Annotated in this window: 54 protein-coding genes, 1 tRNA gene and 1 other RNA gene (2 of these 56 only partly in view); 39 read left to right on the forward strand and 17 right to left on the reverse strand. The window is 54.5% G+C overall.

From position 1 onward, the window contains the following. A protein-coding gene (locus ACWWD9_RS05910; protein WP_455868011.1) for an HAD family hydrolase crosses the window boundary here: on the forward strand, positions 1-532 show its 3' portion. 119 nt of this gene lie to the left of the window's left edge; only the last 532 of its 651 coding nucleotides appear in the window; its start codon lies beyond the left edge, outside the window; its stop codon occupies positions 530-532. Between the two features lie 111 nt (positions 533-643). Here the strand turns inward: ACWWD9_RS05910 and recR are convergent, their stop codons facing one another. The 4 genes from recR to ffs all read right to left on the reverse strand — a co-directional run bounded on the left by recR (position 644) and on the right by ffs (position 3,645). Next, entirely contained in the window at positions 644-1,243 is a 600-nt protein-coding gene (gene recR, locus ACWWD9_RS05915; RefSeq protein WP_013442452.1) for a recombination mediator RecR, read from the reverse strand. 24 nt (positions 1,244-1,267) lie between these two features. Next, entirely contained in the window at positions 1,268-1,576 is a 309-nt protein-coding gene (locus ACWWD9_RS05920) for a YbaB/EbfC family nucleoid-associated protein (protein ID WP_202943926.1), read from the reverse strand. Between the two features lie 24 nt (positions 1,577-1,600). Further along, positions 1,601-3,430 carry a DNA polymerase III subunit gamma/tau gene (gene dnaX, locus ACWWD9_RS05925; RefSeq protein ID WP_455868012.1) on the reverse strand — a complete coding sequence of 610 codons (1,830 nt, stop codon included), beginning with the start codon at positions 3,428-3,430 and terminating at the stop codon, positions 1,601-1,603. Between the two features lie 117 nt (positions 3,431-3,547). Beyond that, positions 3,548-3,645, reverse strand: an RNA gene (gene ffs / locus ACWWD9_RS05930) — signal recognition particle sRNA small type. 142 nt (positions 3,646-3,787) lie between these two features. Here ffs and ACWWD9_RS05935 point away from each other — a divergent pair. The 7 genes from ACWWD9_RS05935 to ACWWD9_RS05965 all read left to right on the forward strand — a co-directional run bounded on the left by ACWWD9_RS05935 (position 3,788) and on the right by ACWWD9_RS05965 (position 11,433). Continuing rightward, the gene (locus tag ACWWD9_RS05935; RefSeq protein ID WP_455868013.1) at positions 3,788-5,059 is read left to right on the forward strand and encodes an adenylate/guanylate cyclase domain-containing protein; all 1,272 of its coding nucleotides are present in this window, start codon (positions 3,788-3,790) and stop codon (positions 5,057-5,059) included. 46 nt (positions 5,060-5,105) lie between these two features. After that, positions 5,106-5,196 (forward strand) — tRNA-Ser (locus ACWWD9_RS05940). A 297-nt stretch (positions 5,197-5,493) separates the two neighbouring features. Further along, entirely contained in the window at positions 5,494-6,024 is a 531-nt protein-coding gene (locus ACWWD9_RS05945; RefSeq protein WP_455868014.1) for a glutathione peroxidase, read from the forward strand. Between the two features lie 144 nt (positions 6,025-6,168). Next, complete coding sequence (locus ACWWD9_RS05950; RefSeq protein WP_455868015.1) at positions 6,169-7,182, forward strand: serine/threonine protein kinase; 1,014 nt, start codon at positions 6,169-6,171, stop codon at positions 7,180-7,182. 179 nt (positions 7,183-7,361) lie between these two features. Further along, positions 7,362-9,665 carry an FdhF/YdeP family oxidoreductase gene (locus ACWWD9_RS05955; protein WP_013442444.1) on the forward strand — a complete coding sequence of 768 codons (2,304 nt, stop codon included), beginning with the start codon at positions 7,362-7,364 and terminating at the stop codon, positions 9,663-9,665. Beyond that, complete coding sequence (locus ACWWD9_RS05960; RefSeq protein ID WP_015830260.1) at positions 9,652-9,924, forward strand: hypothetical protein; 273 nt, start codon at positions 9,652-9,654, stop codon at positions 9,922-9,924. Before ACWWD9_RS05955 ends, ACWWD9_RS05960 begins: the two co-directional genes overlap by 14 nt. 93 nt (positions 9,925-10,017) lie before the next feature. After that, a complete protein-coding gene (locus ACWWD9_RS05965; RefSeq protein ID WP_455868016.1) occupies positions 10,018-11,433 on the forward strand; it encodes an aminotransferase-like domain-containing protein in 1,416 nt (471 codons plus the stop codon). Positions 11,434-11,454: 21 nt separating this feature from the next. Here the strand turns inward: ACWWD9_RS05965 and ACWWD9_RS05970 are convergent, their stop codons facing one another. After that, positions 11,455-14,076 carry a bifunctional diguanylate cyclase/phosphodiesterase gene (locus tag ACWWD9_RS05970; RefSeq protein ID WP_455868017.1) on the reverse strand — a complete coding sequence of 874 codons (2,622 nt, stop codon included), beginning with the start codon at positions 14,074-14,076 and terminating at the stop codon, positions 11,455-11,457. Between the two features lie 491 nt (positions 14,077-14,567). On the opposite strand from ACWWD9_RS05970, the gene ACWWD9_RS05975 reads away from it, so the two are divergent. The 3 genes from ACWWD9_RS05975 (at position 14,568) to ACWWD9_RS05985 (ending at position 16,765) form a co-directional block, all read left to right on the forward strand. Next, entirely contained in the window at positions 14,568-15,905 is a 1,338-nt protein-coding gene (locus ACWWD9_RS05975; protein ID WP_455868018.1) for a PQQ-dependent sugar dehydrogenase, read from the forward strand. Positions 15,906-15,951: 46 nt separating this feature from the next. After that, the gene (locus ACWWD9_RS05980; RefSeq protein ID WP_013442439.1) at positions 15,952-16,095 is read left to right on the forward strand and encodes a DUF3096 domain-containing protein; all 144 of its coding nucleotides are present in this window, start codon (positions 15,952-15,954) and stop codon (positions 16,093-16,095) included. 253 nt (positions 16,096-16,348) lie between these two features. Further along, a complete protein-coding gene (locus tag ACWWD9_RS05985; RefSeq protein WP_455868019.1) occupies positions 16,349-16,765 on the forward strand; it encodes a hypothetical protein in 417 nt (138 codons plus the stop codon). Positions 16,766-16,926: 161 nt separating this feature from the next. Here ACWWD9_RS05985 and ACWWD9_RS05990 read toward each other — a convergent pair whose 3' ends face one another. Next, positions 16,927-17,085 carry a hypothetical protein gene (locus ACWWD9_RS05990; protein WP_455868020.1) on the reverse strand — a complete coding sequence of 53 codons (159 nt, stop codon included), beginning with the start codon at positions 17,083-17,085 and terminating at the stop codon, positions 16,927-16,929. A gap of 91 nt (positions 17,086-17,176) precedes the next feature. Between ACWWD9_RS05990 and ACWWD9_RS05995 the strand changes: the two genes are divergently transcribed. From ACWWD9_RS05995 to ACWWD9_RS06015, 5 genes are all read left to right on the forward strand, one after another. Next, entirely contained in the window at positions 17,177-17,950 is a 774-nt protein-coding gene (locus ACWWD9_RS05995) for an alpha/beta hydrolase (RefSeq protein WP_455868021.1), read from the forward strand. 184 nt (positions 17,951-18,134) lie between these two features. Next, positions 18,135-18,716 carry a biliverdin-producing heme oxygenase gene (locus ACWWD9_RS06000; protein ID WP_455868022.1) on the forward strand — a complete coding sequence of 194 codons (582 nt, stop codon included), beginning with the start codon at positions 18,135-18,137 and terminating at the stop codon, positions 18,714-18,716. After that, positions 18,706-20,898 carry an ATP-binding protein gene (locus ACWWD9_RS06005; RefSeq protein WP_455868023.1) on the forward strand — a complete coding sequence of 731 codons (2,193 nt, stop codon included), beginning with the start codon at positions 18,706-18,708 and terminating at the stop codon, positions 20,896-20,898. The genes ACWWD9_RS06000 and ACWWD9_RS06005 overlap by 11 nt, the downstream gene beginning before the upstream one ends. A gap of 71 nt (positions 20,899-20,969) precedes the next feature. After that, the gene (locus ACWWD9_RS06010; protein ID WP_015830250.1) at positions 20,970-21,332 is read left to right on the forward strand and encodes a response regulator; all 363 of its coding nucleotides are present in this window, start codon (positions 20,970-20,972) and stop codon (positions 21,330-21,332) included. 29 nt (positions 21,333-21,361) lie between these two features. Then, positions 21,362-22,042: a hypothetical protein gene (locus tag ACWWD9_RS06015; RefSeq protein ID WP_455868024.1), complete on the forward strand. Its 681-nt coding sequence runs from the start codon at positions 21,362-21,364 to the stop codon at positions 22,040-22,042. A 49-nt stretch (positions 22,043-22,091) separates the two neighbouring features. Here the strand turns inward: ACWWD9_RS06015 and ACWWD9_RS06020 are convergent, their stop codons facing one another. From ACWWD9_RS06020 to ACWWD9_RS06030, 3 genes are all read right to left on the reverse strand, one after another. Next, on the reverse strand, positions 22,092-22,817 hold the full coding sequence (locus tag ACWWD9_RS06020; RefSeq protein WP_159355501.1) for a Crp/Fnr family transcriptional regulator: 726 nt from the start codon (positions 22,815-22,817) through the stop codon (positions 22,092-22,094). A 90-nt stretch (positions 22,818-22,907) separates the two neighbouring features. Next, positions 22,908-24,476 (reverse strand): peptide chain release factor 3, encoded by a 1,569-nt coding sequence (locus tag ACWWD9_RS06025; RefSeq protein ID WP_013442429.1) that lies wholly within the window; start codon positions 24,474-24,476, stop codon positions 22,908-22,910. 52 nt (positions 24,477-24,528) lie between these two features. Then, positions 24,529-25,224, reverse strand: coding sequence for an MBL fold metallo-hydrolase (locus tag ACWWD9_RS06030; protein WP_455868025.1), 696 nt, complete (start codon positions 25,222-25,224; stop codon positions 24,529-24,531). Positions 25,225-25,327: 103 nt separating this feature from the next. Here ACWWD9_RS06030 and ACWWD9_RS06035 point away from each other — a divergent pair, with 103 nt between their 5' ends. The 6 genes from ACWWD9_RS06035 (at position 25,328) to ACWWD9_RS06060 (ending at position 31,690) form a co-directional block, all read left to right on the forward strand. Next, complete coding sequence (locus tag ACWWD9_RS06035) at positions 25,328-25,642, forward strand: ArsR/SmtB family transcription factor (protein ID WP_455868026.1); 315 nt, start codon at positions 25,328-25,330, stop codon at positions 25,640-25,642. A 49-nt stretch (positions 25,643-25,691) separates the two neighbouring features. Next, a complete protein-coding gene (locus ACWWD9_RS06040; protein WP_455868027.1) occupies positions 25,692-26,123 on the forward strand; it encodes a TIGR01244 family sulfur transferase in 432 nt (143 codons plus the stop codon). Positions 26,124-26,382: 259 nt separating this feature from the next. After that, positions 26,383-26,889: a sigma-70 family RNA polymerase sigma factor gene (locus ACWWD9_RS06045; protein WP_455868028.1), complete on the forward strand. Its 507-nt coding sequence runs from the start codon at positions 26,383-26,385 to the stop codon at positions 26,887-26,889. Beyond that, positions 26,889-27,890, forward strand: a complete 1,002-nt coding sequence (locus ACWWD9_RS06050; protein WP_455868029.1) for a FecR domain-containing protein — start codon at positions 26,889-26,891, stop codon at positions 27,888-27,890. The genes ACWWD9_RS06045 and ACWWD9_RS06050 overlap by 1 nt, the downstream gene beginning before the upstream one ends. Before the next feature lie 102 nt (positions 27,891-27,992). Further along, the gene (locus ACWWD9_RS06055) at positions 27,993-30,479 is read left to right on the forward strand and encodes a TonB-dependent siderophore receptor (RefSeq protein WP_455868030.1); all 2,487 of its coding nucleotides are present in this window, start codon (positions 27,993-27,995) and stop codon (positions 30,477-30,479) included. Further along, a complete protein-coding gene (locus tag ACWWD9_RS06060) occupies positions 30,479-31,690 on the forward strand; it encodes a PepSY-associated TM helix domain-containing protein (protein ID WP_455868031.1) in 1,212 nt (403 codons plus the stop codon). The genes ACWWD9_RS06055 and ACWWD9_RS06060 overlap by 1 nt, the downstream gene beginning before the upstream one ends. Positions 31,691-31,818: 128 nt before the next feature. On the opposite strand, the gene acs is transcribed toward ACWWD9_RS06060, so the two are convergent. After that, positions 31,819-33,780 carry an acetate--CoA ligase gene (gene acs / locus ACWWD9_RS06065; RefSeq protein ID WP_455868032.1) on the reverse strand — a complete coding sequence of 654 codons (1,962 nt, stop codon included), beginning with the start codon at positions 33,778-33,780 and terminating at the stop codon, positions 31,819-31,821. Positions 33,781-33,954: 174 nt separating this feature from the next. Between acs and glnE the strand changes: the two genes are divergently transcribed. Further along, positions 33,955-36,690: a bifunctional [glutamate--ammonia ligase]-adenylyl-L-tyrosine phosphorylase/[glutamate--ammonia-ligase] adenylyltransferase gene (gene glnE / locus ACWWD9_RS06070; RefSeq protein WP_455868033.1), complete on the forward strand. Its 2,736-nt coding sequence runs from the start codon at positions 33,955-33,957 to the stop codon at positions 36,688-36,690. Between the two features lie 64 nt (positions 36,691-36,754). Here glnE and ACWWD9_RS06075 read toward each other — a convergent pair whose 3' ends face one another. The 4 genes from ACWWD9_RS06075 to ACWWD9_RS06090 all read right to left on the reverse strand — a co-directional run bounded on the left by ACWWD9_RS06075 (position 36,755) and on the right by ACWWD9_RS06090 (position 41,679). After that, positions 36,755-37,501, reverse strand: coding sequence for a TerC family protein (locus ACWWD9_RS06075; protein ID WP_015830239.1), 747 nt, complete (start codon positions 37,499-37,501; stop codon positions 36,755-36,757). Positions 37,502-37,583: 82 nt separating this feature from the next. Next, positions 37,584-38,093, reverse strand: coding sequence for an HPP family protein (locus tag ACWWD9_RS06080; protein WP_455868034.1), 510 nt, complete (start codon positions 38,091-38,093; stop codon positions 37,584-37,586). Positions 38,094-38,138: 45 nt separating this feature from the next. Further along, positions 38,139-38,591 (reverse strand): hypothetical protein, encoded by a 453-nt coding sequence (locus tag ACWWD9_RS06085; protein WP_455868035.1) that lies wholly within the window; start codon positions 38,589-38,591, stop codon positions 38,139-38,141. Between the two features lie 52 nt (positions 38,592-38,643). Continuing rightward, on the reverse strand, positions 38,644-41,679 hold the full coding sequence (locus ACWWD9_RS06090; protein ID WP_455868036.1) for a methyl-accepting chemotaxis protein: 3,036 nt from the start codon (positions 41,677-41,679) through the stop codon (positions 38,644-38,646). 601 nt (positions 41,680-42,280) lie between these two features. Between ACWWD9_RS06090 and ACWWD9_RS06095 the strand changes: the two genes are divergently transcribed. The 5 genes from ACWWD9_RS06095 to ACWWD9_RS06115 all read left to right on the forward strand — a co-directional run bounded on the left by ACWWD9_RS06095 (position 42,281) and on the right by ACWWD9_RS06115 (position 46,323). Then, positions 42,281-42,490 carry a hypothetical protein gene (locus ACWWD9_RS06095; RefSeq protein ID WP_013442414.1) on the forward strand — a complete coding sequence of 70 codons (210 nt, stop codon included), beginning with the start codon at positions 42,281-42,283 and terminating at the stop codon, positions 42,488-42,490. A gap of 61 nt (positions 42,491-42,551) precedes the next feature. Beyond that, on the forward strand, positions 42,552-42,848 hold the full coding sequence (locus ACWWD9_RS06100; protein WP_013442413.1) for a hypothetical protein: 297 nt from the start codon (positions 42,552-42,554) through the stop codon (positions 42,846-42,848). 376 nt (positions 42,849-43,224) lie between these two features. Then, positions 43,225-43,494, forward strand: a complete 270-nt coding sequence (locus tag ACWWD9_RS06105) for a hypothetical protein (protein WP_013442412.1) — start codon at positions 43,225-43,227, stop codon at positions 43,492-43,494. 472 nt (positions 43,495-43,966) lie between these two features. After that, on the forward strand, positions 43,967-45,685 hold the full coding sequence (locus ACWWD9_RS06110; protein WP_159355527.1) for a PAS domain S-box protein: 1,719 nt from the start codon (positions 43,967-43,969) through the stop codon (positions 45,683-45,685). After that, positions 45,682-46,323 (forward strand): response regulator, encoded by a 642-nt coding sequence (locus tag ACWWD9_RS06115; protein ID WP_015830233.1) that lies wholly within the window; start codon positions 45,682-45,684, stop codon positions 46,321-46,323. Before ACWWD9_RS06110 ends, ACWWD9_RS06115 begins: the two co-directional genes overlap by 4 nt. Before the next feature lie 4 nt (positions 46,324-46,327). Here ACWWD9_RS06115 and ACWWD9_RS06120 read toward each other — a convergent pair whose 3' ends face one another. From ACWWD9_RS06120 to ACWWD9_RS06130, 3 genes are all read right to left on the reverse strand, one after another. Then, the gene (locus tag ACWWD9_RS06120; RefSeq protein ID WP_455868037.1) at positions 46,328-47,005 is read right to left on the reverse strand and encodes a hypothetical protein; all 678 of its coding nucleotides are present in this window, start codon (positions 47,003-47,005) and stop codon (positions 46,328-46,330) included. A gap of 76 nt (positions 47,006-47,081) precedes the next feature. Then, complete coding sequence (locus ACWWD9_RS06125; protein ID WP_013442407.1) at positions 47,082-47,963, reverse strand: DMT family transporter; 882 nt, start codon at positions 47,961-47,963, stop codon at positions 47,082-47,084. Continuing rightward, on the reverse strand, positions 47,960-49,063 hold the full coding sequence (locus ACWWD9_RS06130; protein ID WP_455868038.1) for an aromatic ring-hydroxylating oxygenase subunit alpha: 1,104 nt from the start codon (positions 49,061-49,063) through the stop codon (positions 47,960-47,962). Before ACWWD9_RS06130 ends, ACWWD9_RS06125 begins: the two co-directional genes overlap by 4 nt. Positions 49,064-49,104: 41 nt before the next feature. Here ACWWD9_RS06130 and ACWWD9_RS06135 point away from each other — a divergent pair, with 41 nt between their 5' ends. From ACWWD9_RS06135 to ACWWD9_RS06185, 11 genes are all read left to right on the forward strand, one after another. Further along, positions 49,105-49,422, forward strand: coding sequence for a hypothetical protein (locus ACWWD9_RS06135; RefSeq protein WP_455868039.1), 318 nt, complete (start codon positions 49,105-49,107; stop codon positions 49,420-49,422). A 2-nt stretch (positions 49,423-49,424) separates the two neighbouring features. Then, positions 49,425-49,916, forward strand: a complete 492-nt coding sequence (locus ACWWD9_RS06140; RefSeq protein ID WP_041362185.1) for a urate hydroxylase PuuD — start codon at positions 49,425-49,427, stop codon at positions 49,914-49,916. 66 nt (positions 49,917-49,982) lie between these two features. Next, positions 49,983-51,164: an acetylornithine/succinylornithine family transaminase gene (locus tag ACWWD9_RS06145; RefSeq protein ID WP_455868040.1), complete on the forward strand. Its 1,182-nt coding sequence runs from the start codon at positions 49,983-49,985 to the stop codon at positions 51,162-51,164. Between the two features lie 18 nt (positions 51,165-51,182). Next, positions 51,183-52,100 (forward strand): ornithine carbamoyltransferase, encoded by a 918-nt coding sequence (gene argF, locus ACWWD9_RS06150; protein ID WP_013442402.1) that lies wholly within the window; start codon positions 51,183-51,185, stop codon positions 52,098-52,100. Positions 52,101-52,112: 12 nt separating this feature from the next. Continuing rightward, positions 52,113-52,421, forward strand: a complete 309-nt coding sequence (locus tag ACWWD9_RS06155; protein WP_455868041.1) for a hypothetical protein — start codon at positions 52,113-52,115, stop codon at positions 52,419-52,421. Positions 52,422-52,466: 45 nt separating this feature from the next. Next, positions 52,467-53,690: an argininosuccinate synthase gene (locus ACWWD9_RS06160; RefSeq protein ID WP_159355532.1), complete on the forward strand. Its 1,224-nt coding sequence runs from the start codon at positions 52,467-52,469 to the stop codon at positions 53,688-53,690. 13 nt (positions 53,691-53,703) lie between these two features. Beyond that, positions 53,704-54,015: a pyrimidine/purine nucleoside phosphorylase gene (gene ppnP, locus ACWWD9_RS06165; RefSeq protein ID WP_013442399.1), complete on the forward strand. Its 312-nt coding sequence runs from the start codon at positions 53,704-53,706 to the stop codon at positions 54,013-54,015. 3 nt (positions 54,016-54,018) lie between these two features. Next, positions 54,019-54,513 (forward strand): DinB family protein, encoded by a 495-nt coding sequence (locus ACWWD9_RS06170; protein WP_455868042.1) that lies wholly within the window; start codon positions 54,019-54,021, stop codon positions 54,511-54,513. 18 nt (positions 54,514-54,531) lie between these two features. Next, a complete protein-coding gene (locus tag ACWWD9_RS06175) occupies positions 54,532-55,026 on the forward strand; it encodes a YajQ family cyclic di-GMP-binding protein (protein WP_013442397.1) in 495 nt (164 codons plus the stop codon). Positions 55,027-55,121: 95 nt separating this feature from the next. Continuing rightward, positions 55,122-56,522, forward strand: coding sequence for a 3-isopropylmalate dehydratase large subunit (gene leuC / locus ACWWD9_RS06180; RefSeq protein ID WP_013442396.1), 1,401 nt, complete (start codon positions 55,122-55,124; stop codon positions 56,520-56,522). 112 nt (positions 56,523-56,634) lie between these two features. Then, a protein-coding gene (locus ACWWD9_RS06185) for an entericidin A/B family lipoprotein (protein ID WP_309546563.1) crosses the window boundary here: on the forward strand, positions 56,635-56,648 show its 5' end (the start). It continues 91 nt past the right edge of the window; the window shows 14 of its 105 coding nt (coding positions 1-14); the start codon lies at positions 56,635-56,637; its stop codon lies beyond the right edge, outside the window.

Below are 56,648 nucleotides of genomic sequence, written 5' to 3' on the forward strand. Positions count from 1 at the left end.
CATCCGTCCGTTTGCCTCGCACGGCAGTCGGGGCCTCTTGCATAAAGGATTTGGCATCACCATGGAGGATCCTGAATTCGACGCCATGCGTGCTGAATATCTGGCGCTTTATGATGAGGTTTTTGCCCGGTCGCCGGTACTTTTTTCTGGCATGGCAGAAGTGCTGGCCCATATAGAAAATCAGGGCTTGCAATGGGGCGTGGTCACCAACAAGCCCAGACGGTTTACCGAGCCCATGATGCAGGTCATGGGCTTGAGCAGCCGTGCCGCCTGTGTCGTTAGCGGAGATGATGCCGCCCGAGCCAAGCCATATCCCGATACCTTGTTGCTGGCTTGTGAGCAGATGACAGTCAAGCCGCAGCAGTGTCTTTATATCGGTGACGCCGAGCGGGATATTGAAGCCGGACGCACTGCGGGCATGAAAACCGTGCTGGCAATGTATGGTTATCTCGATGAGCAGGATCAACCCGAGCAGTGGGGCGCGGATGCGACCATTCATAAACCGCTGGATTTGATTGCATTAATCAACTGAGGTATCCAGCATGCCACTATGCCTGGTGGCGGGGTTGCTTCAGATTGTCAGGGTCGTTTTCCGCATCAATCAAGGGCGGCTTGCACATCCGGCTTTGAAATACAGGCTCGATTAGCGAACGCTGCGCCGCTCCATCAGGGCCTGCGCCAGTGTGCCGCTATCCACATGTTCAATTTCTCCGCCCATGGGCAAGCCACGTGCGATGCGGCTCACCTTCAGGCCACGCGAGCGTAACAACTCGCTGATGTAGTGCGCCGTCGCTTCGCCTTCCACGGTGTAATTGGTGGCGAGCACCACTTCTTCTACCACGCCATCCTGCGCACGTTTCAGCAGTTTTTCCAGATGAATTTCTTTGGGGCCTATGCCATCGAGCGGGGACAGTTTGCCCATCAATACAAAGTAGCGGCCCTGAAACACGCGCGTCTGCTCCAGCATCATCAGGTCCGTGGGCATTTCCACCACGCAGAGCAAAGTGGGGTCCCGGTTATCCGCTGCGCATAGAGGGCAGACGATATCTTCGCTGAAGGTGTTGCACAAGCTGCAATGGGTGACGACTTGCAATGCATTGTGCAGCGCCTGGGCGAGGCCGTTGGCACCGCTGCGATCACGCTGCAAAAGGTGGTAGGCCATGCGCAATGCGGACTTGGGGCCTACGCCTGGCAGGCAGCGCAGAGACTCAACAAGCTGCTCCAGGGCGGGCGGATTGCGCATGACTTGAGTGATTTTTCGGTGGGATTAAAAAGGCAGTTTCATGCCGGCAGGCATCAGACCGCTCATGCGCTGCTGCGAGGTGGCTTCGGCCTTGCGCACGGCATCGTTGAGCGCCGTTACGATCAAGTCTTCCAGCATCTCCTTGTCATCGCTCATCAAGCTGGGGTCGATATGCAGTCTTTTTACCTCATTACGACAGGTGATGGTGACCTTGACCATGCCGGAACCAGCCTGGCCTTCCACTTCCACCTGCGCCAGCTCTTCCTGCGCGCGCTTCATGTTTTCCTGCATTTGCTGGGCCTGTTTCATCAGGTTGCCCAAGCCGCCTTTCATCATGGGATGCTCCTTCGTCTGCGGTTATTGTAGGGGTTTGATACTGGAGGGTATGATCTGCGCGCCAAAGTCACGCATTAACGCCTGCACAAAGCCATCTTGCTGGATGGAAGACTCTGCCTGCGATTGCAACTCGGCTTTTTCCTGGCTGATCTGATGCGCAGGCGTGTTGTTGCCGCCGCCTATGCTGAATTGCAAATGCATCTTGCGGCCAAAGTGGGCCTCAATCGCGGCTTTCAGTTTTTCCTGATAATTCGGGTCGAGCAAATGTTTATGTGCTTCCGGCACTTGTAGCTCAAGACGGTCTGCCGTATGCCCAATCAACTCGCAATGCTGCGCCAGTGCCCTTGCCAGGCCGAGTTTCAGCTTGTCTACCAACAGGCGCCAATTACCATCGAACTCCTCCTGCAGGCTGTCTTCCACGGGGGATGATGCAAGCGTAGGCTCCGATGCGGTGGTGTAAGCCGGTTCAGGCGACGATACCTGAGAATGTGTTGGGACGTCAGCTGGCGTTTCAGCTACGGTTGCTGCGGGAGTGGCAGCCGCTGGGACAGGTGCCGGTGCGGCATCTGCCTCATTGCTGGTGACCATCGTGGCTTCTGCCACAGGTTTTGCCGGGGCTATCGGGGGCGATGCAATCGCGGCGGGCGATGGCGTTGATCTCGCCATGGTGGCGGCAGCAAGCGCACTGGCAGCACTGCCTGCATGTTGAGCGATAGGGCGATCGCTGCCAGAAGGGGCCGGCGCAGTCGGCGCAGGCTTGCTGGTGCTTTCATTGCTGAATGCCAGCATGCGCAACAGGCACATGGTGAATCCCGCAAACTCATCCGGGGCCAAACCAAGATCGCGGCGGCCCAGCAGGGCAATCTGATAATAAAGCTGCACCTTATCGGCCGGGAGTTTGGTGGCCAGATCCAGCAGGGCCGTGCGCTCGGGCAGGTCGAGGGGAATGCTTTCCGGTACCGTTTGTGCCACGGCCAGCAGATGAAGTAACTGGGCCAGATCCGCCAGGGCGGTATCAAATGACAGGCTGCGTTCTTCCATGCTTTTGGCTTGCGCCATCAGGCTGGGGCCGTCCTGGGCAATCAGGGCATCCAGCAGGCCGTAGAGGTAGCTCTGGTCGATGGCGCCCAGCATGGCGCGTACTTCGCTTTCATTTACCCGATTGCCACCGTAGGCAATCGCCTGATCCAGCAGGGAGAGGGCATCGCGCATGCTGCCATTGGCAGCCCGACTGATCAGTTGTAGTGCAATGCTGTCAGAAGGGATATTTTCCTTGGCGAGGACTTCCTGCAAATGGCTGGTAATCGCCGGTGTCGACATCTGGCGCAAATTGAATTGCAGGCAACGGGAAAGCACGGTGACCGGCATCTTTTGCGGGTCCGTCGTCGCAAGAATGAACTTGACGTGAGCAGGGGGCTCTTCCAGCGTTTTCAGCATGGCATTGAAGGCAGAGCGCGACAGCATGTGCACTTCATCGATGATATAGACCTTGAAACGGCCTACGGTCGGGGCGTATTGGGCGTTGTCCAGCAGCTCGCGCATGCTGTCGACCTGGGTGTTGGAGGCCGCATCCACTTCCAGCATGTCCACGAAGCGGCCGCGGTCAATGTCCACGCAGGCCGAGCAGACGCCACAAGGGTGAGCGGTAATGCCGGTTTCGCAATTCAGGGATTTGGCGAGAATACGGGCCAGCGTGGTTTTGCCCACACCGCGGGTGCCGGTAAAGAGATACGCATGATGCAGACGTTGTTGCTCAAGGGCATTGGTCAGTGCGCGCACCACATGATCCTGTCCGACCAGCGCTTCGAACAGCTTTGGGCGCCATTTCCGGGCAAGAACTTGATAACTCATAAGGCAGGCGTTTACTTAGATTAGCGAGACTACAACTTTAGTCCAAAAAGCGCATTCGCGTAAGAGCGGAAATTTGATCATGAGGATGTCACTTGCATGATCAAACCCTGGGAATTCGGTGGCGAGCCCAGCCCCCGGCACTTGCTTCAATAACTGTGGCTGCTTCCTTCCGGACCTGACCAGGTTCGCTACTTTGCAATGCGGGGAGGCCCGCCGGAAATAATTCTAGCGCAAAACGCCTGGATTCCCTAATCGAAATAGAGGCGGTCATCGAGGCAAGCCAGCTAGATAATGCCTAATCCATGCGCTATAGTGCGGAGATAAATCAATGAAATAAATAAGAATCTCAAGGGTTAAGTGCGCGAAAAATCTGGCATGTTCAGCATTCAGCAACCATGGCAAGGGCGTATCAAGGGAATGTGGTCCACGCTGCAAAGCCCGACAGCCAGCCTGCTAGGCCAGGCTATTCTGTTTTTTCTGGTGCTGGCTGAAAGCCTGATCTGCATATTCTGGATTTACACCCTGTCCGGCCTGGGCGATGGCTACGCGCTCATGGCCGCAGTGCCTTATGTTTATCTGGTCGTCTCCTATGCCAGTCTGCTGCTGTTCTACCGTATGCAGCGCTTCGATTATTTCGTCTTTACCCAGCTCGTCATGCTGCTGGTCATGCCTTTTTTCATGCAATGGATTATTGGCGGCTTTGAAGCCTCCAGTGGCATGGCGATCTGGGCCTTGCTGTCGCCCGTAGGCGCCATGATGATTCTGGGCGCAACGCAATCCACGCAATGGTTTGCCCTGTTTCTCATCCTGGCAGGGGTTTCCTGGCAGCTGAACAGCCTGTTTGCGGGCTATGCATTACCCATTCCAGCCACGACCAAAAGCATATTTTTCCTGATCAATCTGGCAGGTGTTGCCAGCATTCTGTATACCGTTCTGCGCTATTTTCAATCGCAGAAAGCCAGGCTCATGGAAGCCCTGTCTTACGAGCAGGCACGCTCGGAGAAGCTTTTACTGAGCCTGTTGCCGGTGTCCATCGCGGAACGCCTGAAAGCCGGAGAGGTGAAAATAGCTGACCGGTATGAGCATGTGACCATCCTCTTTGCGGATTTGGTGGATTTCACCCGGCTATCCTTGCATCTGTCACCGGAAGCATTGCTGGATCTGCTGAATGAGGTATTTTCCGGATTTGACCGTTTGGCGGCCAAGTATGGCCTGGAGAAGATCAAGACCATAGGCGATGCCTACATGCTGGTCTGTGGCGCTCCGATTGAGCGAGCTGACCATGCCGAGGCGGTAGCGGATATGGCACTGGAGGTGCAGGCCTTGTTGCAGACCATCTCCACCCAGCTGGATACGCCGTTATCCATGCGCATCGGCATCAATAGCGGCCCGGTGGTGGCGGGCGTGATCGGCCACTCAAAATTCAGCTACGACCTGTGGGGTGACGCCGTCAATCTTGCCCGGCGCATGGAGCAATATGGGCTTGCCGGGGAAATACAAGTCTCAGAAGCGAGCTATCAGCTGTTGCGTGAAAAGTATGTCCTTGAGCGTCGTGGGACGATTCTGGTGAAAGGGCATGATGAGCAGGTGGCCGCCTATCTGCTGAAATCCAGACGATCTGCATTTTAGGTTTGGACAGCCGCCAGACTTGATATATAATCCGCCTCCACGTTACGGAAGGGTGGATGAGTGGTTTAAGTCGCACGCCTGGAAAGCGTGTTTAGGCTAATAGCCTAACGCGGGTTCGAATCCCGCCCCTTCCGCCAACAGCACCTCAGCCAGTTCCATGGGTGTGCATCGCAAAAAGCCAGAGATTCTCTGGCTTTTTTGTTTTGCGCGCTGCCGTTTCGCCATCCTGCAATTACAGCCTGTGTGAGCGCGCCAGCCAGCGTTTCTGCCTGGGCGCAATGAATTTCTGACGCTTCCCCAATGCCAAGTATCAGCCTTCATGGGGCTTATGCCATAATCCTGCCAGGTCGAGAGAACAAACCGCATAAAATGCAGTCACAAGAAGGGTGGTGCAAAGCGGTTTGCGCAGGCTTCATGAATCCAGTGAGAGAAAAATGAAATATCTAGTGGCAGTTTTATTGTGGGTGGCGAGCAATATGGCATATGCAGGAGGGTGTAACGAGCTTTACAACCATCAATTCAATACCTTGCAGGGCGAGAAGATCAACCTTTGCGACTATCAGGATAAGCCCATTCTGGTGGTCAACACCGCCAGCAAATGTGGTTTCACGCCGCAGTTTGAAAAGCTGGAGTCCATGTACAAGCATTACAAATCACGTGGTTTGCTGATCATTGGCTTTCCTTCCAATGACTTCAAGCAGGAGTTGATCAGCAACAAGGAGATAGGTGACTTTTGCAAGCAGACCTATGCCGTGCAGTTCCCCATGGTAGGCAAGACTTCTGTGGTGGGGCCGCAAGCGCATCTTTTCTACAAGCAGTTGGCGGCGATCACCAAAGAGCCACCTATGTGGAATTTTTACAAATACCTGATATTGCCCAATGGCGAGCAGGTGTATGCCTACAGCAGTGATGTTGAGCCTGAGGCCAGCCAGATCATGACCAAGCTGAAGCCTTATCTGAAATAACAATTCTCTGCATGGCGAGTGCAAAAAGGGGCTGAGTTCAAGCCCCTTTTTGTTTCCACTGCGTCCGCATGCATTTCTGGCTAAGCCGTTGCGCTACCGCAGACTTAAAACCCGCAACCTGGACCCGGGATGTAAAATGACGACATGAGCCACACACCCATATCCGCCGCTGAGCCATTTTCCGACCTTAGTCCAGACCTGGTGCTGGACGCGCTGGAAAGCCAGGGCCTGAAGACGGATGGCCGTCAGCTGGCCTTGAACAGTTACGAAAACCGCGTCTATCAGGTGGGCATTGAGGATGGTCAGCCGGTTGTCGCCAAGTTTTACCGCCCCCAGCGTTGGGATAATCAGCAGATCAACGAGGAACATGCATTTTTGCTGTCACTGGCGGAGGCGGAAATCCCTGCTGTGCCGCCTATTCAGATCAATGGCAAAACCCTGTTTGAGTACCGCGGTTATCGCTTTGCAGTGTTTGCCCGGCGCGGCGGGCGCTCACCCGAGCTTGATCAGCCAGAAGTGCTGGAATGGATGGGGCGCTTCATCGGGCGTATTCATGCGCTGGGAGCGCAACAGCCTTATGTGCACCGCCCCACGCTGGATATTGAAAGTTTTGGCCGGGTGCCCAGTGAGTATCTTCTTGAGCATGGCTTTATCCCTGCGGACCTTGAGCAGCCTTACCGTGCGGTGATCCAGTTGGCGCTGCAAGGCGTGGCTGAATGTTTTGAACGGGCGGGCAGGGTGGAGCATATTCGTCTGCATGGCGACTGCCATATGGGCAATGTGCTCTGGACCGATGCCGGACCGCATTTTGTCGACTTTGATGACAGCCGCATGGGGCCTGCCATTCAGGATTTATGGATGATGTTGTCTGGCAGTCAGGACGATATGCGTCGGCAGTTGCAGGCTTTGCTGGATGGCTACGAGGATTTTTATGATTTCAATCCGGCAGAAGTGCATCTGATCGAAGCCTTGCGCACGCTGAGGCTAATCCATTACGCGGGCTGGCTGGCCATGCGCTGGACAGACCCCGCTTTCCCGCGCGTTTTCAGCTGGTTCAATACCCAGCAATACTGGCAGGATCGCATTCTGGAGCTGCGTGAGCAGGTTGCGCTGATGCAAGAGCCGCCCATCCCCATTCAGCGCGGTGGCAATTTCTAGCAGTCTCTCGCTGGCCTGCGTTGTATATGGCCCATCTGTGCTGACAACTGTACTGTAAAAATTCCCTTTATCTGTGTCTGCCAATCCTGACGCGATGCCCATAGGATAACTATATCCAAATCCGGCTGCTGGCTTCTTAAGCAGCCGAATCATCGAGTTAACAGGAAGTTTGCCCGCATATGTCAGATAACAAAGTTGTTCGCCATTATCCACACCCTGCTGCTGGCTGGGGCGCATTGAAAAATGTGGCTTTTCAGCTGGTAAATCAGCGCATTCCGGCGAAAGGTGTCATTACCCTGCTGTCGCAGAATCAGCCTGACGGTTTTGACTGCCCCGGGTGTGCATGGCCTGACAAAGAGCACACATCTACCTTTGAATTTTGTGAAAACGGCGTCAAGGCAGTTGCTGCCGAGGCTACTGCCAAGCGAGTCACCCCTGAGTTCTTTGCCAAGCACACGGTGGCGGAACTCATGGAGTGGAGCGATTTCAAGCTGGAAGACCAGGGGCGCCTGACCAACCCCATGCGCTACGACAGCGCTACCGACAAATACGTCCCACTGGAGTGGGATGAAGCCTATGCCATGATTGGCCGTCAGCTGAATACGCTGTCGCATGCCGATCAGGCCGTGTTTTACACCTCTGGCCGTGCCAGTAACGAAGCGGCTTTCCTCTATCAGCTGTTCGGCCGTGAATTCGGTACCAATAACTTCCCGGATTGCTCGAACATGTGTCACGAGTCCACCAGTGTTGGCCTGCCGGAAATGGTTGGCATCGGCAAGGGCAGTGTGACGCTGGAAGATTTTGAACATACCGATACCTTGTTGCTGTTCGGGCATAACCCGGCCACCAACCATCCTCGCATGCTGGGCGAGCTGCGCGAGTGTGCTCGCCGTGGCGCCAAGATTGTCTCCATCAACCCATTGCGTGAGCGTGGCCTCGAAAAGTTTGCCGACCCGCAAAGCATCGTTGAAATGGTGACTTTTGGCGGCACCAAGATCAGTGAGATTTATGTTCAACCCAAGCTGGGTGGTGATCTGGCCTTTGTCAAAGGCATGATCAAATGCCTGATCGAATGGGATGATCAGGCGATTGCCACTGGCGGCAAACGCATCATGGATGTGGATTTCCTGCAGCAACATACGCACGGCTTTGACAATTTTGCTGCCGACATTCGCGCCGAAAGCTGGGAGCCTATCCTGGTCGAGTCTGGCGTCAGCCGCGAGCAGATTGAATCCGTGGCCACTATCTATGCCAATGGTGAGCGCGTGATTGCCACCTGGGGCATGGGTATTACCCAGCACAAACATTCCGTGGCCACTATTCAGATGATTACCAATCTGATGCTGTTGCGCGGCAATATCGGCAAGCCCGGCGCGGGTCTGTGCCCGATGCGCGGCCATAGCAATGTGCAGGGCAATCGCACCATTGGTATCTACGAAAAACCCTCCAACGCCTTCCTGGATAGCCTGGGCACGGTGTACAACTTTGAGCCACCACGCAAGCATGGGCATGACGTCGTGAGCGCTATCCGTGGCATGCTGGATGGCGACGTCAAGGTCTTCATCAGCCTGGGCGGCAATTTCTCGATTGCAACGCCGGATACCGACCGTACCTGGCAGGGGCTGCGTAATTGCGACCTGACCGTGCAGATTTCCACCAAGCTTAACCGCACCAACCTGGTACACGGCAAAGATGCGCTGATACTGCCATGCCTGGGTCGCACCGAGGTCGACATGCAAGCTTCTGGCGCGCAAGGCGTGACAGTAGAAGACTCCATGAGCATGGTGCATATCTCCTACGGCATGAACAAGCCCGCTTCGCCACATCTGAAGTCCGAGCCAGCGATTGTGGCCGGTATTGCCCATGCCACGCTGAAAAACAGCAAAACCCCATGGCTCTGGTACGTGGAAGATTACAGCCGCATCCGCAATGACATCGAGCGCGTGTTGCCAGATTTTGCCCAGTACAACGAACGCATCAAGGTGCCAGGTGGCTTCCGCCTGCCCGTACCGTCTTACGACCGCGTATGGCGTACTGCCACAGGCAAGGCCGAGTTCCGCGTGCATGCCATTCCCCGCGATCTGCCTATCCACAAGGCGCGTGAACAATTTGGCGACAAGGTGTTCAACCTCATGACCACGCGTTCGCATGACCAGTACAACACCACGATTTATGGTTTGAATGACCGGTATCGCGGTATTTTCGGCGAGCGCCGTGTGGTGTTCGTCAATAAGGAAGACTTGGCCGAACAAGGCCTGAAAGCTGGCGAATACGTTGACTTGGTGAGCGTATGGCAGGATGGCATTACCCGCCGCGCGGACCGCTTCCTGCTGGTGGAGTACGACATTCCCCGTGGTTGCCTGGGTGGCTATTACCCAGAGACCAACAATCTGGTACCGCTGGAAAGCGTAGCGGATATTTCGCACACGCCGACTTCCAAATCAGTACCGGTGATCATGGAGCCACATCGTGCAGCCGCTTAGGGTAGAAACGGCCCAGGAGGTCGAATACTTTCTGAGCGCCTTGCTCGGCGACATGCTGGCTGAGACGCAACGCGGCCGCAAGACCATTCCCATGGCCGCCTTATGCAAGCGCTTGAGCGTGCGCATGAGCACCTTGCAGCGCCATCTCACCAGTCTTGCCGAGCATGGTGTGGTCACGGTGCATTGCGATGATGCAGGCCGCTGGACCACAGAACTTACCGCCTATGGCATGGGCTTGTTCGACCAGCTTGCTGCCTGAGCCGGGCAGCGCTGGCTGCATGAAGTAAAAATCCCTGCCGGGCGGGCAGGGACTAGGGTATATTAAGCCGTCCCCGGCTACCCTGATATACCCATGAAGTTATACGTCACCGTCGCTACGCGCATCCGAGCATTAATCGATGAGAGCGTGCTTCGCCCTGGCGACAAAGTCTTTTCGGTACGTGAAGCAAGCCTGAAGTACAAGGTCAGCATCAGTACCGTCATCAAAGCCTACGAACTGCTGGAACAAGAGGGCGTGATCTACAGCCATCCGCAGTCTGGCTATTATGTATCCCAGCGTCAGCCACCATCGCGCAAACCCCATGCCGCTGCCGCCCCTGCGCGTCAGCTCACACAAGTTGAACTGGTATTGTCCACGCTGCGCTCCATACGCGAGTCCGGTACCATACCCTTGGGCTCGCCTTTCCCAGACGCCCAGCTGTTTCCGGTCAAGAAAATCCGTAATTATGAAAACGCCCTGAATGCCGATAATGGCGACTGGGGTGTGCTGAATGATTTGCCGCCCGGCAATGAAAGCCTGCGGCAGCAGATTGCCAAACGTTATCTTGATGTCGGCATGGATGTCTCGCCACGCGATATTGTGATTACCCACGGCGCAACGGAGGCGATCAGCCTGTGCCTGCAGGCCGTGGCCAAGGCTGGCGATACCATCGCTGTCGAAGCCCCGGGTTATTATGCGCTGGCGAATGCTGTGGAGCGCATGGGCATGAAGGTGGCTGAAGTGCGCACACATCCGGAAGAGGGCATGGAGCTGGATGCCCTGCAGGCACTGATGGAAAACGTGCAGATTGCCGCGGTGTTGCTGACCGCCAATTTCCAGAATCCACAAGGCTCGGTCATGCCGGATGCCAAGAAGCAGGCGCTGGTTAATCTGCTGGCGGCGAAGCGCATTCCGCTGATTGAGGATGATGTCTACCAGGAGCTGTATTTTGGCGATGCGCCGCCATTGCCGATCAAGGCCTATGACAAGGACGGACTGGTGCTGCATTGCGCTTCGTTTTCCAAGTCGCTCGCCCCGGGTTACCAGGTGGGTTGGGCGTTGCCGGGGCAGTACCGTGAAAAAGTGGAAAAGCTGATGTTCCTCAACAGCCTTTCCATTCCTTCCGCGCCGCAGATCGCCATTGCCAAATTCATGAAGCGCAGCAGCCATGCCCTGCATTTGCGGCATTTGCGCCACATGCTGAAATCCAACTACGTGTTGATCAAGGCGGCGGTGGAGGCGCATTTCCCGGCGGGCACCCGTATTTCGCACCCCGGCGGTGGTTATGTGGTCTGGCTGGAGTTGCCCGTGGGAGTGGATGCCCTGGATCTCTACGGCTTATGTATTGCGAAAGGGATCTCGATTGCGCCTGGCGCCTTGTTTAGCCGTCGGGGGGAGTTACGCAATTTCATTCGGCTTAATTTCAGTCATCCCTGGACACCGACGATAGAGCAGGCGGTGAAAGAGATGGGCACACTGGCGCGTGGCCTGCTGGCTGCACAGCCTTAAGCTTTACTGTTGCAGCTGGTCTTAAAACGCCAGCGTTTCAAATTTATCGGCAGGGACGGCGGGCGAGAACCAGTAACCTTGACCGTAATCACAACCCGCCGCTTTCAGCAGGGCACATTGCTCTTCCGTTTCTATGCCTTCTGCGATCACGCTCAAACCCAGCTTGTGCGCCATGGCGATGATGGATTCACACAAGGCGAGATCGTCTGGCTGCGTGGAGATATTGCGCACAAAGGATTGGTCGATCTTGATGTAATCAATGTCAAACCGGCGCAAATAAGCCAATGAAGAGTAGCCGGTACCAAAGTCATCCAGTGCCACCTGAATTCCGGCATCGCGAAACGCCAGCAGCTTTTTGGAGACATTCTGGCTGGTATCCAGCAAAAGTCCCTCGGTAATTTCCACCACCAGGCTCTGACCCACCAGGCCCAGCTGTTTCATGTAATCCAGCCATTGGTCGTGGGTGGAGCTATCGTTCTTGAACTGCACAGGCGATTTATTCACGCTGATCTGAAAATGCGCCCCGCGCTGCTGCTGCCATTTTTTGACCTGCACCATTGCCTGCTCAAACACCCAGTCGCCTATCTCCATGATCAGGCCGGTGTCTTCGGCAATCGGGATGAATTCGGCAGGGCTCACCATGCCACGTTGCGGATGATGCCAGCGCAGTAGCGCCTCGGCCTTCTGTATGGTGCCGCTCGCCAGGTGAATAATCGGCTGGTAATGCACTTGCAGTTGCTGTTCCTGCAGCGCCAGTCGCAGATCATTGGTAATCAGCATTTTCTGGTGGGCAGCTTGCTGCATGGAGGGCGTAAAGTAGCTGATGCGATTCCTGCCGCTGGCTTTGGCGGAATACATGGCCTGATCCACGTTTTTGAGCAGATTGTCGATGCTGTTGGCATCCGTCGGGTAGAGCGTAATGCCCATGCTTGCTGATACAAAGGCAATATCTTCGCCCAGTTTGAAAGATGCGCTGAGCTTGCACAGGATGGCTTGGGCAATACGGTCTATGCTGTTCAAGTCTTCCAGCTCGCTCAGGATAACGATGAATTCATCGCCGCCCAGCCTGGCCACGGTGTCGGTATCGCGCACGCAATGATTAATACGGCGAGCGGCCTCTTGCAGCAACTGATCGCCTTTGTCATGGCCAAGCGTGTCATTCACTTCCTTGAAATGATCCAGATCCAGAAACAGCAGTGCGAGAGGCAGGCCAAGGCGGTTGGATTTCTTGATCTCCTGCGCCAGCCGGTCATAAAACATCCTTCGATTGGGCAGCTCGGTCAGCTGGTCGAAGTTGGCCTGTTTCCACACCAGGCTTTCCGATTCCTTGAGCTTAGTGATATCGGTATGCGTGCCCACCATGCGCAACGGCCTTCCATCCGCCGCCCAATCGACTACCATGCCACGTGCCAGTATCCATTTCCAGCTGCCATCCTTGCAAAGCAGGCGATGTTCATTGATGTATTGCGTGGTTTCCCCGTTCATGTACTTTTCCAGGTCGCTCAGCACTCTGGAGACATCCTCCGGGTGAATCCGCTCTTTCCAGGCCTCCAGCTCGGGGCCCATTTCCCAATCCTCCATCCCCAGCATGGTCTTCCAGCGTGAAGAGCGGATGACCTCGTTTTTTTCGATATCCCAATCCCAGACGCCATCCCCGGAACCTTCCAGGGCGAATTTCCAGCGCTGTTCGCTCAAGATGAGATCCTTGTGCATGTCACGCATGGTTTTCAGCGTCTGTGTACGGTAGGCAAACAGCCGGCTGAGCAGATAAAGCAGCACGCTGACCGCGAGCCCGGCGCCGGCGATCAGGCTGGAGCGATGGCGATCCAGCGCTGCTTCGAAAGCGGGCTTGGAGGCAATATGGACACTCCACACGCGGCCATGTATTTCCAGATATCTGGAGGATTCATAGCGAGGATTCTTGACCTTATCTGCGCCTGGTGTCTGGTAGACCGATAGTGCCTGGGACTCTGAAATATCCGTGATATGGATGGCAATCTCTGAAATCTCCTGCTGAAATATTTCTCCCATCAGCGTCGCAATGTCAAAGCTGGAAAATACCCAGCCCTGAATATGATGTTCACGTTGGGCTATCGATTGATCCTGCATCCTGTTCGAATACACGGGCAGGATCATGTCCAGCGTCGCAATATTGGAAGCGCGGTTTTGCCGCATGATGGGCGGGGTGAGATGCGTGTCAGCATTTTGCATGGCTTGCTTGAAGGCAGTAAACCGGCTGCTGGGGGTTTTGATGTCTTGCCGGATACACGCATCACTGCCCGAGAAGGGCTGGCTGTAGACAACGGGGATATGGCGTTTCTCAAGATCCAGCGTTGAAGTATCTGCCAAGGGCTGGCCCACGCGCTTCGATGGGGGTGGGGGAGGTTCCAGGCCTGCAAAGGCCACACACAGCAGGCCTTGATGATTGTCCAGATTTTTCAGGCTGTCGGTATAGGCGAGGAACTCTTCTTCCTCGACCGAGTTGGAGGCTTTGAACAGGCTTTGCACCCCGCGCAGCATCCGATCCTGAACCGCAAGATACTGTTCGAGTTCGTTCACGACCAGTTGCGACTTCAGGCCAAACTCAGCTTCGAGCTTCAGAGACTCCTGTTCTCTGGTCTGATGCCAAAGCTGATATGTCACGCTGAGGCAAATCACCAAAATCAGCCATGGCCAGAGCTTCCCATCTCCTCCCCATGGTTTTATTTTGCCAATTTTGTGGAGCAATGACCTGTCTGACGCTTGTATGCCCATGCCAGTAAGTGATCTTCCCTCATCCTAGTATCCAGCTTTGTATATTGCTATAACGGCAAGTTTGTTCTTGTCTTAATGCTGGTCGATTTTATATGGGCACTTGCTTCAATCGCGCGGAACAGCGGCTCCGGACGCAACTTGAGCTGTGCTCATTTTTATTATCATGCTGGCAATATAACGCTATATTCAGAGCAGAGGAATAGCGTACCTGTCGGTATAGCTAACAGATGGTTTATTTGAATAAGGTTTGAGCGACGCCTGAATATCCTGCCTGTGTAGGAGGCATCCTACATGCGTCACATGGCATCGCTGACACGCGCTAATGCCATCGGGGCATATACTGACAGCATGTTTTATTTTGCAGCGTAAGGAATGATTGAATGTCAGCATCAAAGATTTTACCCATTAGCCTGATTGCTTTAGCCCTTGCCGGATGCGGCGATACAGCAAACCTTCCCGTCACTGATGGCATGGGCGCAAAGCCTGCCTTGCCAGCTCCCAAATCCACCTTGCTCCCCACGGTCAATGTCGCCAAGGCTGTCGGCTGGGATGGCAATGCCAAACCAATCGCGGCAGAAGGGCTGGAAGTGCGCCGTTTTGCCAGCGGTCTGGATCATCCGCGCTGGATGTATACCTTGCCCAATGGCGATCTTCTGGTGGCGGAAAGCAATGCCCCGCAAAAAGACGACCAAACATTCAGCCTGCGTGGGTGGATTGCTGGCTGGTTCATGCAGCGGGCTGGCGCAGGGGTTAAAAGTCCTGACCGGATTACCTTGCTGCGGGATACCGATGGCGATGGCGTAGCGGATTATCGCAAGGTGTTTATCGAAGGCCTGCATTCCCCATTTGGCATGGCGCTGGTCGGCAATACTTTCTATGTGGCAAATGCGGATGCACTGGTCAAGTTTCCCTATACGCCGGGAGCGGATCATATTGAAGCCGCAGGTGAAAAGGTGGTGGATTTGCCTGCCGGCATCAACCATCACTGGACCAAAAATGTGATTGCCAGTCCCGATGGCAGCAAGTTGTATGTCACCGTGGGTTCTAACAGCAACGTGGCTGAGAATGGCATGGATATTGAAAAAGATCGCGCCGCCATTCTCGAGGTCAATCCGGAAAACGGGCAGTACCGGATATTTGCATCCGGTTTGCGCAATCCGAATGGGATGGCGTGGGAACCCCAAACGGGCGTTTTATGGACCGTGGTGAACGAGCGCGATGAAATTGGTAGCGACTTGGTGCCGGACTATCTGACCTCCGTCAAGGAAAACGCTTTTTATGGCTGGCCATACAGCTACTACGGACAACATGTGGATACCCGCGTGCAGCCTCAGGATGCCGAAAAAGTCAGCAAAGCGATCGTTCCGGATTATGCGCTGGGCCCTCATACCGCATCGCTGGGCTTGCTCGCTGCCAAGGGTAATACCTTGCCTTCAGCCTATGCCGAGGGCATGTTCATTGGCCAGCATGGCTCTTGGAACCGTAATCCCAAGAGCGGATATAAAGTGATTTTTGTGCCTTTTGCCGATGGCAAACCTTCCGGCACGTCGCAGGATGTGTTGACGGGTTTTCTTAACGCCAATGAAGAAGCACAGGGGCGGCCCGTAGGCCTGGTGCTCGATCAGCATGGGGCTTTGCTGGTGGCCGATGATGTGGGCAATACCATCTGGCGCGTAACACCCAAATTTGTCACGGCATCCCAGGATGCTCAACCGTGATCCCATTTTGCCGTTGTTCAATTATCCACCTAGACAGGAGCGTGCGATGAATCTACACCTTACCCTTGGGCCCATTGTTTCTTTGATAGCCGGCATACTGATTCTCGTCATGCCACGGCTGCTGAATTACATTGTGGCTTTGTATCTGATCATTATTGGATTAATCGGCTTGTTGGGTACACCGCTTTAGTCATCGTCTTTTCTGAACCCCCAGTGCATAGGCTCTCGTATGCGCTGGGGGTTTGTTATTTGGTATTGGCCTGCCGGCTTTTCAGCCATTTGACGGAATACCGACACTAGCGACGATATGTCATGACCGGCATACAGTTGATTTAAATCAGGATTGATTAAAATCAATGACTTGAGAGTGCTTTTGTATCCTTGTGGCTCGGGTATGAATCCTGCAGGGATAGTGTTGTTAATACTGAGTGATTTGATTCCCCATGAAAGAAATTTTGTTGGCTTACTGTTATATCGTGGAAGCCAAAAATGTAGACCTGACCCATATCGGCAACGAAATTCGTACTTATCGACGTTTTTTTATTGAGCAACAGATACGCGGCACCATGATTTATGACGGTGAGTATTTTATTCACCTGCTGGTCGGCAGTCCGCTCAGTATCGTGAAAGCCGAGCATACGATGGATGCGTTGCAAAAAGGCGTGCATAAGGAGATTCTGTATTACGGTAAGCTTGCGGATGCGGTGGATGGATTGAATCCGCTCTGGCAAGTCGGCTATATCCTCAATGATCAGACAGAAGCCCCGGGCTATCTTGAAACCTTGCGTGACAGCAAGGGCAATATAGACGCCATCATGACCTGCTTTCAACAGTTGCAAGCCATCAGCGATACCATTTGACGCCTTGGTCTTTACTCACCGCTTTGTCTTCAATGCCGCTCCCGGCGGTCATTCCTGCATGAATCATGGTCTGAATACGGCCATCTATCGTCGATGTGATCTGGGCTACGAGCATTCTGGCTTTGCTGTGACTATCAACACAACAATAAATGGGGGCGACGCTAATATGGAGTCTCTTCCCTGTTGTTGGATACCCCCCCAACAATATTTCGGGCCTGCTCCTGCAGGCCCATTTTTTTGCCTGAATTTTTTGTGGCAACACCGTTTTGAATCTGCTTTGGCTTGCTTTGCGTATATAGGGCAAGTTCTTCATTTTTCATTTCCTGCTCTCAATCAATGACCAAGCGCACTTTGTTTGCTTTTATTGCATTGCTTTGCAGTGCCTGCTCGCCGGTTCGCTGGATGAATGCCATGATTCCATCCAGCGGCTACCGTCTTCAGCCGGATATTGTGTATCAGCAGGGCCATGGCAATGCGCTCGATGTCTATGTTCCCGCTCACGGCCAGAGCCGTGCGGTAGTGGTGTTTTTTTATGGTGGCAGCTGGGAGTCCGGGCGGCGGCAGGACTATCGCTTTGTTGCCGAAGCATTGACGGCGCGAGGGTATAGCGTCGTTATTCCGGACTATCGGAAATACCCTGAAGTCGTTTTTCCGGCATTCGTCGAAGATGCGGCGGCGGCAGTGGCGTGGGTGCATAGGCATATAGCGGAGTATGGTGGCGACCCCAGCCGCATATTTGTAGCCGGGCATTCTGCGGGGGCCCATATTGCCGCCTTGCTGGCGCTTGATCCCACTTATCTTCAGGCACAGGCCATGTCGCCTATGGATCTGCGGGGCATGATCGGTCTGGCGGGCCCTTATGATTTTCTGCCGTTGCAGACGGCCAGGTTGAAGGCTGTTTTTCCTGGGGAGCACTTGCAATATCTGGCGCAGCCAGTGAATGTGCTGCAGCCACCGAATCCGCCTGTGCTGTTGCTGGTGGGGCGCAAGGATGAGACCGTACTTCCACGTAATAGTGAGAGCCTTGCCCAGCATATCCAGAGAGCAGGCGGCAGGGTGGAGTTGCGCTACTTTGAGAATGAAGGGCATATAGGCATGGCGCTGCGGCTGGCGCGACCGTTTCAGGGGGACGGGCGTGTGGTGCAAGCGATAGGGGAGTTTATTGATCGGGAAACCGCTTTCTGATCATCCGTTACCCGCGTGTTTATTGAATTCGCACTTGATCGTTAGTCCGAATGCACTATGTCAAATGACATATCGGACAATTCCTACTTTCCCTATAATTATCCAAAAAATAACAATTCAAAAAACAGGAAAGGCTACATGCTTGACGGTCTCTGCCCGCAGTAAGAATGGAGTCTCTAAGCTGATGCAGCGTTTGCGTACCGCCACGCAGCCCTTGCATCGCGAGTTGGATGCTCGCCTCCGCATATCGGCTCCACAGGCTGCCTATGCTGATGTGCTGGATCATCTCGGCCTTTTTCATGCCTGGCTGCTGCAAATGCTTCCCCAGATACATGCCATGCCTGATCCCTTGCCAGCGCATGTCGCCGAATCCAACCTGCGCAGATTGCGTGCGCTTTGTGTTGATCTGGAACTGCCTGCTCCCGCGCACATGCATGTTGATCCGTCGCCAGCCCTGCCAATATCTGCCGCATCGCTCACTGGCTATCGCTGGGGCATGCAGTACGTAATTGAAGGCTCCATGCTCGGCGCTATCGCGTTATACCCGCGCATCGCGCAAATCGCCCCCGATCGCATACCGCATTTCTTCAGGCTGGCACTTAGCCATGGGCGCACGCCATGGCAGACCTTTGCCCATGCCCTGGATAATCAATGCCTGGATGAGGCAGGGGAAGCGGCCGCCGAACAAGGCGCACGCGATGCCTTTGCCTTGTGTTTGAATATCTATCACCCATCTGCTCTCGTTCAGGCTAGCCATGCAAATTAGTGTCAATTTGCACAATTGCGATCAGGAGCCCATTCATCTGGCGGGCGCCATTCAATCCTATGGCGCATTGCTGGCGTTTGATCTGGGCGGCACCCTGCAATATTGCAGCGAGAATGCCACAGAGTTTCTGGGCGATGTGCCGATGCTGGGGCAGTCATTGCAGGCGCACCATCTGTCAAAGCTCACCGGCGCGGCCTCATTGATTTCAGACTATCTGATATCGCAGCAAAACACCCGGGTTTGCCATATACACGCGCCGCATGGGGTATTTGAACTGATGCTGCATGTGGCGGCAGGCGATATGGTGGTGGCAGAAATTGAGCCGGTCCTCGCTGGCTCTGATCAGCATGTGTTTTTTTCCACGCATTTTCAGCAGTTGTTGAATGATCTGCGTGACCAGACCGATATTGAAACCCTTTTGCAGCGCGTCACCGACCACTACCGGGAGTTGACGGGGTTTGACCGGGTCATGGCCTATCGCTTCCGCCAGGATGGCAGTGGCGAAGTTGTCGCCGAGGCTCGTCATTCAAGCCTGGAGGATTGGCGTGGTCGACGCTATCCTGCGGCGGATATTCCGCAACAGGCCAGGCGCCTGTATTTGCTGAATACCCTGCGGCTAATTGCCGACGTGGATGAGCCGCCAGTTACCTTGTTGCAGAGGCCCGGCATGCCGCCGCTGGACATGAGTTTTTGCCAGCTGCGTAGCGTCTCACCCATTCATATTGAATATTTGCAGAACATGGGGGTTGCTGCCTCCATGAGCATTTCGATCGTGATTGATGGGCAGCTGTGGGGCATGATTGCCTGCCATCACATGCAGCCCCATCGCATCAGCCGCGAAGTGCGTATGAGCTGCCATATGCTGGGCACCATACTCTCCTCTGAAATACAGCGCCTGCAAGCCGTTGAAGCGCATACCCGCCGGGAGCAGGTTGCCGAGTTGCGTGTGACCCTGTTGCCAGCACTGATGGATGCTGAAGATTTTGGTAGCCAGCTGCGCAGTGCGATCGGGGACATGGCAGGCTTGATCCCCTCGGATGCAGCCGTGATCAGTTACGATGGCAAAAGCGCCGTTACTGGCGACGTCCCCGAGGCATTCATACGGGCCTGGCTATTCTGGCTGAATCAGTCGCTGCCCGATGTGTATGCCACCCACAAGGTCGAAGATGTCCCCGCCAATCTGCGTTCGGTCATGGGCGATATCTGCGGTGTCATGGCAATCTCGATTGATAAGGTGCACAAGAGCTGGCTGCTGTTTATCCGGCGCGAACTCATCCATACCATACGCTGGGGCGGCAAGCCGGAGAAGCAATACAAGATAGGCCCCCTGGGACCAAGGTTGACGCCGCGCGGCTCCTTTGCAGAGTGGAAAGAGACCGTTCAAGGGCAATCTGAGGCCTGGAGTCCGCTCGATGTGGCCATGGCCCAGGAATTGCGTATGGATTTATTGAAAACCTGCAATGCCCATAATGCCCGCAACGAGCGTCACCGTATCCAGCTCATGGCCATGCTGGGCCACGATCTGCGCGATCCGCTCAACTCCATTACCATGGCGGCGCAAATGCTGGAAATGCAGGACGGGGCGAGTTCGAACAAGCTGGGCGAGCGTATCAAGAATTCCAGCATGCGCATGAAGCGATTGGTGCATCAGGTGCTGGACATGAGCCGTTTGCAGGCTGGCCTTGGATTGCCGCTGGATATACAGCCTACCGATATATCGCTGTTGGTGCGTGACATGCTGGCTGAGCATGTCACCGCATATCCGGATATTCAGGTAGAGGCCGATATCCCGGACAACATAGAAGCGCAGGTGGATGCCGACCGTATTGCACAGGTGCTATCCAACTTGCTCAGTAATGCCCGTCACCATGGGCTGGCAGGCCAGCCGGTGAGGGTTTTGCTGAGTCGGGATATGGAGAAAGTTAACCTTCATGTGAAAAATGCCGGCCCGGAAATCCCGGCCGAGACGGTAGGCGTGTTGTTTGACCCCTTCAAGCGCCGGCAGGGAGTAAGTGAGCGTAACAAGTCTGGCCTGGGGTTGGGACTCTATATTGCCCACCAGATCATCGCGGCCCATCAGGGGGATATCCGCTACGAACATGCGGAAGGCTATGTGAGTTTTATTGTGCATTTGCCGTGCACGATTCTGGGGGATGAAGCCGCGCAAAGAATTTCGCATTGATTCAAAAATATAAAACTTATAAATGTAAAATATATATAAAATCAAACCGTTAGAATAGAACTGCAGGGGTCATGAAAAAAAGTATTCTGATTGTGGAAGATTACCCGGAAGCAGGGGCTACCTTTAAAGAGTTGCTGGAACTATTAGGGCATGAAGTGGAGTGGGTGGTGAATGGGCAATCCGCCATGCAAAAACTGAATGATGGGGCATTTGATCTGGTATTCATGGACCTGAATTTGCCAGATATGCATGGGCTGGTGTTGTTGAAGCAAGTGCAGGATAAAAGACTGGGGCCAAACACGCGATTTATCGCCGTCAGCGGACACTCAGCAAAAGATGCGGCAGCCGTCGAAGCGACCAAGGTATTTGATCATTACCTGGAAAAACCAATAGACCTCGCTGTGCTGAACCGCATTCTGAGCAGTACCGCTTAATCGCGGACTTTACGACGAAGGGAAGAAGAATGACGACAACAATACAAGAGTCAGCATCGTCACGTACCCACTGGCAATTGGCGGGCATACGGCATCATGTATTCCTCAAGGTATTTTCGGTGCTGCGCCATAATCTGCTGGGGCCGATTTCTGTCAGCCGAATGAATCACTCCATCATGCGGCGCAATCTTGAAAAAGATGTGCTTGATAAAGGCAAGACGCTGGAGCGTCTGAACAAGATAGACCTGCAACTGGAAGAAGCGGTATTGGGCATTCGCGCCCTGAGTATATGGGATGAATCCAGCGACAACGAAGCCTTGCCTGAGGATATTGTGGCGTCAGGCCTCAAGCTCATGTCAGGATTTCTGACCCTGCGCAATATCTCGGTTGAGCGGCTGCCAGAGGATACCGGCGTGGATTATGCCCTGGTGCGCGAATCGCCCTTTTTGTATGCATGGCTGGGCTTGTTGTGCTACATCGAAGATCATGCCCAGCAGCCTATCGATCTGCATATCCATTTTCAGGACCCCAGGCGCCTGGAGATTGTGATCACGCATCCCCTTTATGATGTTAACGCGCAGCGCCCAGTGGATGCTCCGAATGCCATTATTGACCGTGCGGCCCTGCAGCTATTGGCGGACGATGCAGATGTCGTGTTTGATATCGGCGCGCAGAGCATCAAGATGTCCTGGCTGACGAAAAAAGCCTAGTTTCAAGCCATTTGATCCGGGGCGCGGACATGGCCCCGGAGGTATTGCATCAGCAGATCAGCGGTCTCGGCGTGATCGGTGATTCGAAGTAATCTGCCACGGTAGCCAGCGCTTTTTCATTCATGATGGTCAGTTTGCCATCCTGAATTCTATGCAAGCCTAGCTTCTCCAGTTTTTTCAATGACTTGTTGGTATGCGCCAGTGAAAGCCCCAGCGCATCGGCAACATCCTGCTGGTTCAGTGGAAACGGAATGACTTTGCCCGCTTCGGGGTAGAGCGCTCGGTAGCGCTTGAACACATGCAGAATCAGCATGGCAATTTTTTCCACGGCCGAACGCGCCCCGACATTCAGCAGATTGTCATCCACAATCTGTTCTTCATGCGCACAGATCCAGGTGATGTCATAGGCGAGGGATGGAAACGACTGGTAGAGCAGCCACAGCTTGTTTTTATCCAGCTCGCATAATTCGACTTCAGTAATCGCTTCCACACTGCTGGTGCTTTCGTCCAGCAGGTTCTGCTGCAGGCCAATCAGATCGCCCGGAAACATGATATTGAGTATCTGGCGACGGCCATTCTTGAGGGTTTTGTGCCGGATAGCCCAGCCCTCAAGCAAGGTGTAGAGCTGGGCACTGGATGCCCGCTCGTTGACGATGGTTTTACCCGCTGGAAACTTGACGTTACGCAAGCGGATGCTCTTCATGAACTCCAACTCTTGCGCGGTGTTGGGTTTGAAAATATCCAGTTCGCGCAATCGGCATTTTTCTGCACACATGGTATTACCCCCTGATGATCTCTCGTATTATCAGTCGAGAGTTGAACGATGATCCTGCCTAAACATTAATGCTCAGCTAGCGTTCTGACATCAGAAAATTTCGCGGGTTTCCAGAAATTGAATGTCCGGGTAACGCTCTTGTGCCATCTGCAGATTGACGCGGTTAGGCGCCAGGTAAACATACTCGTTGGCACCATCCAGCGCAACGTTGAAGCCATACTTGTCGGCAATCGCCTTGAGATCGGCATCCGATCCACGCAACCAGCGTGCGGTTGAGCAGTCATAACTTTCAAATACCACATCCACGCCGTATTCATGCTCAAGGCGGTGGGCCACCACATCAAACTGCAAGGTACCAACAGCGCCCAGAATCAGATCGTTGCTCATCAGCGGGCGGAACAATTGCGAAGCGCCTTCTTCCGCCAGCTGCTGCAGGCCTTTTTGCAGTTGCTTCATCTTGAGCGGATTCTTCAGTCGGGCACGGCGGAAAAACTCGGGCGCGAATGAGGGAATGCCGGTGAACTTGAGGTCTTCGCCCTCGGTAAAGGTATCGCCGAGCTTGACCGTGCCGTGATTGGGAATGCCGATAATATCGCCCGCCCAGGCTTCGTCCGTCGTGTTGCGGTCCTGCGCCATGAAGGTAATGGCGTTATTCACTGCTAGCATTTTGCCGCTGGCAACCTGCTTGATTTTCATGCCGCGCTCAAAGCGGCCGGAACATACGCGCAGGAAGGCGATCCGGTCGCGATGCTTGGGGTCCATATTGGCTTGTATCTTGAACACAAAGCCAGAGAACTTGGCATCGCCGGGCGCCACTTCACGGCTGGCGGTATTGCGGGGCAGGGGCGAGGGGGACAGCTCAACTACCGCATCCAGCAGCGATTGCACGCCAAAGTTGTTAATGGCCGAGCCAAAAAACACCGGGGTTTGTTTGCCGGACAGATAGGCTTCTTTATCAAAGGTACTGGAAGCGCCACGCACCAGCTCAACATCAATGCGCAGTTCTTCTGCCTGCGAGCCTATCAGTTCGTCCAGGCGCGGATTATCCAGCCCCTTAATGGTTTCCGAGGTGCCTTTTTCCGCATGCGGATCAAAGAAGGAAATGCTGTCGTTATAGAGGTGATATACGCCACGGAAGCTTTTGCCCATGCCGATAGGCCAGGTCATGGGCGCGCATTGCATGCCCAGGGTGGACTCGATTTCGTCCAGCAACTCAATCGGCGCACGGCTCTCGCGATCCAGCTTGTTGATGAAGGTGAGGATAGGCGTATCGCGCATGCGACATACATTCAGCAGCTTGATGGTCTGCGCTTCCACGCCGTTTACCGAGTCGATCACCATGACGGCCGAGTCGACGGCGGTGAGGGTGCGATAGGTATCTTCCGAAAAGTCATCGTGGCCGGGGGTATCGAGCAGATTGATCATGTGTTCGCGGTAAGGGAACTGCATCACCGACGACGTGACCGAGATACCACGTTGCTTTTCCAGTTCCATCCAGTCGGAGGTGGCATGGCGTGCGGCTTTGCGGCCACGCACTTCACCGGCGACCTGAATGGCGCCACCGAACCACAGCAGTTTTTCGGTGAGGGTGGTTTTACCCGCATCCGGGTGGGAAATAATGGCAAAGGTACGGCGGCGTTGAATCTCGGACTGGCTCATGACAAGGGCAAAAGGCGTGAAGAAAGATCGCCATTATACCCTGTCTTGCTGCTCAGCCCTGCGGTGCCACTTCTTCATCGACCCCGCAACGCCGGTTCGCTGGCACGGCGATATCGATCAGGCGCGGTTTGGGCAAATCGAGCGATGCCATGATCTTGATGAAAGCATCACGAGACTTGCCCGCCAGCCGCGGATTGATGGTTTTTTCCTGCCCGATGCAGCTGACGCGGCGCCCCTGATAATCATGCCCGGGGTAGACCAGGGTTTCATCCGGCAGCGTGAAAAGACGTTGGCTGATGCTGTCGTAAAGCACGCCGGCATCGCCGCCCTGGAAGTCGGTGCGTCCGCACCCATTGATGAGCAGTGAATCACCAGTAAATACGCTATCTTTCCACAGAAAAGACACGCTGCCGGGCGTATGGCCGGGCGTCGCAATCACCTGAAGCTGCTCGTTGCCAAGCTGGACGGTGTCGCCATCTTTCAATTGCCGGTCTGCGGCGCTGGCACCGCATAAGGCGCCGACAGCGCTGCGCGAGCCTATGCGTTGGCGCAACTCACCGCCTGCCGTGATGTGATCGGCATGCACATGGGTTTCCAGCGTCCATGCCAGTTCTAGCCGATGCTCTGCCAACAGGGCGAGGTAAATATCGATTTCGGTAATGACGGGGTCGATCAGCAGGGCTTGATCGCCATCGGTAATCAGATAGGTATAGGTAGAGGAGTTGGGCTCGAATAACTGGCGGAACATCACTTGCTCCTGATGAGGGGTCTTTAAAAAATACTAACACATATTATATGAAAATATATAATATTGAAGATTCAACTAACCCTATGATTGGAAGCCATATTTCATGTCCGTTGCCATTGATCTTCCTGCCATGCATCAATCTGCGGAAGCGGCCAGTCGCCTGATGCGCATACTCGCGAATGCCGATCGCCTCATGCTTTTGTGCCAGCTGACTCAGCAGGAGCTGTGTGTCAGCGAGCTTGAGAGTATGCTGGACATTCGTCAGCCAACGCTTTCGCAGCAGCTCACCGTATTAAGGGAAGAAGAGCTGGTGACTACCCGTCGCGATGGCAAGAAGATTTACTACCAGATTGTGCCCGGCCCTGCGCTGGCGGTCATGCAGGTGTTGTATCAGCAATTTTGCGAAGCAGCAGGGTAGGGGGGGGGCTATTTTTCCGGCTGTTTGTTAACACTTAGGAGGAGACATCATGGCGATTCATCCTGTAAAAGTAGACGACGCATTCAGTCATTGCACCCAGGTGATGGTGGAAGATATTCCTGAGATTGTGGCGGCCGGTTATAAAACCCTGATCAATAATCGACCGGATGGTGAGGATGGCGCCAGCCAGCCGACAACACCCGTGCTGCGGGCGGCTGCCGAGGCCTCTGGCTTGCAGTTCATCGCATTTCCGGTCATTCCCAATCAGATCACGGCGCAGCAGGTGGCGGAATACAAACATCTGATCGCCCATGCGCCGCGGCCCATATTGGGTTTCTGCCGGAGCGGCAACCGTGCCAGTACCTTGTATCTGCGGGCAAAAATGCTATATCCGCAAGATAAACAGTATGCTCGCGCCAGCACGCCCAGCCTGTGGAGCAAAGCCAAAGACTTTATCCGGGCTTTCTGGCACAGGGAATAAAGACCGATAAGCAGCAAGTCATCCGGTTGCGTCCGGGTGGTTTCGGCACCGCTTTCTCATCCGGTTCCTTCACTTATAACATGCGCTTTAACGTGATTGCGTGGCCCCAGCTTGTGCAGTAAAGCCTGGTCCCCAGGGTGTAAATGTCGCCTGTAACACAGCTTGGCCAGTATTTTGCTCTTGAACACAGGCGCTGTTTTTGACTTTGTCGACTATTAACTCTAATATGATAATAATTCTCATTTGATACATTATTGTCATGTCTTCAGGTTTTGTTTCGGACACCGTTCATACCCTGTATCACGATCATCACGGCTGGCTTTCGGGCTGGTTGCGTCGCAAGCTGGGCTGCAATCATCAGGCTGCCGACCTGGCGCAGGACGTTTTTGTGCGCATCATGTCTTCGCCCATGCAGCAGACCATCCGTGAGCCGCGCGCCTATCTGACACGCGTTGCCCATGGCCTGGTGGTGAATCACTGGCGGCGTCGCGAGATCGAGCAGGCTTATCTGGATGCCTTGATGCAGTTGCCAGAGTCCATGGTGCCTTCGGTGGAGCAGCGCTTGCTGGTGCTGGAAACCTTGTTCGAAATCGAGCGCATGTTGGCCGGTCTGCCCGCCAAAGTCAGCCAGGCCTTTCTGCTGTCGCAGATGGATGGCATGAAGTACGCCGATATTGCCATTGAACTCGGGGTTTCGGAACGCATGATCAAAAAATACATGGCACAAGCCATGCTGGCATGCCTCACGCTGAGCAAGCCACTTTAATGGACATGCTTCATGAACGTCATGACAGCATGAGCCCTTCGTATGCCACCCTGCAGCAGGCTGCAGAATGGTTCGCCATGCTGCATGCGGGAGAGTTTGACGCACAACAACGTGCTGCCTGGCAGGCATGGCTGGAGCAAGACAACACGCATCGCATGGCATGGCAGCAGGTAGAAAGCGTCCTGCGCAAATTTCAACATGTGGAAGATGACGCTGCGCGCCAGACCTTGCGCACCATAAGCCAGGGCCGTCGTCGCGCAGTCAAATCCATCATGGCCCTCTGCCTGCTGAGCGCAGGCGGCTGGGGTATCGCGCGGCAGCCAGCCGTTCAGCAATGGTCAGGAATCCTCATGGCACAACATACCACCCGCATCGGCGAACGCCGCCGTATGCAATTGGCGGATGGCAGCATCTTGTGGATGAATACCGCAAGTGCCATCAATATGCATTACAGCAGCAAAGAACGTCGCATCGAATTGATCGCCGGTGAGGTCTGGGTACAGACCGCCACCGACCCCATACAGCCCGGCCGTCCCTTCCTGATTTCCACCCGGCATGGAGAGCTGCAGGCGCTTGGCACCCGGTTTAATGTGCTGGATGACGGCCAGCGTTCGCATGTGGCCGTGTTTGAAGGCGCTGTTGCCATACGTCTGCCGCAGGCCGGGCAGCCTGGCTTGATCGTACAGGCGGGCGAGCAGAGCAGTTTTGACGGTATATCCATCCGGCCCGCCCACGAAGCAGACCCTGCCATGGATTCGTGGACGCATGGCATGCTGGTGGCCGACAACCTGCCATTGCCGGAGTTTGTTTCCCGCCTTGAACGCTACCGCCGTGGCCATCTGGGCTACGATCCCGCCTTATCCCATTTGCGCATCGTGGGTGCGTTCCCATTGCAGGATACGGATCGGGCGCTACACCTGCTCGAGCAAACCTTGCCCGTGCGTGTGCATCGCCTGTTGCCGTGGTGGGTAACGCTGGAGCCTGCGTCATTGTCGGGTTGAGCCATGCCTCAAAAATAATTCGCCAGCCTGGTTCCCCTTTTCTGATTTCGATTGGCAATACAGATGAAGCTTTGCCGAATCAATTTCATTAAAGGGGAATTCATGCAACATCGTCACACACAGGGGCGCTTTTCCAGGAAGCGCATCGTCAATGCCGTTCAGCTGACATTGCTGGCGCTACCGTTAAGCCTCGCCATTCCGCCACTGGGTCAAATTGCCCAAGCCGCAGAGCAGCAGGCATCCAATGCCCGCCAGTATCAGATTCCGGCAGGCTCGCTTAGTCGGGTCCTGAGCCAGTTTGCAGCCGAGGCGGGTATTGCGCTGTCCGTGGATGGCGCCTTGACTGCAGGCCGCCAGAGTGCCGGTCTGCAAGGTCGCTATACGGTAAACGCCGGTTTGGCCGCCTTGCTGGCAAATACCGGGCTGGAGGCCGCAACCCTGGGCGATGGCGGATATACGCTGCGCAAGGCAGAAGCACACCCCCAACCTTCTTCCAAGGCCGAGCAACTGCCTGAGGTGAAAGTCAGTGCCGCGGCGGAACAGGAGAGCCCCACGGGGCCAGCCAAAGGCTATGTTGCCAAGCGCAGCCTGACCGCCACTAAAACCGATACCGCAGTTATTGAATCACCGCAATCGATTGCGGTGGTGACGCGCGAGCAAATGGATATGCAGAATGTGCAGTCTGTAAGCGATGCCTTGCGATATACGGCGGGTGTGATGGCAGAAGCCAATGGTCCTGATCCACGAGCTGATACCATCTCCATTCGCGGCTTTGATGCCACAGGTCGTGATCAATATCGCGATGGTTTGCGTTCTTATGCTTTTAACAATCAAGGTGGCACAGTGGTTGAGCCTTATGGCCTGGAGCGGATTGAAGTGCTACGTGGCCCATCTTCCATTCTGTATGGCCAGGGGGGGGCGGGAGGCCTGATCAATCTGGTGAGCAAACGGCCTACCGATAGGCCCTTGCATGAGTTGCAGCTTACCCTTGGAAGTTATGACAACAAGCAGCTGGCGGGAGATTTTGGAGGCTTGCTGACGGAGGATGGTACGTGGAGCTACCGTCTGACGGGTCTCGTGCGGGATAGCCAAACGCAGGTGGATTATGTGACGGACGACCGGACATTTATTGCTCCTGCTCTCACATGGCGACCTAATGACAATACGTCACTCACCATTCTGACGGATTATCAGAAGATCGACCGCGGTCAGGGCTATCAGGCATGGCCGCGTATTGGAACTCGTTATAGCAGCGCATATGGCAAAGTATCCACCAGCCGTTTTCTGGGCGAACCTGGTTTGGATAAATACCAACAAGAGCGTTATTCCATGGGTTATCAGTTCGAACATATCTTCAATGATACGTTTACCTTCCGCCAGAACCTGCGGTATCAGCGTATGCAAACAGATTCTATTTCCACCTATCTCACAGGCTTGCGGGCAGATCAGCGGACTGCAAACCGTGCGGTAGGTGGCTACGATGAGCATGTCGACAATCTTGCTCTGGACAATCACATGCAGGCCAAATGGTCGCATGGGATGTTTGAGCACACCTTGCTGGTCGGGCTGGATAATCAGCGAATGGAAAATAGCGTCCGTCGAACGGCAGGCAGCGCAGGCACTCTGGATATTTATGAACCTGTGTATGGCGCCACTGCAATCAATCTGGTTGAAAATGCCCATTTTGATCAAAAATTGCGTCAAAACGGTTTGTACATCCAAGACCAGATCAAAATGGATAAGGCATGGGTAGCCACGCTGGGAGGCCGTAAAGACTGGGCACGTATGGAAACCGATAATTTGCGGAACCCTGCGGCATCTTCCGAGCAGCGCGATACCGCAGAGACATGGCGTGCCGGTCTGGTTTATCTTGCTAGTAATGGTCTAGCACCATACGCTAGCTATACGGAATCTTTCCTTCCTGTGATTGGCACTACCTTTGCCGGCACCGCTTTTGCTCCGGAAACCGGTAAACAGTATGAAGTTGGGGTACGTTACCAACCGCAGGGCAGTAACAGCATGATGACCGTTTCCTTGTTTGATCTGCGCCGTCAAAATGTCACAACGCAGGATACGAATCACGCCAATTACCAGGTTCAGCAGGGCGAAGTGCAATCCCGTGGGATTGAGGTAGAGTACAAAACTACCCTGGATACGATTTCGCTGGTGAGTAGCTACGCTTATACTCTGCCCGAGGTTACCAAAAGCAATAATGTAACTGCGCAAGGAATTGTGATAGAGGGCAAAGACCCCAAAAATGTGCCGCGTCATGTGGCTACCCTATGGGCAGATTATCGACTGCCTGCATCCTTTCTCGCTGGTGCGTCTATAAGTGTCGGTTTGCGTTATATCGGAAGCAGTTACGGAGATGACGGCAATACTTTTAAGGTGCCGTCTTATACCTTGGTTGATGCCGCTATGCATTATGATCTGGCCGGATTGGGCGAGCAGTGGAAGGGGTGGAGGGTTGCCCTGAATGCCAGCAATCTATTCGATAAGGAGTATGTCGCTACCTGTGGCTATTCTGGCGATGCCTGCAAATGGGGCTACCGCCGTAATGTCATAGGCACGCTGACCTATAGCTGGTAATGCGCGCGTATCTTGTTATCTGGCATCGCTGGGTAGGCCTGGCGATGGCGGTTTTTCTGGTGGTGGCCGGGTTTACCGGGGCGATCATCGCGTTTGAGGAGGAGGTCGATGGCTGGCTCAATCCACATTCGCTGCACCCGGCATGGCAGGCGGGGCGTGCGCCGCTGAATGCCTATGCACTGCGCGAGGCTGCCCAGCGGCAGGCGCCAGCTGGCATGCTGGTGGATGAGTTGCTGTTGCATGTGGAAGCTGGTGAATCCGCTGCGTTCCGGTTGAGCCCAGGTCCATCTGTCGATGGCAAAGCTGCACCATTGCTGGCGGATGAGTTGTTCCTGCATCCGCAAACCGGCGCCATGCTGGGGATGCGCCTGCGCGGCGACAGCCTGTTTCAGCGCGAAACGCTGGTGGGCTTTCTCTATAAATTGCATTACTCGCTGGCCTTGCCGGGCAATAGCGGACGCTTGATTTTTGGCATCATCGCCGTGCTATGGACGCTGGATAGCATGGTCGCCTTTTATCTCACCTTGCCGCGTCGGCAACAAGCGGCCAAATCGTCCTATCTGAGCCGATGGAAACCGGCCTGGCTGATCAAATGGCAGGCCGGTGCTACCCGCATCAATTTTGATCTGCATCGCGCGTTTGGCTTGTGGTTATGCCTGATATTGCTGATGTTTGCCTGGTCCAGTGTCATGTTCAATCTGCGTGAGCAGGTGTATATGCCGGTGATGAAAACCATGTTTGATTTTGATCTTTCATGGCGCTCCATTCCACCACTGGCGCAGCCTCTCAGCCGCGACCCCATGCCGTGGCCTCAGGCGCATGCCATGGCACGCCAGGCCATGCAGCGATTCAGTGCCGAGCGTGGGCTCAAGGTGGATTTTGAAGACCGCTTGCGGCTCGACAGGCAGCGCGGGCTGTATGCGTATTTTGTGCATAGCAATGCGGATCTGCGCAGTGATCGTGGTAACACGGCGATACTGATGGATGCTGCAACGGGAGAGATCAAAGGCTGGTGGCTGCCCACGGGCGACAAGGCCGGAAATACCGTCAGCAACTGGCTGGGGGCGCTGCACATGGGGCAGGTGTTTGGGCTGCCTTACCGCGTGTTTGTGAGTTTCTGCGGCCTGGCCCTGGTGCTGGTCTCCGTGACCGGGGTGTTGATCTGGTGGAGGAAACGCTATGGCAAGCAATCGCGCCGCGTTGCCAGATAGCATGAGCAGCCAATTGCATGAGAAGACGGCATCGGTCATAGCCCGAATCAATTAAGCCAATAAAAAAGCCGCAGATAGCTGCGGCTTTTTTATGCATGACGTTTACGTCAGCCTGTGATGGCGACTTATCAGGAAACAGCCTGCTTCAGCTGTTCCAGAATGGCGGGATTATCCAGCGTGGAAATATCGGAGGTGATTTCCTCGCCCTTGGCCAGCGAGCGCAGCAGGCGGCGCATGATCTTGCCGGAGCGGGTCTTGGGCAGATTATCGCCAAAGCGGATTTCATCGGGCTTGGCGATGGGGCCGATTTCCTTGCCGACCCAGTCACGCAGCTGCGCCACAATCTGTTTTGCCTCATCGCCTTCCGGACGGGCGCCTTTCAGCACTACGTAAGCGACGATGGATTCGCCCTTGATCTCATGCGGCTTGCCGACCACGGCAGCCTCCGCCACCAGCGGATGGGCTACCAGCGCGGATTCAATTTCCATGGTGCCGAGGCGGTGACCGGAAACATTCAGCACATCGTCAATGCGGCCCATGATCCAGAAATAGCCATCATCGTCACGGTGGGCTGAGTCACCGGCGAGGTAAACGCCTTTCAGTTCTTCGGGGAAATAGGATTTCTTGAAACGCTCCGGGTCATTCCAGATGGTGCGTATCATGGATGGCCATGGCTTCTTCACTACCAGCAGACCACCGCCAGTGCCATCAATATGGCTGCCATCTTCATTGACGATATCCATCATGATGCCAGGCAGGGGACGGGTGCAGGAGCCGGGCTTGGCATTGATGGCGCCGGGCAGCGGGGCAATCATGTGTGCGCCGGTTTCGGTTTGCCACCAGGTATCCACAATCGGGCAGCGCTCGCGGCCCACGGTTTTGTGATACCACATCCAGGCTTCAGGGTTGATGGGCTCGCCCACTGTGCCCAACAGGCGCAGGCTGGAAAGATCGTAATTATTCGGTAAATCGCCGCCCAGCTTGATCAGCGAACGAATCGCCGTGGGCGCGGTGTAAAACACGCTGACCTTGTGCTTTTCGATCATCTGCCAGAAGCGACCAGCATCGGGGTAAGTCGGCACGCCTTCAAACACGACTTGCGTGCTGCCCAGCGCCAGCGGGCCATAGGCAACATAGCTGTGGCCGGTAATCCAGCCCACATCGGCCGTGCACCAGAAAATATCCGTGGCTTTATGGTCGAATACCCATTTCATGCTCATGACCGCACCCAGCAGATAGCCGCCAGTGGAGTGCTGCACGCCTTTGGGTTTGCCGGTGGAGCCTGAGGTATACAGAATGAACAGCGGATGCTCGGCATTGACCCAGGTTGGCTCGCAGTAGTCGGATTCTGCGCTTTCCAGATCATGCCACCACAGGTCACGCGCATTCCAGGTGACATCGCCGCCAGTGCGCTTGTACACAATCACGCTGGTCACGGCTTCGCAACCACCAAAGCTCAAGGCTTCATCCACGGCGGGTTTCAGCGGCATGGCGCGGCCGCCACGCATCTGGCCATCGGAGGTGATCACCAGCTTGGCGCCGACATCGGTAATGCGCTCGTGCAGGCTCTTGGATGAGAAGCCGCCAAACACCACGGAGTGAATGGCGCCGATACGGGCACAGGCTTGCATGGCGACAATGGCTTCCACGCTCATGGGCAGATAGATGATGACGCGATCGCCCTTGCTGATGCCTTGTTTCTTGAGCGCATTGGCAAAGCGGCAAACGCGCTGGTGCAACTGGCGATAGGTGACGGTGGTGACCGTGCCGTCGTCGGCTTCAAAAATCAGGGCAGCTTTGTCGCCGCGGGTGGAAAGATGACGGTCCAGGCAGTTGTAGGAGGCATTCAGTTCGCCATCGTGAAACCAGCGGTAAAAAGGCGCATTGGCTTCATCCAGCACGGCGGTGAATGGTTTGTGCCAATCCAGCTCCTTTTGCGCGAGCGCAGCCCAGAAGCCGGGGTAATCCTGCTCGGCCTGCTGGCAAAGCGCGGTGTATTGTTCCAGACCTGAAATGGTGGCTGCCTGCTTGAAGGCCTCCTGTGGGGGGAAAACGCGGGTTTCGGTCAGAACGGTTTCAATCGATGACATTCAGAGATCTCCAGCAAGCACTTATCGTTGTGTTATCAGCGGCCTGGTGATGAGGGTGGCTAGACCTGATGGTCGCCAGCCCCAGCCCGGCCTGTTTTTGGGTTATTCTTCAACTGTTACAAAAGGTAACGAAAAAAATCTTCCACATAATACCACCAGCCAAGCTGATTTTTGATGCAAACACTCTCGCAAATTCTCTCTGATGAACATGATGGCCGCCAGACCACGCAATGGGTGCGCCATGCCGTGCGCTGCAGCCCGTTTTGCCAGCGGCTGCTGACCCGATACCCTGAGCTCTTGCAGGAGCTGGATGCCGAAATCATGCTGCCATGGCGCGCGGATTACATGCGGCTCTATCTTTCGAAATGCACGGTGACGGATGAGACCAGTCTTAAGCATGCCCTGCGCGGCCTGCGCCAGCGGGTGATGTTGCGGGTGATTGCGCGGGATCTGAATGATCTTGCCGATCTCGATGAAGTGATGCAGACCATGAGCGCACTGGCGGAGGTGGCGGTGCGCTTTGCCCTGCAGCATCTCACGCCCTGGCTGGAAGCCCAGTACGGTGAACCCATGGGCGAGCGCGGCGACAAGCAGTCGCTGATTGTGGTGGGCATGGGCAAGCTAGGGGGCTATGAGCTGAATGTGTCATCGGACATCGACCTGATTTTTGCCTTTGAGCAGGATGGCGAAACCAATGGGGAAAAGTCCCTCAGCAACAATGAATTCTTTGCGCGCCTGGGCAAAAAGCTGATTGCCGCGATTGATGACGTCACCGAAGATGGCTTTGTCTTCCGCGTGGATATGCGCTTGCGGCCCTATGGCTCGGAAGGGCCGCTGGCCTGCAGTCTGAATTTTCTGGAGGAGTATTACCAGAATCAGGGGCGTGAATGGGAGCGCTATGCCTGGATCAAGGGCCGGGTGATTGCCGGGCCGGAGCAGGTGCTGGCCGATTTGCTGCGGCCGTTTGTCTACCGCAAATACCTGGACTATGGCGCGTTTGCCTCCATGCGTGATCTCAAGGTGCAGATACAGCGCGATGTGAATCGGCGTGACATGCACGACAACATCAAGCTGGGGCGTGGCGGTATCCGCGAGATTGAATTTATCGCCCAGGTATTTCAGCTGATACGCGGCGGGCGCGATACCAGCCTGCAGATACGCCCGACGTTGGCGGTGCTGCAGCGTTTGCAGGATAAGCAGATTCTGCCCGAGCGCACCGTGCGCGAGCTGCGCGAAGCCTATGTGTTTTTGCGCGACCTGGAGCACAGGTTGCAATATGTGGAAGACGCCCAGACCCAGGAGCTGCCCACCGCGCCGGAAGCCCAGCAACGTATTGCCACCAGCATGCATTTTGCGCATTGGGATCTGCTGCGCAAGGCGCTGGAAACCCATCGCAGCCTGGTCGAAGTGCATTTTAGCGAAGTGTTTAGCGATGTGGCTGTGGGCCGTCAGGATAACAATCTGCAAACCCTGAAGCCGATCAATGACATCTGGCAGGGGGCGGTGCAGGAGGGCGAAGCGGTGCGTCGCTTGCGCGACGCCGGCTATGACGATGCGGAAGATACCCTGCGTCGCCTGAATGCCTTGCACACGGGTAGCCGTTATCGCAATCTGCCCGAGCTGAGCCGTCAGCGCCTGGATATTCTGATGCCTACGGTGATTCAGCTCTCCGCCCAGGAAGAGCGCCCCCAGGTGACCCTGACGCGGGCATTGGATCTGCTGGAAAGCATCTGCCGTCGCGCCAGTTATCTCGCGCTGCTGGCCGAGTACCCGGCGGTGCTGAGTCTGCTGGTCAAACTGGTGGCCGCCAGCCCATGGCTGGCGCAATATCTGACGCAGCATCCCATTTTGCTGGATGAATTGCTGGATACGCGCAGCCTGTATGCCGAGCCGGATTTTGATGCCATGCGCCAGGATCTGCAGCGCCGATTGGCCGAGGTAGAAGGCGATGTTGAGCGGCAGATGGATACCATGCGCCATTTCAAGCATGCTGCTGTTTTCCGCTTTGCCGCGCAGGATATTGCCGGTGAGCTGCCACTGCAAACCTTGTCGGATTACCTTAGCGCGCTGGCGAATCTGGTATTGCAGGCCACCATGGATACCATCTGGCCCACCTTGCGCGGCAAGCATCGCGAAACCCCAAAATTTGCCATCATCGGCTATGGCAAGCTGGGCGGGCGTGAGCTGGGCTATGCTTCGGATCTGGATATCATTTTTCTGTATGACGATGATGCCCCCGAGGCGCGCGATACCTATGCCCGTTTTGGGCAGCGCATCAATACCTGGCTCAACAGCCTGACCTCGGCAGGTTTGCTCTACGAAACCGACTTGCAGTTGCGGCCGGATGGCGCCAGTGGTTTGCTGGTCAGCTCACTGGAAGCATTTGAAGACTACCAGCGCAATAAAGCCTGGGTATGGGAGCACCAGGCGCTGACCCGCGCCCGCTTCAGTGCCGGCGATGAGGCGATAGGGGCGGCATTCAGCCGCATACGCGAAGAGGTGATACGCCAGCCACGCGATGTGGCCAAGCTGCGCGAGGAGGTGCTGAATATGCGTCGCCGCATGCGCGAAAGCCATAGCGTGCCCGCAACAGAATTTGACCTCAAGCAGAGTGAGGGCGGCATTATTGATGTGGAATTCATGGTGCAGTATCTGGTGCTGGCGCATGCTGCCGAGCATCCTGAGCTCACCGAAAACCTGGGCAATATCAGCCTGCTGGGCAAACTGGGGAGTCTGGGCCTGATTGATGCCACGCTGGCGATGGCGGCCGCTGAAGCGTATCGGCGTTATCGCAGCCTGCAACATGCCAGCCGCCTGCAGGAGCAGACCAAATCACGTGTGCCATTATCGGCGGTTGCTGCCGATGCCGAGGCGGTGCGCAGCCTCTGGCAGCAGGTATTCAAGGACTAGGGTTATGCTAGTTAATCAGCTCTGCCCACCATGCAGGCTGGGCAGAGCAGCCTGAGCTTAGGTATCAGGGCTGGCTTTTATTCAGCTTGCGCACAGTGTCGGACTTTTTGCGCATGCGGATATTGATCATCTCCACCACCACCGAGAAGGCCATGGCGAAGTAGATATAACCCTTGGGCACATGGAACTCCAGCCCTTCAGCCACCAGCGTCATCCCCACCAGTATCAGGAAAGACAAGGCGAGTATCTTGATGGTGGGGTGATTATCAACAAAATCGCCGATAGGCTTGGCGGCAAACAGCATGACGCCAACCGCCAGAATGATGGCAATGGCCATGATGGACACGTGATCAGCCAGCCCAACGGCGGTGATGACGGAGTCCAGCGAAAACACCACATCAAGCAGGGCAATCTGCACCAGGCTCATCCCAAACGAGGCTTTGGCCACCGCCATGCCACTGCTTTCCTCTGCCTCTCCCTCCAGGCTGTTATGAATTTCATGCGTGGCTTTTGCCAGCAGAAACAAACCGCCGCCAATCAAAATAATGTCGCGGCCGGATACTGGTTGCGAGAGCACCGTGAACCAAGGTTCAGTCAGGCCCATGACCCAGGAGATGGAAAACAGCAGGGCCAGCCGGGTGATCATCGCCAGACTGAGCCCGAGCTTGCGTGCCAGCGCGCGCTGATGGGCAGGTAGCCGCCCGACCAGGATGGAAATGAAGATGATATTGTCGATGCCGAGCACAATTTCCAGTGCGGTCAGGGTGCCCAGGGCGATCCAGGCTTCCGGGCTTGCCAGCCATTCAAACATGCGGTTCTCCGTCTTTTTACGTGGTTTGGTTAATCAATCAGTTGTCAGTTTCGAGCGCAAGCGCAGCATATGCCAGGCAGGCTTACCAGTATTTGGGGTAATTTCCCGGGCGCGTTGCATTGTTGTACAGCAAGGCAACCAGCGTCAGTATCAAGGCGCCCGTTAGCGTGGGCAGCAACAGAAATCCCCAGCCCGGCTGCAGCAAAAACACAATTACCGGATTGGAGCCTGCGGGAGGGTGAACAGTTCGCGTGAACATCATCAAGGCGATGGCGGTACCTGCCGCCAGTGCCATGGCCCACCAGTGGGGACCAAGCAGTGTCAGAAACAGCAGGCCGGTGGCGGTGCTGAGACCGTGCCCCAGAATGATGTTGCGGGGCTGGGAAAACGGCACATCCGGATAGCCAAACACCAGTACGCAACTCGCACCAAAGGAGCCTAGTATCAGGGCCAGTGACCAGTGCTCCGCCAGCGCGGCAATGACGCCAATGGCAAGGCAACCGCCCAGCCAGGCCAGCGCAATCGCCTTGCCGGGTGCACGAGGTGGCAGGGCGGCATGGTCGCCCTTGAGTTTGCTGAACCAGTGTTGCATGACGTCTCCCTTTTGCTTGTTGTAAAAATTGCTTGTTGTAAAAACTCAACTGAGGCGCAACTCGCAGGCGAGGGCGCATTGCAGAGGTAATCCCGCTGCGGTAAAGAATTGCATCATGGTTTCCGCTGACCACGTATCCAGGAGGATGTGCACATTACCATCCACCGTGGTTTGTACCGGTTGGGCTTGAATCGTCGCCATGGCCTGATCGAGCAAGTCTAGCGATGTCACTACCGAATCTGCCTTGGGCAATAACACCACACTCAAACTGCACGGCCTGTGGGTCGACTCGGATGCGCCGATTGCACGTAATTGTGTCGGTTGATGGATATGCCATGGAAACAGATAAAGCCCGAGGCTCTGCTCGGGGCGGCCACTGATGACAGGGCAGGGTAACTGGCTTGCCAGCAGCGATTGCAGCGCGTCCAGGCTGTGCTTGAGTGACATGATGTAGCCTTCTCCATCGGGAATGTGTGCAGCATACCCGATTCGGCGCATATCGCGCCTCCCCAAATAACAAGACCTCCACGCGGGAGGTCTTGTGCAGGGGTTAAAACTCTTCCCAGTCGCCTTCGTCAGGGGCTTTGACGGCAACGCGCAAGGGAGCCGCAGATCGTCCGCCACTCTCTGCCCGGAAAGGCTTGGGGCTGGGCAGACGGGTGGGCGCTGCGCTGGCGCGGCCGGTGTCGTTCTCGGAGGTTTTGAACTGGCGTATGGATTCCACCAGATTATTGGCTTGCTCCATGAGCGACTCGGCAGCGGCAGCGGCTTCTTCCACCAGAGCGGCATTTTGCTGGGTGACTTCGTCCATTTGCGTGACCGCTTTGTTGACCTGATCGATGCCCGAGCTTTGCTCGATGGAGGCTGCGGTGATTTCGCCCACAATATTGGAAACGCGTTTGACCGAGTTGACGATTTCTTCCATGGTCTTGCCCGCGTTTTCTACCTGACGCGTACCTTCGGTGGTTTTGCCCACGGAATCTGCGATCAACTCCTTGATCTCCTTGGCGGCCACGGCCGAGCGTTGCGCCAGATTGCGCACCTCACCGGCGACCACGGCAAAGCCGCGGCCCTGTTCACCAGCCCTGGCGGCTTCTACGGCGGCATTCAAGGCCAGGATGTTGGTCTGGAAGGCAATGCCATCAATGACGGAGATGATGTCCTCGATCTTGTGCGAGCTTTCGTTGATGGCGGCCATGGTATTCACCACATCCGAAACAACTTCGCCGCCACGCTCGGCAATGCTGGTGGCGGTGATGGCAAGCTGGTTGGCCTGCTTGGCATTTTCCGCATTCTGCTTCACGGTGGAGGCGAGCTGCTCCATGCTGGAAGCCGTTTCTTCCAGCGATGAGGCTTGCTCCTCGGTGCGCTGCGACAGATCGATATTGCCTTTGGAGATTTCATTGGCCGCGGTATTGATGGTCTCTGCCGCTTCTTTAACCGTGACGATAGGCGTGGCGATCATTTCCAGCGTTTCGTTCACGCCCTCGACGATCTTGCGGAAATCACCCTGATGGTTCGTGGCATCGGCACGCACATATACCCGGCCATCGCGGGCGGCATCGGCCAGCATGCCGGCATCCTGCACCAGCGCATTGATCGCAGTGATACAGGTATTCAGGTTCTGGCGTATGGTATTGAAGTCGCCCTGATATTCTTCGGTAATCACCGGTGGAACATGCCCTTGCGAGATACGTTTGACGCAATCGGCGGCTACATTCAGCGGGCCAATCACCGCATCCAGCGTGTTATTGACGCCTTCGACAATCTTGCGGAAATCCCCCTGGTGACGGCTGGCATCCGCGCGGGTTGACAGCAGGCCCTGGGCACCAGCCTCTGCCAGCATGGCGGTATCTGCCACCATGGCATTGATGGCGTCTATACACTGGTTGAGGTTGTTTTTAAGAGTGTTGAAGTCGCCACTGTAATCATCGGTGATCTTAGCCGGGATGTTGCCTTTGGATATGTCGTCTACGTAATGCGCAGCGACATTCAAGGGGCCGATGACGGCATCCAGCGTGTGATTCACGCCCTCGACGATCTTGCGGAAATCGCCCTGATGACGGCTGGCGTCGGCGCGCGTGGAAAGATTGCCCGCAATGGCGGCCTGCGCCAGCATGTCTGCATCGGCAATCAGGCTCTTCAGATTGCTGCGTACTTGTTCAATGGTGTGATTGATCTCGGCCTTTTTGCCGGGAAAGCGCTCCAGGGGCGCCTCAAAATTGCCCTCGCCAAAGGCTTTCACTACCTGCATGGCTTTGTTGTTGAGTTCGATATGGCCATGCACCATGCTGTTGACGCCGTGTGCCAGATCGCGGAATGCCCCTTCAAAATTGCTTTCGGTGACGCGCGCATCGGTCTCTCCGCGATCGTGTGCCTCGCTCATGACGGTCATCTGCGAAATCAGTGTCTGAATATTGCCGCCCAGCTGCGCCATGGAGCCATTGAGTGCCCCCATTTCATCACTGCCTTTTACCGTGATCTTGGCGGACAAGTCGCCCTTGGACAGACGTTTGATGGTGCCAACGCTTTCCTGCAGCGGGCTGATGACCATGCGATTGAGAAAGAAATACAGGATGCCGACCAGCACGATCACCGAGACGATGCCCACCACGATCGCAATGTTGCGGATGGTGTAGATCTGCGCCATGACTACATCCATGGGAACGGTCAGCACCAGTGCCCAGGGCGTGACACTATTGCCAACCTTGATGGGGGCGTAGGTGCGGTATACCAAGGTGCCCGAGGCATCCTGATCTATATGGCTAAACGCTGTTCCTGCCTGAATTTTTTGCAGGATGGCTTTGGCATCCCCTTGCTTGTCCATCGGTTTGCCAATGTTCTCCGGGCTGGCACTGGCGACATAATTGCCGCCGTAGGTAATCAGCTCGGCATAGCTGCCTGCATATGGCTTGATGGCACCGACAATCGCCTGCATGCCGGAAAGCGGAATGTCAAACCCCGTCACCCCCACAAAACCTCCGTTGTGTTGAATGGGGATGCTGATGGTGGTAATCAGCGTATCTTTGCCCGCAATCTTGTACATATAAGGCTCCAGCAGTGTTTCCTTGCCAGAGTTTTTTGCGAGCAGATAGTAATCGCCTGCCCCTGCCGTGTTGTAATCCACCAGGGCCTCAAGAATGACGGAACCGCTTCCGCTGTTCCAGTAGGGGATATAGCGGCCGGTGGCGTCGTGCCCGGCCGCGTTGACGAAATCCTTGTCCTTGCCATCAAAGGCATTGGGTTCCCATAACGTCCATGCGCCAACGAGGTCAGGGTTCTGTCTGAGCGAGTTCGCCAGCAGGTTGTCTACCGCCGCGCGACTTTCCTGATGAGTGGCTTTCATGGCCAGCATGGTTCTGGCGTTTGCCCTGGCCGTTACCACGGCTCTATCCAGTATTTCCTGCGCCTGTTCCCGGCCAACCAGGGCGGATTCATCGACCAGCTTCAGGGCTGTTTTCTTTTCTACTTCAATGGATTGGTTGATGATGGTAGCAATGGTGACGGTAAAGCCGATCATCGCCACCACCGTCACAATCAAGGCGATTTTTAAACGTATGCTCATGTTAGACAGGGCGGATTTCATAGAGCCTCTTCAAAAAAACCATTTAAAAAAACATAGTGGAATTCGGTGCTAAATCGCGCAGTGGCAAAGGAAAGCCCCCGCATGAACTGCCATGGATGACTTGCCCCAAAGGCCTGGTGATTAAATAAAACGATTAGTTTTATTACGACGACTTGGCGTAAAAGTTGAGGCTGGATGTAAAGTTTTATTAAATAGCCAACCGGGCACTGCCGCGCTTGAGTGGTGCTATGGATTTTCAGGCGGGTAAAGACATCCTCGCAGATGCGCCATCATGATGTGTTGAAACAAGCCTGAAATGCCGCGTTTTAAGCCAGAAATGGCTGCCCCTAGGGGTAATTACTCCTGCCTGATCAATCTACTACTATCTGTTCACAAGTGTCAGTTTCATGGCGGCGCTTTGTTTTAAACCGCTAAAACTCTTCAATAAGCAGCGCGTTTTATATTGAGATACACCGCAATAAGGCCATTACGTAAATAAGCCATTGTTGATGGTTCTGGGATGAATAAATCGAACTGTTTGCTCATTCTCCAGTAATGAATCGCGTAAACAACCTGATTGCCGTTGCTTGGAATGCAATATTTCAATCAAAAGGGGGAAGTAATGAATCTTTATGTGGTGTTGGTCTACCTGGTTGGCAGTGTGAATGCACATTTAACCGAGCCTATGGTGATTGATGGCCTTGAGTCTGAGGCGATATGCACCTCGCTGGCAGATAAAATCTCCAGTACCGGAGTCATGAAAGCGCAGTGTTTCCTATCAACAAGTAAAACTGCATCCATTGATCGCAAAGAGTCAGCCAGAAAGAATTAAGCGGGTGCTGGCTTGAATTTACTCTTTGTTATAAATCGTGGTATTTCGCAGGAGTTAATAATTGGACTACGATAATTTCAGACTTTTTGATCATTTGGCGGAGCTCGTCTGCTGTATTGACGAGTGCAAGTTTAACCCGCGCGAGCGCGAGCTTTTTCCTTTCTATTATTCCGAGGCAATCCAGATCATTGATCGCGTTGAGTCCCAGGGCTATAGCTCATCAAAATTGAGGCAGTACCTCAATCAAATCAATGAATACTTTAAAATCAATGATGTATTGATGAAAACAATAGACGATACGCATAATGAAATTGCCCAGATCATGGGCGAAGAATCGAAATACTTGTACGGCGAGTGAGATCCTCTATATCCCAGTGCGGTGCCTGTTGCCCAATAAGGTGGCCGACATGGGAATGAGCTTGGTAACCAGGTCTTATCATGGTCGCGTGTTTTTGAATGCACTATAAAACTAGTTACCTTTCGAATGAGATTGTTAACAGCATGCAATAATCTTCATCCATTTTTCACAGCATTTATCTCATCTTCATACGGCTGATCTGGTAAAGAAACTACATTCAGATATTGGTTTTTCGCCAGTTAAAAATTATTCTGGCTTGATTAAAAAAGAAAGAAAGATCATTATTGCTTTCTTGATGGAACCTGTTCTTTGTAAAATAATCCACATCATAAGAAGTTCCAGTTTCTTACCTACCCTATAATCTAAGGAGAATTTGATGGCCAACTACAAACGCCGAACTAAAGAAGAGATGATTAAAGATCTTGAAGAAAAACTTAACAAACTTAAAAATGCAGCACCCAAGAAGGAAAAGCCAGAGCTGAGCATGAGCAGCGAAGGCTTAAGTGCAGTTGCCGATGCAGTCGATTTTGCAGCTAAAGCCAACAAGGTGAAAGTGGCGGATATTCTTATTTTGATCGCTAAAGCCAAACGTACCGGCCTGGTTATTGAAGGCGGTCGTCGTTCCCGTAATTCGGTTCAATCCTAATTTATTGCATTCATCGATGCCTTCATCATGCTTGAATCACCATTGGGCATGATGGTATCGAGCTTGGATCCGAGGCGGGGGATCTCATGGTGAATAAGCCTCGAATTGAAGATTTCTCGCCTCAACCTCTGGTTACCTTAGTATCAGCTTTCCGTTTTAACTTGTCTCAAACGTGGTTGGTAAACATTGATGTCTGGCCACTTTCGCAAACCAGACTTCTCATAAATCTGCTCTTCTTTTACTTCTCCATTTCATTCTTATACATCCATCCAATCTTCATTCCATGATCAACATGGTGTTGATCTGGGGTTAAATAGAGTCTTAGCCCAATAAGGCTTTTCGGTGATTAGTCATGGCTCACGCGCAGCGAGTATGCATCATCCCCAACGGGCGAGGTCTGTGGCATGATTTATGTCCTTATGATTAAAAAACAACGTGCGTTTTCGTGCGCGCAACCCGGCATGGATAATTTATGAGTCTACGATTTCGATTGAACCTGCTGATTACCCTGCTATTGCTGGTGTTCATGAGCGTAGTCGGGTTTGTCATCATCCGCGGCATGAAGGCATCTACTCAAGAGGGCGTCGAGGCTGCCACGCGCGTGACCGTGCAATTGCTGGATACGGTGATTCTGAGTTCGTATCAAAATCCTGAGTGGGGCTATACGCATGAGGTCATGCATCGCTTTTTGCTGTCCCTCGGCCATGTGCGCAGCAATGAAATCATTCTTTATGACCTCCATGGCAATTTGCTTTTCAAGTCACCTCCCTCCAAATACCGGGCGGATGAAAATCCACCACGTTGGTTCGTCAAGCTGATCGAGCCCGAGCAGGAAGTCGTGATGCGTCGCATCCGCTTTGGCATGCTGGTCGTCGTGTCTAACCCCGGTGGCGCTATTCGTGAAGCGTGGAGCCGGTTGAGCAATCTGTTCTGGATCAATCTTGGTTTTTTTGTGGTCCTGAATGCCATGGTGTACTGGATGCTGGGGCGGTGGTTGAGGCCGGTAGAGCCCATGCTCAAAGCAATCAACCAGATGGAGCAGGGGGATTTGACGGTGCGCTTGCCAGAATTCAAGCTGCCGGAGTTTTCCAAGATTGCTCATAATTTCAACCAGATGGGCGAGTCGCTGCTGGCACGCACCGATGAAAGCCGCCGGCTGGCCCTGATCGTCAAACAGACGGCCGATGCCATCATGATCCATGATCTGGATGGCAACATTTCATTCTGGAATGCGGCGGCACAGCGCATGTTTGGCTATGCACCTGAGGATATCATCGGAAAGTCGGCCGCGATTCTTATCCCGCCTGGCTATGAGGCCGAACTGGAGTCCAATTTTGCCGCCATCAAACAAATGCAGAAAGTGGAGAACCACGATACGCAACGTGTGGCACGGGATGGCAAGTTGCGGGATATTTCCTTAACGGCAGCGCCCTTGGTGGATCCGCATTCGGGTGAGGTGATAGGCGAAATATGCAGCATGCGCGATATTACAGAACGCAAGCAGGCGGAAGAGGCTGCGCTGCGGCTGGAGGAGAATCGTCAGCTGACACAGCTGATTCAGCATCACATTGAAGATGAGCGCCGCAGTCTGGCGCGTGAGCTGCATGATGAGCTGGGGCAATATGTCACTGCGATCAAAACCTTTGCCGTGGGCATTTCCAACAAAACCACGGAAGCCATGCCCGATATTGCGGCTAACGCGCAAACGATAGTGGCCGCCGCCAATCATATCTACGATGGCATGCACAATATTATTCGCCAGTTGCGCCCCGGCTCACTGGATAATCTGGGCTTGTCGGAAACCCTGCGCGATGCGATTACCAATTGGCAGGGGCAGCATCCGGATGTACGCTTTACGTTGAACTTATCCGGGCCGTTGGATGACTTAGGGGAAACGCTGAATATTAATCTTTTCCGTATTGTGCAGGAGTCAGTCACCAATGCGTTGCGGCATGCGCAGGCAACCCAGATTAATATACGCTTGATAAAAACAACGGAAGGCGCATTGCAGCTTTCCATACAGGATAATGGTGTGGGCATGAATATATGTAATGTGGATCAATCCAAGCATTTTGGCTTGCTGGGCATGCGTGAGCGCGTGCAGGCGCTGCATGGAACCTTTAATGTTGACTCGCTGATGGAACAAGGGACCCAGATCATGGTGACTATTCCCGCGCGAGGTGCCGCATGAGCGAGCCCATCAAGGTCATGCTGGTTGACGACCATGCCGTGGTGCGCATGGGTTTCAAGATGTTGCTGGAGTCGGCTTCGGATATCAAAGTGATTGCCGAAGCTGAAAATGGCGAGCAGGGCATCAAGCTTTACATGGAACATCATCCGGATGTGGTCGTCATGGATATTACGATGCCCGGTATTGGCGGGCTTGAGGCGATTGAGCGCATCATGGCCAAGGATAGTTCGGCCAAGGTGCTGGTGTTGTCTGCCCATGAGGATTCAGTGCATCCCAAGCGCGTGCTGAATGCAGGCGCCATGGGCTATCTCACCAAGCGCAGTGCTGCTGAGGAATTGATCAAGGCCATACGCACGGTGGCGGGCAATAAACGTTATCTGGAAGCGACCGTCGCCCAGCAGATGGCCATTCAGCAACTATCCGGCGAGGCAAATCCGGTGGACGTGCTTTCGGACCGTGAGTTCGAGGTGTTTATCGCGCTGGCTAAAGGAAAGACCACGAATGATATTGCCGAAACACTAAGCCTGTCGCCACGCACAGTAGGCACGCACCTCTACAATATCAAGCAAAAGCTGAACGCCAATAACTCGGCCGAGATTGCGCTGATTGCCATGCGCTCAGGCCTGATTGATCCCTGAGCGTTTAATGTCCTGGGTAGCGGGCGACATTCAGCTCACCCGCACCAGCGACTTCTACCACGGCATAATCGCCGCTCTTCATGCGTCCGAAATCGGGAGGAATGAGGAAAGTAATGGGCTGATGGTTATCCCCTACAGGCGCGCCAGTCGCCAGTTGCCAACGCGGCCATTCGGTTGTTGGTGGAAGCCCTGCAGCTCCCATAAGGCGGGCTTTTTCCAGAATGGAGCGCTTTTCATCGCCTATCAGCAGATTCCATAACTCCACGCGCACTAGTTTGCTTTGCACCAGCGCTGCCTGCGTTTTGCTGTCAAGTTCAGCCGCTGTTGCGCCATTTGCAGTTGCTTGGTATGGCGCGGATGGTGTATTGGTGGAGGCTTGCCGGTAATCCGGCAGAGGTTCTTTTACGGTTTCCACCGTTGAAAAGCCCGAGGTAACAAAACTTGCCCAGTATGGGTCTGGCTCGGTGTCTTTGAGAGGCAGGCTGCGGCTGGCTTCATCCTGTTTCAGCAAGTAGTTGTCGTATGCATCTGAGGTGGTCTTGTCCAGGCTGCGCATGGCCACTGACTGGGCTATTTGCTGGGCAATGGGCCCGCCCATGCAGCCTGTGAGCCACAGGGCAAGGCAGGGCGCAATAAACTTGCCTGCAAAACGATCTATGTGTTCACGATTTGCTGCCAACATTCTGAAATCCAGCGTGGGGTGTGATGTGAAGACTAATCGTTCTTTAAGTGCTTGTCTAGCTTGAGTAAACGCGCTTTTATGCCTCATTTTGAGGTTTGCGTGATGTGACGCTTATCACGCCACTCAGCACAATGATGGCCACAGCGAACCAGCGATCCAGCGAAAGCATCTCCCCCCAGATCACGATGCCAAACACGCTGGCGAGGACAACCGTGCTGTAAGCTAGGCTGCCGACGACAAGGGGGTTGCCCGTGCGGTATGCCCGCGTCAGGGCAAGCTGGGCAATGGTGGCCGACACTCCTAGCCCGATGAGCAGCAAGAGATCATCCCACTCAACGCGATGAAAGTCGTGTACCAGCATCCATATGCCACCACCCAGCGTGCACACCAGCGTGAAATAGAACACGGTGCGCCAGTCGGGCTCGCCGGCGCGGCCCAACTGGGTTACGTGGATATACACAATCCCCGCCAATGCGCCTGACAGCAGGCCCAATGCACCCGCAATCAGCTCATCCACATGCAGGCTGGGCTTGAGCAATAAGGTCACCCCAACAAACCCGAGTGCTATTGCGACGAACAGGGTTTTGCGGAATTTTTCTCCCAGATAAAACGGGGCCAGCGCCGCCATGAAAAGCGGTGAGGTGTAATTCAGGGTGATGGCGGTTGCCAGGGGGAGTTCACTGATGGCGTAGAAAAACAGCAGCAGGGAGATAAATCCCAGCACCGCGCGCCACATATGCTTGCTGAGCAAGGGGGTTGCTAGGGATTGCTTGCGTATGCGCGTCAGGCCGTAAATAAACACCAGGCCGAAGAACGAGCGGTAGAACACGAGTTCGGCGCTACTGAATTTTTGCGCGCCAAGCTTGACCAGGACCCCCATGATGGCAAAGAAGAACGCTGCCACCAGCATCCACAGGCTACCAAGCCGCCATTGCCTGATCAGGCGGAAAAGATTCACAGGTGGGGGTCTAACTGTTTACGCATCCACAGGTGGAAGTGCTCAAGCCCGGTTTCCATGGGGTGTTGATAAGGGCCATGTTCATCCAGGCCCTGAGCAAACAGGGCGCGGCGACCGTCGTGCATGCGTTGGCAGATTTCCTTGTCCTCAATCGCCGTTTCATTGTACGCCGCCTGCTGGGCTTCCACGTATTCGCGCTCAAACAAGGCAATATCTTCCGGGTAGTAAAACTCCACCACATTGGTGCAGGCATCCACCCCGCGAGGAATGAGGTGCGACACGACGAGCACATTCGGGTACCACTCGATCATCAGAAAGGGGTAATACACCATCCAGATGGCGCCATACTTGGGTGCGGATTGTTCGCCATACTGCAATACCTGTTCCTGCCAGCGCTGATAGGTGGGGGAGCCGGATTTTTGCAGCGAATGCTTTACGCCTACGGTTTGTACGCTGTACCAGTCGCCAAACTCCCAGTTCAGTTGTTCACAGTCCACAAACTTGTCCAGCCCGGGGTGGAACGGCCCGACATGGTAGTCCTCGAGATAAACCTCGATAAAGGTTTTCCAGTTGAAGGCATATTCTTCCACCATTACGCGGTCCAGCATGTAACCGGTAAAATCAAAATCCTGCTTGCAGCCCAGTTGGCGCAGGTCGCGGGCTATATCCCGTGGGCTGTCAAACAGCAGACCTTGCCATTGCTGAAGCGAGCTCTTGTTCAGGTGCAAACACGGGTTATCAGGAAAATGCGGTGCGCCCAGCAGCTCGCCTTTGAGGTTGTATGTCCAGCGGTGCAATGGGCAGACAATGTGCTGCGTATTGCCACGGCCATTCAGCATGATGGCCTGCCGGTGGCGGCAGATGTTGCTGATCAGTTCAATGCCATTCTGATTGTGCACCAGCGCGCGGCCTTCCTGCATCCAATCCAGGGTGTGATAGTCGCCAGGGTGTGGCGCCATGAGCTCGTGCCCTACGTATTGGGGCGCATGTGCAAACAGCACTTTCTGTTCAAGCTTGTAAATCTCGGGGTCGGTATACCAGGCAATCGGCAGCTGTGAAACAGTTGGCCGGGGCAAATTGACGGAGACAAGGGAAGCCATAGGTTGCGAGCAGTGGTTGGAAGTGACTGATTGAATGCGAAATGCAGATAAAACGGCGGACTTGGGATTTTGCCCGAATGGGATATTTTTTCAAGCAGAATTTTACTTGCAGGGCAGATTGGGAGAGGGGGTTTTTCTATGATAAAAATGCTGGTGCAAAGGCTCGAATGAGGCGTCAAATGTTGCTTAATCGGCTGTTTTGCGCTAACCTCAACACTCTTGATGTGCAACGATTTTTTACAGAGAAACGGCCAATGAAAAATCCCCTGGATTCGATTTCCGGCACCCTGATTTCAGGCGTGATCCTGACGCTGGTGCTGTATGTTTTTCTTAAAAATTTCATATTGGCCGGGGTGTGATCATGGATTTGATGCCAGGGTTCGCACGCTGGATACATGTATGGGCAGGCATTACGTGGGTCGGCCTGCTTTACTACTTTAATTTTGTGCAGGTGCCCGCGTTGAAAGATGCCACTGCCGATGGCACCGCAGCCGGTATCAGCAAGCATGTGGCGCCACGAGCGCTGCTCTGGTTCCGATGGGCGGCCGTCGTCACGTGGGTTGCGGGTGCGGCACTGCTTGGCAAGGCGTTTGTCCCAGCATTTACGCTGCAGGCTGACTATGCGGCCATCGGTGTCGGGGCCTGGCTGGGCACGATCATGCTGTTTAATGTCTGGGTGCTGATCTGGCCTAACCAGAAAAAAATTCTGGGACTAGCCCCAGCAGATGATGCTGCCAAGGCCCGCGCACGGCGCGTTGCCTTTTTAGCGTCACGAACCAACACTATGCTGTCTGTCCCCATGATTTTTTTCATGACGAATGGACTGACGCACCGGGCTATTTTCGGGCTTTAGGATTTTTATATTGCTGCAAACGGCGGCATAGGCCGCCGTTTGTTTTTTTATAGATAGAGTTAAACAATGTCTCAACATTTGATGAATACCTATGCCAGGCAACCTGTCACCTTTGTGAAGGGGGAGGGCGTCTGGTTATACGATGCGCAGGGTAACCGCTATCTTGACGCTCTGGCTGGCGTGGCCGTGAATGGTCTGGGGCACGCGCATCCCCGCTTGGTGGCCGCCATTAGCGAGCAGGCGGGCAAGCTGATTCATGTTTCCAATATTTATCAAATTGCCGAGCAGGCCGCTCTGGCAGATAAAGTCTGCGAAATTGCCGGCATGGATCGTGTTTTCTTTTGCAATTCCGGTTGCGAGGCCAACGAAGCCGCCATCAAGCTGGCGCGTCTGCATGGCCACAACAATGGCATTGAAAACCCAGAAATCATCGTCATGGATAGGGCATTTCATGGCCGTACGCTGGCGACCCTGTCTGCAACCGGCAACCGCAAAACCCAGGCAGGCTTTGAGCCGCTGGTGAGTGGCTTTGTGCGTGTGCCGTTTGACGATCTCGATGCCGTACGCCAAGTGGCAGAGCATAACCCCAATGTGGTGGCGATCCTGGTAGAGCCTGTGCAGGGTGAAGGCGGTATTAACGTGCCGCGCGATGGCAAGGCCTATCTTGAGGGCTTGCGCGCGCTCTGTGATCAATACGGCTGGCTTCTGATGCTGGATGAAGTGCAGAGCGGCATAGGTCGCACGGGCACCTGGTTTGCATTTCAGCATACTGATATCAAGCCCGATGTCATGACGCTGGCCAAGGGTCTGGGGTCTGGCGTGCCGATCGGCGCATGTGTGGCCCGCGGGGTAGCGGCCGACGTATTTACCTACGGCAAGCATGGTTCCACCTTTGGCGGCAATCCATTGGCAACGGCCGCGGGTCTGGCAACGCTCAACATCATTGAGCAAGATGGGTTGTGCGCCCACGCTGAAGAAATAGGCAACTGGATTTGCGATGCTTTGCGCGCCGAGTTTGCTGGCGTGAAGGGGGTAAGCACCATACGCAATGCAGGTCTGATGATTGGTATCGAACTTGATCGTCCTTGCGGCGAGCTGGTCAGGCAGGCTCTGGAGCAATGTCTGCTGATCAATGTTACTGCGGAAAAGGTCGTGCGCTTGTTGCCGCCACTGGTCATCAATCAGGACGAAGCCCAACAACTGGTCAGCCAGCTCTCTGGTCTGATCAAGGCCTTTTTAGGTCAATAAAATAAAAGAAGTAAACTTATGGCTATCAAACACTTTTTACAATTCAAGGACTTGAACCGGGAAGAGTTGGATCATATCTTTGAACGTACGCGCTGGATCAAGCAGCAGTTCAAGGCTTATCAGCAATACTGGCCGCTGACTGACCGTACTTTGGTCATGATCTTCGAGAAAGCCAGTACACGTACACGTCTGTCGTTTGAGGCTGGCATGCAGCAACTTGGCGGTTCGGCGATCTACCTGAACACCCGTGATTCCCAGCTGGGACGTGGTGAGCCAGTGGAAGATGCGGCGCAGGTTATTTCGCGCATGAGCGATATTGTGATGATCCGCACCTTTGAGCAGGAAATCATCGAGCGTTTTGCGGCCAATTCGCGCGTGCCGGTGATCAATGGCCTGACCAATGAGTATCACCCATGCCAGATACTGGCCGATATTTTTACCTTTATTGAGCATCGTGGGCCTATCCAGGGCAAGACCGTGGCGTGGATAGGTGACTCCAACAATGTCTGCAATACCTGGCTGCAAGCTGCCGAGGTACTGGATTTCAATGTGCATGTCTCTACGCCACCGGGCTACGAAGTCGAGCCTGAGCGTGCTGGCCTGTATGGGCATGAGCATTACGAGGAATTTACCGACCCGATGGAAGCTGCACGGGGAGCTGATCTGGTCACCACCGATGTCTGGACATCCATGGGCTTTGAGGCCGAAAACGAAGAGCGCATGCGCGATTTTGCTGACTGGCAGGTGGATGCGGACATGATGCGTGTGGCCAAGTCGGATGCCTTGTTCATGCATTGTTTACCGGCGCATCGTGGCGAAGAGGTGGCAGCAGAGGTGATTGATGGCCCGCATTCGGTGGTTTGGGATGAAGCGGAGAACCGCCTGCATGTGCAAAAGGCGCTGATGGAATATCTACTGCTGGGCAAGGTGGCCTGATTTTAAATCAGTATGGATAACAAGCCAGTCGAGCTTTCCAGCCATATTCTGCCAGTTGCCTCCACCATGGTGGGGGTCTGTGTCACCGTTATCTCGGTCATTCAGCTCGCGCCAGACAAGGCGATATCCAGTTGGGCGGACAAGCTGTTGGCGCTCGATAGCCTGGCCTTCATGGCGAGCACGATGTTGTCTTATTGGTCCATTCGGCACAAAGATCATCTGCAGCGTATCGAGCGCTATGCCGATCGGCTGTTTCTGCTGGGGATGGCGCTGATGGTGTTTGTCAGCTTTCTGGTGGCGTTTGAGCTGTTCACTGATTAGTTTAAGATTTGAATATAAGCGTTTAAAAGATAACAGGAAAAAGTAATGAGCGATGTGAAAAAAGTAGTGTTGGCCTACTCGGGCGGATTGGATACCTCCGTCATCCTTAAATGGCTGCAGGATACCTACCAATGTGAAGTGGTGACGTTTACTGCTGACTTGGGCCAAGGCGAAGAGCTGGAACCGGCACGCGAAAAAGCCAAGAAATTCGGCGTCAAGGAAATTTATATTGATGACCTGCGCGAAGAGTTCGTGCGCGATTTCGTATTCCCCATGTTCCGCGCTAATACCGTATACGAAGGTGAATATCTGCTCGGCACCTCCATCGCGCGTCCACTGATTGCCAAGCGTCTTATCGACATTGCCAATGAAACCGGTGCAGATGCCATTTCGCATGGCGCTACCGGCAAGGGCAATGACCAGGTACGTTTTGAGTTGGGTGCCTATGCGCTCAAGCCTGGTGTCAAGGTTATCGCGCCATGGCGCGAGTGGGATTTGCTGTCCCGCGAAAAGCTGCTGGCCTATGCCGAGCAGCATGGTATCCCGGTAGAAATGAAGCACAAGCAGGGCGGTAGTCCATATTCCATGGATGCCAATCTCCTGCATATCTCTTACGAAGGTCGCCATCTGGAAAACCCGGCTGCTGAGGCAGAGGAAGACATGTGGCGCTGGACAGTCAGCCCGGAAAAAGCGCCGGATGCTGCTGAATATCTGGATGTGGAGTATGAGCGCGGCGATATCGTGGCGCTGAATGGCAAACGCCTCAAGGCGCATGAAGTGCTGGCCGAGCTCAATCGACTTGGTGGCAAGCACGGCATTGGCCGTCTGGACCTGGTGGAAAACCGCTATGTCGGCATGAAGTCGCGCGGCTGTTATGAAACGCCAGGCGGCACCATCATGCTGAAGGCGCACCGTGCGATTGAATCCATTACGCTGGATCGTGAAGTTGCGCATTTGAAGGACGACCTCATGCCGCGTTACGCCAGCCTGATTTATAACGGTTACTGGTGGAGCCCTGAGCGCATCGCCTTGCAGACCTTGATTGATCATACGCAGCTGAATGTGAATGGCTGGGTGCGCCTCAAGCTTTACAAAGGCAACGTGATTGTGGTCGGCCGTGACAGCAAGACGGACTCATTGTTTGACTCCACCATCGCCACCTTTGAAGATGATGCGGGCGCCTATGATCAGAAGGATGCCGGTGGTTTCATCAAGCTGAATGCATTGCGCATGCGTATTGCTGCCAATTTACACAACAAGAAAAAGTAAACAGGAGAGTCTCATGGCCCAGTTCGATAATGTAAGCGTCAAGAAAAAAGCCAACGTGTATTTTGATGGCAAGTGTGTCAGCCATACCGTAATGTTTCCAAACGGTACACGCTGTACCGTTGGCGTGATTTTCCCCAGCACGCTGACATTCAATACCGGCTCGCCAGAGCTGATGGAAATTAACGCGGGTGTTTGCAAAGTGCGCCTGAAAGGCGAAGAAGCCTGGAATACCTATCAGGCCGGTGAAAAATTCACCGTGCCGGGCAATTCAAGCTTTGATATTGAAACGATTGAAACGCTGGATTACGTCTGCCATTTTGAGTAAGCCATGATAGATCGCGATTATGTGCGCTTGATGGCGCGCTATAACCGCTGGATGAATGGGAAACTGTATGCTGCTGCTGCCAGTCTTACGGAAGAGCAGCGGCAACTGGATAAAGGGGCCTTTTTCAAATCCTTGCATGGCACCTTGGTCCATCTGGTATGGGCCGATGATATCTGGCTAGCCAGGTTTGAGGCGACCGCACAGCGCTACAGCGATAAGGCTGACAACTTTGCTGCCTTAAGTGAACGTCGGCTGGTGCTGGATAATGCCATTCTGGCCTGGGCGACAAGCGTCAGTAATAACTGGCTGCAGGAAGAGTTGCGTTGGGATAGCGGTATTTATCAGCAGACCTTCAGCCGCCCTGCCTGGATCACGGTGTCGCACTTTTTCAATCATCAGACTCACCATCGCGGTCAGGCTACAACCTTGCTCATGCAGTTTGGAATCGATCCAGGCGTAACGGATCTGGCTTTTATGGATATGACGGAAACACAGTAAACAACAGGAACACACATCATGCCTACATTTGATATTTCTTCTGAAGTTGATATGGTCGCCTTGAAAAATGCCATTGACGTGGCAGGCCGCCAGATCACCAATCGCTATGACTTCAAAGGTACCAGCGCAGCGGTTGAGCTGAATGAAAAAGACAATCTGATCACCCTGCATGGTGACTCCGATTTTCAGCTGGATCAGATCAAGGATATCTTGCTGCCAGCCATGGAAAAGAAGGAAGCAGACAGTGCCAAGCGTCTGGATCATCAGGATGTGCAGAAAGTGTCGGGCAACAAGGTCAAGCAGGTGCTGAAAATCAAGGCGGGTATTGATACCGAGCTGGCGAAGAAAATCGTCAAACTGCTGAAGGACAGCGGCCTGAAAGTGCAGGCCAGCATCCAGGGTGATACGGTACGCGTTACCGGCGCCAAGCGTGACGTGCTGCAGGATGCGATTGCCTTTGTCAAAAAATCGGTCACCGATTTCCCCCTGCAATTCGGCAACTTCAGGGATTAATGCCGTGATTTGTGGATACAGGAATAGCGGATACAGGAATATAAGATAGCCAACCGTTGGCAGTTGCCCGGTTTAGCAAATGGAAAGCATAAGAAATGGCAAAAACGCTTTACGATAAATTGTTCGATTCCCATGTGGTGCGCGAGGAAAACGGCACCGCATTGCTCTATATCGACCGTCATCTGGTGCATGAAGTAACCAGCCCTCAAGCTTTTGAAGGCCTGAAAATCGCTGGCCGCAAGCTTTGGCGTATCAATTCCGTGCTGGCAGTGCCTGATCACAATGTGCCTACGACCGATCGCTCGCATGGTATCGCTGACCCGATCTCACGTTTGCAGGTAGAAACACTGGACCAGAACTGTGTCGATTTCGGTGTGACGGAATTCAAGATGAATGACAAGCGTCAGGGGATCGTGCACGTCATCGGGCCTGAGCAGGGTGCTACCTTGCCTGGCATGACGGTTGTCTGCGGCGATTCGCACACCAGCACCCATGGCGCGTTCGGCGCCTTGGCGCATGGTATCGGTACATCTGAAGTCGAGCACGTCATGGCAACGCAATGCCTGGTGCAGAAGAAGTCCAAGGCCATGCAGATTCTGGTCGAAGGCGAGCTTGGTCGTGGTGTAACCGCCAAAGACGTGGCGCTGGCCGTGATCGGTCGTATTGGTACCGCAGGCGGTACGGGTTACGCCATTGAATTTGCTGGGTCTGCCATTCGCTCGCTCAGCATGGAAGGCCGCATGACCTTGTGCAATATGGCTATCGAGGCAGGTGCCCGGGCGGGCATGGTGGCGGTGGATGACATTACCATCAACTACCTCAAGGGCCGTCCTTATGCGCCTACCGAAGCGCAGTGGGATGCTGCCGTGGCTTATTGGAAAACCTTGCATAGCGATGAGGGTGCCAAATTTGATGCCGTGGTCGAGCTCAAGGCCGAGGATATTCAACCACAAGTGACCTGGGGTACCTCGCCAGAAATGGTTACCGCCATCAATGGCCGCGTGCCGGATCCCGAGCAGGAGTCTGATCCTACCAAGCGTGGCGGGATTGAGCGCGCTCTGCAATACATGGGGCTGGAGGCGAATACGCCTATCGAAGCGATCAATATCGACAAGGTATTCATCGGCTCCTGCACCAATTCCCGTATTGAGGATTTGCGCGCCGCTGCCATGATCGCCAAGGGCAAGCGTGTGGCTTCCAATGTGAAGCTTGCCATGGTGGTGCCAGGCTCTGGCCTGGTGAAGGCGCAGGCTGAGCAGGAGGGGCTGGACCGCATTTTCCTGGATGCCGGTTTTGAGTGGCGCGAGCCAGGGTGCTCCATGTGTCTCGCCATGAATGCGGATCGTCTGGAACCCGGTGAGCGTTGCGCCTCTACCTCCAACCGCAATTTTGAAGGTCGTCAGGGTCAGGGTGGGCGTACGCATCTGGTAAGTCCTGAAATGGCGGCCGCTGCCGCTGTGGCAGGGCATTTTGTTGATGTCAGGACGATGCTGTAAAGCAACGCCTGTCGCATGCCATGCATGCACCTAAGAGTCAGCAGGCTTGGCCTGCGTTTTCACTGAGTGTAATTGAGAGCATAGGGGAACAGAGATGAAATGGATGACATGCATGGTCATGTTGGC

It is taken from the genome of Methylovorus sp. SPW-M1 (assembly GCF_053848825.1).

What these genes read in the sequence shown, in the direction of transcription:
- ACWWD9_RS05995 (WP_455868021.1), top strand. Translation starts at nt 17,177, where the DNA reads ATGATTCCATCCAGCGGCTACCGTCTTCAGCCGGATATTGTGTATCAG.
- ACWWD9_RS06145 (WP_455868040.1), top strand. Translation starts at nt 49,983, where the DNA reads ATGTCTCAACATTTGATGAATACCTATGCCAGGCAACCTGTCACCTTT.
- ACWWD9_RS05965 (WP_455868016.1), top strand. Translation starts at nt 10,018, where the DNA reads ATGAAGTTATACGTCACCGTCGCTACGCGCATCCGAGCATTAATCGAT.
- ACWWD9_RS06000 (WP_455868022.1), top strand. Translation starts at nt 18,135, where the DNA reads ATGCAGCGTTTGCGTACCGCCACGCAGCCCTTGCATCGCGAGTTGGAT.
- ACWWD9_RS06105 (WP_013442412.1), top strand. Translation starts at nt 43,225, where the DNA reads ATGGCCAACTACAAACGCCGAACTAAAGAAGAGATGATTAAAGATCTT.
- leuC (WP_013442396.1), top strand. Translation starts at nt 55,122, where the DNA reads ATGGCAAAAACGCTTTACGATAAATTGTTCGATTCCCATGTGGTGCGC.
- ACWWD9_RS06030 (WP_455868025.1), bottom strand. Translation starts at nt 25,224, where the DNA reads ATGTTCCGCCAGTTATTCGAGCCCAACTCCTCTACCTATACCTATCTG.
- ACWWD9_RS06055 (WP_455868030.1), top strand. Translation starts at nt 27,993, where the DNA reads ATGCAACATCGTCACACACAGGGGCGCTTTTCCAGGAAGCGCATCGTC.
- ACWWD9_RS06155 (WP_455868041.1), top strand. Translation starts at nt 52,113, where the DNA reads ATGGATAACAAGCCAGTCGAGCTTTCCAGCCATATTCTGCCAGTTGCC.
- ACWWD9_RS05975 (WP_455868018.1), top strand. Translation starts at nt 14,568, where the DNA reads ATGTCAGCATCAAAGATTTTACCCATTAGCCTGATTGCTTTAGCCCTT.
- ppnP (WP_013442399.1), top strand. Translation starts at nt 53,704, where the DNA reads ATGGCCCAGTTCGATAATGTAAGCGTCAAGAAAAAAGCCAACGTGTAT.
- ACWWD9_RS06075 (WP_015830239.1), bottom strand. Translation starts at nt 37,501, where the DNA reads ATGTTTGAATGGCTGGCAAGCCCGGAAGCCTGGATCGCCCTGGGCACC.
- ACWWD9_RS06135 (WP_455868039.1), top strand. Translation starts at nt 49,105, where the DNA reads ATGCAGATAAAACGGCGGACTTGGGATTTTGCCCGAATGGGATATTTT.
- ACWWD9_RS06170 (WP_455868042.1), top strand. Translation starts at nt 54,019, where the DNA reads ATGATAGATCGCGATTATGTGCGCTTGATGGCGCGCTATAACCGCTGG.
- ACWWD9_RS06160 (WP_159355532.1), top strand. Translation starts at nt 52,467, where the DNA reads ATGAGCGATGTGAAAAAAGTAGTGTTGGCCTACTCGGGCGGATTGGAT.
- ACWWD9_RS06015 (WP_455868024.1), top strand. Translation starts at nt 21,362, where the DNA reads ATGACGACAACAATACAAGAGTCAGCATCGTCACGTACCCACTGGCAA.
- ACWWD9_RS06035 (WP_455868026.1), top strand. Translation starts at nt 25,328, where the DNA reads ATGTCCGTTGCCATTGATCTTCCTGCCATGCATCAATCTGCGGAAGCG.
- ACWWD9_RS06040 (WP_455868027.1), top strand. Translation starts at nt 25,692, where the DNA reads ATGGCGATTCATCCTGTAAAAGTAGACGACGCATTCAGTCATTGCACC.
- ACWWD9_RS06115 (WP_015830233.1), top strand. Translation starts at nt 45,682, where the DNA reads ATGAGCGAGCCCATCAAGGTCATGCTGGTTGACGACCATGCCGTGGTG.
- ACWWD9_RS05985 (WP_455868019.1), top strand. Translation starts at nt 16,349, where the DNA reads ATGAAAGAAATTTTGTTGGCTTACTGTTATATCGTGGAAGCCAAAAAT.
- argF (WP_013442402.1), top strand. Translation starts at nt 51,183, where the DNA reads ATGGCTATCAAACACTTTTTACAATTCAAGGACTTGAACCGGGAAGAG.
- ACWWD9_RS05950 (WP_455868015.1), top strand. Translation starts at nt 6,169, where the DNA reads ATGAGCCACACACCCATATCCGCCGCTGAGCCATTTTCCGACCTTAGT.
- ACWWD9_RS05920 (WP_202943926.1), bottom strand. Translation starts at nt 1,576, where the DNA reads ATGAAAGGCGGCTTGGGCAACCTGATGAAACAGGCCCAGCAAATGCAG.
- ACWWD9_RS06090 (WP_455868036.1), bottom strand. Translation starts at nt 41,679, where the DNA reads ATGAAATCCGCCCTGTCTAACATGAGCATACGTTTAAAAATCGCCTTG.
- ACWWD9_RS05980 (WP_013442439.1), top strand. Translation starts at nt 15,952, where the DNA reads ATGAATCTACACCTTACCCTTGGGCCCATTGTTTCTTTGATAGCCGGC.
- ACWWD9_RS05945 (WP_455868014.1), top strand. Translation starts at nt 5,494, where the DNA reads ATGAAATATCTAGTGGCAGTTTTATTGTGGGTGGCGAGCAATATGGCA.
- glnE (WP_455868033.1), top strand. Translation starts at nt 33,955, where the DNA reads ATGCAAACACTCTCGCAAATTCTCTCTGATGAACATGATGGCCGCCAG.
- ACWWD9_RS06020 (WP_159355501.1), bottom strand. Translation starts at nt 22,817, where the DNA reads ATGTGTGCAGAAAAATGCCGATTGCGCGAACTGGATATTTTCAAACCC.
- ACWWD9_RS06080 (WP_455868034.1), bottom strand. Translation starts at nt 38,093, where the DNA reads ATGCAACACTGGTTCAGCAAACTCAAGGGCGACCATGCCGCCCTGCCA.
- ACWWD9_RS06110 (WP_159355527.1), top strand. Translation starts at nt 43,967, where the DNA reads ATGAGTCTACGATTTCGATTGAACCTGCTGATTACCCTGCTATTGCTG.
- ACWWD9_RS06045 (WP_455868028.1), top strand. Translation starts at nt 26,383, where the DNA reads ATGTCTTCAGGTTTTGTTTCGGACACCGTTCATACCCTGTATCACGAT.
- dnaX (WP_455868012.1), bottom strand. Translation starts at nt 3,430, where the DNA reads ATGAGTTATCAAGTTCTTGCCCGGAAATGGCGCCCAAAGCTGTTCGAA.
- recR (WP_013442452.1), bottom strand. Translation starts at nt 1,243, where the DNA reads ATGCGCAATCCGCCCGCCCTGGAGCAGCTTGTTGAGTCTCTGCGCTGC.
- ACWWD9_RS06175 (WP_013442397.1), top strand. Translation starts at nt 54,532, where the DNA reads ATGCCTACATTTGATATTTCTTCTGAAGTTGATATGGTCGCCTTGAAA.
- ACWWD9_RS06050 (WP_455868029.1), top strand. Translation starts at nt 26,889, where the DNA reads ATGGACATGCTTCATGAACGTCATGACAGCATGAGCCCTTCGTATGCC.
- ACWWD9_RS06060 (WP_455868031.1), top strand. Translation starts at nt 30,479, where the DNA reads ATGCGCGCGTATCTTGTTATCTGGCATCGCTGGGTAGGCCTGGCGATG.
- ACWWD9_RS06010 (WP_015830250.1), top strand. Translation starts at nt 20,970, where the DNA reads ATGAAAAAAAGTATTCTGATTGTGGAAGATTACCCGGAAGCAGGGGCT.
- ACWWD9_RS06085 (WP_455868035.1), bottom strand. Translation starts at nt 38,591, where the DNA reads ATGCGCCGAATCGGGTATGCTGCACACATTCCCGATGGAGAAGGCTAC.
- ACWWD9_RS05990 (WP_455868020.1), bottom strand. Translation starts at nt 17,085, where the DNA reads ATGAAAAATGAAGAACTTGCCCTATATACGCAAAGCAAGCCAAAGCAG.
- ACWWD9_RS06140 (WP_041362185.1), top strand. Translation starts at nt 49,425, where the DNA reads ATGGATTTGATGCCAGGGTTCGCACGCTGGATACATGTATGGGCAGGC.
- ACWWD9_RS05955 (WP_013442444.1), top strand. Translation starts at nt 7,362, where the DNA reads ATGTCAGATAACAAAGTTGTTCGCCATTATCCACACCCTGCTGCTGGC.
- acs (WP_455868032.1), bottom strand. Translation starts at nt 33,780, where the DNA reads ATGTCATCGATTGAAACCGTTCTGACCGAAACCCGCGTTTTCCCCCCA.
- ACWWD9_RS06025 (WP_013442429.1), bottom strand. Translation starts at nt 24,476, where the DNA reads ATGAGCCAGTCCGAGATTCAACGCCGCCGTACCTTTGCCATTATTTCC.
- ACWWD9_RS06095 (WP_013442414.1), top strand. Translation starts at nt 42,281, where the DNA reads ATGAATCTTTATGTGGTGTTGGTCTACCTGGTTGGCAGTGTGAATGCA.
- ACWWD9_RS06120 (WP_455868037.1), bottom strand. Translation starts at nt 47,005, where the DNA reads ATGTTGGCAGCAAATCGTGAACACATAGATCGTTTTGCAGGCAAGTTT.
- ACWWD9_RS06130 (WP_455868038.1), bottom strand. Translation starts at nt 49,063, where the DNA reads ATGGCTTCCCTTGTCTCCGTCAATTTGCCCCGGCCAACTGTTTCACAG.
- ACWWD9_RS06005 (WP_455868023.1), top strand. Translation starts at nt 18,706, where the DNA reads ATGCAAATTAGTGTCAATTTGCACAATTGCGATCAGGAGCCCATTCAT.